The sequence below is a fragment of the Embleya sp. NPDC020630 genome (assembly GCF_044334985.1).
Taxonomy (GTDB): Bacteria; Actinomycetota; Actinomycetes; order Streptomycetales; family Streptomycetaceae; genus Embleya.
In genome coordinates this window covers 56,549-113,196 of record NZ_JBIRUB010000018.1, presented here as the reverse complement: position 1 = coordinate 113,196, position 56,648 = coordinate 56,549, and the positions used below count along the sequence as shown (strand labels likewise).

The window sequence follows — 56,648 nt, the reverse complement described above, 5'->3', positions numbered from 1 at the left end:
CCGCCGATCACGCCGCCGACCACGGCCTCCGCGTCGTACTCCAACCGCGTCCGGCCGCCGTCGATGTCCTCCAGCGTCACCTTCACCTCGGCGCTGACCGTGCCCGGACCGCCCGAGCCGGACGCCTTGAGCATGAACGAGCCCGGCGGTACCTGGTCGGTGAGCTGCACGTTGCCCAGGTAGGTGCCCTTGATCGAGGCGACGCCCATCGTCACCGTCATCCGGTACGCGTCGGGACCGGTCTCCTCCAGCTTCTCGCAGCCGGGGATCGTGCGGGTGAGCACGGCCGGGTCGTTCAGCGCCGCCCAGACCTTGTCGGCAGGGGCGTTCAGGATGGCGTTTCCTTGGACCTTCATGCTGGGTCGTGCTCCTTAACGGTGGGTGCCGGCGGCATGGTCGGCGCCCCGGCGCAGCGCCGGGATCTCGCCGGCGGCGAACCGCTTGCGCAGGTGGAAGAGTTCGGACGGCTGGATCGGCATCCGCGTGATCGGGAAGCCCTCGGCGTCCTCGATCGCGGACGCGAACACCGCCGCCGCGGGGATGACGCCCGCCTCGCCCGCGCCCTTGATGCCGAGCGGGTTGAGCGGGGAGGGCGTCTCCAGGTGGTCGATCTCGATCTTGGGGACCTCGCTGGCGTACGGCATCAGGAAGTCCATGAACGACGCGTTCACCAACTGCCCGTGCTCGTCGTACTCCATACGCTCGTACAGCGCGCCGCCCACGCCCTGGGCGACGCCGCCGTGCACCTGGCCCTCGACGATCATCGGGTTGATCAGGTGCCCGCAGTCGTGCACGACGCAGTAGCGCAGGATGCGGATCTCGGCGGTGTCGGGATCGGTCTCCACGATCACCGCGTGCATCCCGTTGGCGAACGTCGCGGTCGGCGGCGAGTAGTAGTCACGCCCCTCCAGGCCCGGTTCGTCGTCCTCGGCCACCGGCGGCTTGGAGAAGTCGGCCTTGCCGGTCAACTGGGTGGCCGCCTTGGACGCCTCGTCGAACGCGTAGCGCAGCGGGTTGGACAACACCGCCACGGTGCCCAGCGCGACCGACGCGCCGGGGCTGCCCTTGACCCGCACGTGCCCGTCCACGATCTCCAGGTCGCGCGGGTCGGCCTCCAGCGCCTCGCCGGCGATCCGCAGCGCCTTGGCCTTGACGTTGCGCGCGGCCAGCGCGATGGCGTTGCCGCTCATCACCGCCGCGCGCGAGGCGAACGTACCCACCGCGTACGGGAATCGGCGTGTGTCGCCGGTGGTGACGGTGACGTGCTCGATCGGCACGCCCAGCTCGTCGGCGACGATCTGCGCGAACACCGTCTGGTGGCCCTGCCCCTGGCTGGTGAGGCCGGTGGCGACGACGACCTTGCCGGTGGTCTCGACCTGGACGTGGCCGCCCTCGTACGGGCCGACGCCGGTGCCCTCGACGTAGCACGCCACGCCGATGCCCACCCGGCGGCCCTCGGCGCGCGCCTGCGCCCGGTACGCCTCGAACTCGTCCCAGCCGACCAGCTTCTTCAGCGCCTCCAGCGAGCCGGGGAAGTCGCCCGAGTCGTAGATCAGCGGCCGGCCGTCCTGGAACAACAGCCCGTGGTCGTACGGCATTTCGTCGGGCTGGATGAAGTTGACCGCGCGCACCTCGGTGCGGTCCTTGCCCAGGTGGTCGGCGATGGCGTCCATCGCCCGCTCCATAGCGAACACGCCCTGGGGGCGGCCCGCGCCGCGATACGGGGTGACTATCACCGTGTTGGTGTACAGGCTGCGGAAGTCGACCCGGTACGCGCCGGGCTTGTACGGGCCGAGCAGCTGCGTCGAGGTGATGATCGGCACGATGATCCCGTACGGGGTGTACGCGCCGTTGTCGTGCAGGATCTCCACGTCCAGGCCGAGCAGTCGGCCGTCGTCGTCGAACCCGACCCGTACGGTCTGGAGTTGGCCGCGCTCGTGGGCGGCGGAGATGAAGTGTTCGCGGCGGTCCTCGGTCCACTTGACCTCGTGGTCGAGCAGCCGGGCCGCCCACGGGATCAGGATCTCCTCGGGCCACGGGTGCACGATCTTGACGCCGAAGCCGCCGCCCACGTCGGGGGTGACGCACTCGACCCGGTCCAGCGGGAGGTCCAACTTGGCCGCCACGGCGGCGCGGACACCCGTGGAGGTCTGGGTCGAGGTGTACACGCGCAGGCTCTCGTCGGCCGCGTCCCAGCGGGCGTAGACGCCCCGGCCCTCCATCGGCATACACGCGCTGCGCTCGATGTCCAGCTTCAGTTCGAGCCGGTTGGGCGCGGCGGCGATCGCGGCCGGCGCGTCGCCGACCTCCTGGACCAGGTGCGCGGCGCAGTTGCCCGGCACGTCGTCGTGCACGAGGCGGTCCGCGCGGAACGCGTTCTCGATGCCGACCACCGGCGGCAGCGCCTCGTACTCGACGGTGATCCGCTCGCACGCGTCCTCGGCGAGGTAGCGGTCGGTGGCCACCACCATCACCACGGCCTCGCCGACGTGGTTGACGAACTCCTTGGCCAGCGGATACGCGGTGCGCCCGTGGGTGAGCGCGGGGTGCGGAATGAGCAGCGGCAGCGGCTCGGCGACCCGGCCGGCCAGGTCCTCGTAGGTGTAGATCGCGATCAGGCCGTCGACGTCGAGCGCGCCGGTGACGTCGATCCCGGTGATCCGGGCCCGCGCGTGCGGGCTGCGCACGAACGCGGCCTCGTAGGCGCCCTCGCCCAGGTCGTCGAGGTAGCGGCCGTTGCCGACCAACAGGCGCAGGTCCTCGGTGCGTTGCACCGGCGCGCCGAACATCTTGGTGGTCATCGGGCGTCCCCCTCGGCGTGCGCGCAGCCCTTGCGTTCTTCCGTGATTTCGGCTGCGCGCAGCACGGACTTGACGATGTTCTGGTAGCCGGTACAGCGGCACAGGTTGCCGGAGACCGCCTCGCGGGCCTCCTCCTCGGTGGGCGTCGGGTTCTCCTCCAGGAAGGCGGAGACGACGGTGAGGAACCCGGGGGTGCAGAAGCCGCACTGGAGGCCGTGGCACTCGCGGAACGCCTGCTGTACGGGGTGCATGGTGCCGTCGGGCTCGGCGAGGCCCTCGACGGTGGTGATCTCGTGGCCCTGGGCGCTGACCGCGAACATCAGGCAGGCGCGCATCGGCTTGCCGTCGATGCGCACGGTACACGCGCCGCACACGCCGTGTTCGCAGCCGACGTGGGTGCCGGTCAGGCCCAGGTCGTGGCGCAGGCAGTCGGAGAGCAGCCGGCGCGGGGTGACGGTGGTGGTGTGCAGTACGCCGTTCACGCTCAGCCGGATGTCGAGCCGCTGCTCGGTGGGGATCTGCGTCTCGGTCATCGGGCGCTCCGCTCGGTGCTGGTGGTGCCTGTCGTGCCGTTGGGGTCGACCAGGGCCGCGCGCTCGGTGGCGGTGCGCAGTGCCCGGACGGTGAGTACGCCCGCCAGTTGGGCGCGGTATTCGGCGGTGGCGTGGATGTCGCCCTCGGGCTCCAGGCTCCCGGCGGCCAACGTCGCCGCGTCCTGCCACACGGCGGTGTCGGCGGTACGGCCGATCAGAGCGTCGGTGAGGTCGAGCACGAGCGGGACGGGGGAGAGCGAGAGGTAGGCGGCGCGGGCCGAGACGATGCGCAGGTCGTCGTCGACGGTGACCGCCGCCGCGACCCCGCACATCGCGTAGTCGCCGTGCCGGCGGGCGATCTCGACGAACTCGGTGCCGGTGCGGCCCGGCAGGCGGGGGAAGTAGGCGGCGACGGCGAGTTCGCCCTCCTCGATGGACGCCTCCAGCGGGCCGACGAAGAAGTCCTCGGCGGCGACCGTGCGGGTCGAGCCCTTGCGGGCGAGCGTCATCGAGCCGCCGAGCAGGGCGAGAACGGCGGTCATCTCGCCGGAGGGGTCGGCGTGCGCGAGGCTGCCCACGGTGGTGCCGCGGTTGCGGATCACCGGGTGGGCGACCAGGCGCAGGCCCTGGCGCAGCAGCGGGACCGCCGCGTGTGCGGCCTCGTCCGCCTCGACCTCGGCGTGCCGGGCGAGCGCGCCCACCGCGACGCCGCCGGGGTCGGTGCGGACGTAGGCCAACTCGCCGATTCCGTTGATGTCCACCAGGTGGGCCGGGGCGGCGAGTCTCATGTTGAGCATCGGGATCAGGCTTTGGCCGCCGGCGAGGACCTTTCCGTCGTGGCCGACCTCGGCGAGGGCGTCGAGGGCCTCGGCCAGGTCGGTCGGTGCGTGATATCGGAATGCCGGCGGCTTCACGTGTCGTCCCCTCCAGGTGGTGCGTGCGGTGGTGCGGGTGGGTGGGTCAGCTCTGCGGCGGCGGGGGCGCGGCACTGCTGCCGGCCAACGGCTTGCCGCCGGGCGGGTGTTCCTCCACGGTGCCCAGGGACAGCGCGGTACCGCCCTCGAGTTCGACGTCGGCGGGCGCCTTGGGGTCGCGCATGTGCGCGGGGGCCAGGGCGTGCAGGGCGTGGTAGACCACCAGGGTCACGATGGTGCCGAGCGCGATGCCCTCGATGACGAAGTCGTCGTTGAACTTGATCGCGACGCCGCCGATGCCGATGACCACGCCGGCCGCGACCGGGACGAGGTTGATCGGGTTGGCGAAGTCGACCTTGTTCTCGATCCAGATCTTGGCGCCGAGCAGGCCGATCATGCCGTAGAGCACGACGGTGATGCCGCCGAGCACGCCGCCCGGGGTGGCCGCGATCAGCGCGCCGAACTTCGGACACAGGCCGAACAGCACGGCGACGACTGCGGCGACGTAGTAGGCGGCCGTGGAGTAGACCCGAGTGGCGGCCATCACGCCGATGTTCTCGGCGTAGGTGGTGGTCGGTGAGCCGCCTACGGCGCTGGCCATCATGGTGCCGACACCGTCGGCGGTGATCGCCTTGCCCAGGCTGCCGTCCAGGTCGGCGCCGGTCATCTCGGAGACCGCCTTGACGTGGCCGGCGTTCTCCGCGATCAGCGCGATCACCGCGGGCAGCGCGACCAGGATCGCCGAGGTCTTGAAGTCCGGGGCGTGCGTGGAGGGCATGCCGAACCAGTCGGCCGAGGTGACGCCGGAGAAGTCGACCCGGTCGTGGGCGAACTCCTTGCCGTCGTGCTGTCCGGGCTGCACCGAGGTGATCTGGCCGAACCCCTTGTCGAACAGCCACGACAGCACGTAGCCGAAGACGAGCCCGAGGAAGATCGCGATGCGCGACCAGAAGCCGCGCAGCAGCACGGTCATCGCGATCACCGCGGTCATCGTCAGGATCGCGATCCACTGGTCCTGCGGCCAGTAGGTCTTGGCCACCACGGGGGCCAGGTTGAATCCGATCAGCAACACCACGGCGCCGGTGACCACCGGCGGCAGGGCCTTGTTGACCACTTCGGCGCCGAGCAGGTGGATCAGTACGCCCGCGAGCGCGAGTACGGCGCCGGCGACCAGGATCGCGCCGGTGACCGTCGCGCTGGAGCCGCCGGAGGCGCGGATCGTGGTGACCGCGCCGACGAACGCGGCGCTGGTGCCGAGGTAGCTGGGGATCTTCCCCTGCACGACGAGCAGGAAGACCACGGTGGCCAGACCCGACATCATGATCGCCAGGTTCGGGTCCAGGCCCATGATCACCGGGAAAACGAATGTCGCGCCGAACATCGCGACGATGTGCTGTGCTCCCAGACCGATGGTCCGACCCCACGAGAGCCGTTCGTCGGGGCGTACGACCTCACCCGGAGGTGGGGTGCTGCCGTCCCCGTAGAGCTTCCATCCCAAGCCGAGTGCCATGTTCAGCCGCCTTCCAGGCGTAGGGGGGTGCGAGGGCGATTCGTTGTCGCACGACCCGGCACGGTGAGCGCGATCCGGTGGAGTCCGCCGGTCTCGCCACGAGGTTGGGGGAAGGTTATGGACGGGTCCGTCACCGAGGCTTGGGTGATAGGTGACAGAGCTCGCCCGGTGGTGTTGTGGAATTCACCCAAGGTTTGTTGCCGTCGTGTGTCGGCGTATGGATGAACGACCAAGGCTTTCTCCGTACGTGCGCGCCGCGCTACAGCCCGCGCATGCGGCGCACCTGGAGCGCCAGCATGATGTTGAGCCGTAGATGCGAGTCGGTGGTGAACGCGCCGAGCAGTCGTTCCAGCTTCCCGATCCGATAGCGCAGCGTGTTGTAGTGGAAGTGCAGGATCCGGGCCGTCTCGGCCACGTTCAGGTTGGTGTCCAGGAGCACCTCCAGGGTGGTGCGCAGATCGGTGGTCTCCTCGTCCTCGCGGCTCGCGAGTTCGCCGAGGGTCTCCCGCATGAAACTGGTCAGTTCGGCGGAGTCGGGGACCAGGCTGAGCAGCCGGTACACGCCAAGGCTGTCGAAGTCGGCGATGCCGCCCGGGCCGTGCATCTGGCGGCCGACCTTGGCCGCGCGGCGGGCCTGTTCGTACGCCTCGGGGAGCAGCGCCGGGTCGGTGACCACACGGCTGACCCCGGTGGAGAACGACCGGCGTCCGCCACCGCCGTCGCCGGAGACCTGGGTGACCATCTGGCGGACCGTCTCGCCGGGCGCGGTGCGCTGGGAGGCGCCCATCACGACCACCACCTCCTGGCTGTAGCCGACCACCGCCGCGCGCGCGTCGCGCTCGCGCACGACCATGCCCCAGGCGGTGGCGAACCGCTCGTGGGCGGGCCGTAGATCGTCGGAGTCGGGGTCGGGGCTCTCGCCCGGCTCCAGCTGGGCGACCACCACGATCAGCGGGCGGTCGATGGCCCAGCCGAGCGAGGCGCAGTGCCGCACGGTGTGCGCGGGATCGCCCGCCCGCCCGGCCAGCAGGTCGCGCATGAAGTCGCCCTGGTACTTGCTCTCCACGGCGGCGACCGCGAGGTCCTTGGTGATCACGAGGGCGGCGGTGGCCGCGGCCCGTTCGAGCACCTGGATGTCGCTCTCGTCCAGGGTACGACCGGCGGAGATCAGGACCACCCGACCATGGTCGAGGGCGCCGGCCAGGATCGGTACGAGCGCCACGCCGGTACCGGGATCCTCCAGGGCGCCGGCGCCGTGCTTGAAGCGCTCGACGCGGAAGCGTCCCGAGGCGTCGAACAGCGCGCGGCGCGCGGCGGGGGTCTGCTGCGCCGCCTCGCCCTCGTTGTGGGATTCGGAGGACGCCAGGAGCCGGCCGTCGGGGGTGGTGACCATGACGGTGCCGCCGAGCAGGCGGCTGAGCTCGTCCGTGATCGCTTCGAGGGCGCCGCCCGCGAGGACGACGCTGACCAGTGCGCGGTGCGCCTCCTCGGAGCGGGCCAGCACCGCGGCCTGCCGATTGAGGATGTCGGTGAGCACCTGGTTGAGGATGTCGTCGAAGGCGACGTCGTCGGGCAGCCGGATGATGGGCAGGCCGACCCGGTCGGCGGCGGCCAGCATGTCGGCGGGCAGCTCGTCGAGGTAGCGGCCGAGCTTGATGCCGACCGCGGCCAGCCGGCGCGATTCGAGCGCGGTGACCAGGTCGCACAGGGACTGCGGGGTCTCGCGCAGCGGGTACCCGGTGGTCAGGAGGAGTTCGTGCGGCTTGGTCCACGGCAGGATGTCCGGGACCTCCATCACGTTGAGTCGCTGCACGACGCGGTCCAGACCGCGCTCGCCGGCCATCAGTTCGGCGCCCGACAGGCTGGAGAGGCTGAGCACGTCGCGGACCGGGACGCCGCGAACGAGCGTGCCGGTACTCGCGGTTCGCACCCCGCCGGGGCCTCCGCCAGGGCTTGGCAGATTACGCGAATTAAGTGCGCCAAGGTTGGCAACTTGCTCCATTCGAGGACCATAGCCATTGGATTACGTTCACAACAGACATAGAGCCGGTCCGATTCAAATCGGTTCGGGCAAGACGCCCCACCGGTGCACTCGTGCCTCCGGCGTCACGGGCACACCGTGTCCACGGGTGACTTCGTACCGTTTCCGACGTATACGGCAGCCGCTTCGCTTCGCATCGCTCGCACCGGGAGGCACGACCGTGGCAGACCCGGGAGAGGTGAACCGCGCGGTGGCATCGGTGGGCGTGCAAGCCGCGCCGGGCGCCGTGCCGCCGGTGGGCGCGGTGTCCGTGCCCGGGGCGGCGTCGACGGTGTTGCGGGCGGTGTTGGCGGGGCCCGAGCGGGCCGCTCGGGTGCTCGGGGTGTTTCCGGCCGCGCTGTACCTGGCCGATGTCGACTCCGGGGAGGTCGTGACGGTGTGTACGCACGACGCCGTGCGGCTCCCGAATGCCGTCGTGCTCGCCGCGCGGACCGGGCGGTCGCCGTTTCCGGCGTTGACCGGTTGCACCGACGCGCGGATCGGCGGGGGTTTGGTCGGGCTCGGGTCGCTGCGGGTGGACGCGGTGCGGTGGTGGACGCCGCCGCGACCGCCGGCGCCCGGTGACGTGCGTACCCGTGCCCACGGTGTGACGACCCTGTGCGCCGCGCTGGACACCGCCGCCACCGGGCTGCCGGCCGGCGCCCGTGCCGATCTGGCCGAGCTGAGCCGGTACGCGTACACCGACCCCGAACGGGCCGCCGGCGCCGCGCTGCGCCTGATCGGGCTCGGCCCCGGGCTGACCCCCAGCGGCGACGACGCGCTCTGCGGCTTCCTGCTCGCGCTGCGCCACCTCGACCCCGGCGCGGCCGGCGCCCGGCACGCGCACACCCTCGGCGCCCGCGTCGCCGCACACGCCCCGGGCCGCACCACCGACCTGTCCGCCGCGCTGCTCGGCCACGCCGCCCGCGGCGACGGCTGTACACAACTGATCGACCTGATCGGCGCGATGGGCCGCGACACCGACGTACTCCCTTGCCTGCGCCGCCTGCTGACGGTGGGTCACACCTCCGGCGCGGACCTCGCCCTCGGCGTACTCGCCGGCGCCGAGGCGATGCGCACGGGCGCCGCGCCGGCCGAACTCCCGCACCCGACACTCCCACACGCGAAACTGCCGCACCCGAAACTGCCGCACCCGAAACTGCCATACCCGAAACTGCCGTACCCCGAAGGAAGGAGCGCCCGTGAGCAGCGCGCTTGAGCTGCGCCGCGGAACATACCGAGACTCGGTCAGCCTGATGCAGGTGAGCCGATCGGTATCCGCGGTGGACGGGGTGACCAAGGCGCTCGTCGCCATGGCGACCGAACTCAACGTCGGCCTCTTGGCGGGCATGGGCTTCGAAACCCCCGACGGCGCCGGACCCAACGACCTGATCGTGGCGATCCGGGCCGAGGACGAGGACGCGCTGAGCCGTGCCAAGGCGGTCCTGGAGACGTCCCTGGAGCTGTCCACCGGCGGTGGCGGCGGGATCGGCGCGGCCGGCGGCGTGCCGCCGCGCACGATCCGCACCGCCGCCGCCTCCGGCACCGACGCCACCCTGGCGCTGATCTCGGTCCCCGGACCGCACGCCTTCGCCGAGGCCGTCGACGCCCTGGAAGCGGCCCTGGACGTGCTGATCTTCAGCGACAACGTGCCGGTCGAGCAGGAGATCCGGCTCAAGGACATGGGCCGCGAGCGCGGCCTGCTCGTGATGGGCCCGGACTGCGGCACCGCGCTGGTCGGCGGCGTCGGCCTGGGCTTCGCCAACACCGTGCGCGGTGGCCCGATCGGCATCGTGGCCGCCTCCGGCACCGGCTCGCAGGAACTCATGTGCCTGCTGCACGCGGCCGGCAGCGGCGTCAGCCACTGCCTCGGCGTGGGCGGACGCGACCTGAGCGAGGCCGTCGGCGCCCGCTCCACGCTCCAGGCGCTGGCCATGCTGGACGCCGACCCGAACACCGAGCTGATCGTGGTCGTGTCCAAGCCGCCGGCCGACGCGGTGGCCGCCGAGGTCGAGCGTTATGCCGCGACCCTGAGCACGCCGGTGCAGTTGGCCTTCCTCGGGCAGGGCCGGGACGACCTGACGGCCGCCGCCACCAAGGCGCTCGCCGCGATCGGCCACGCCGGCGTCGAGGACCGGGTGTGGCTGCCCGAGTCGCCGCGCACTCCGCGCACCGGCGCGCTGCGCGGGCTGTTCTGCGGCGGCACGTTGTGCGACGAGGCGATGATCATCGCCGCCGACCGGCTCGGACCGGTCGCGTCCAACATCCCGCTGCGGCCCGAGTGGGCGCTGCCCGCCGACATGCACGCGGCCGGCCACCTGATGATCGACTTCGGCGACGACGGCCTGACCGCGGGTCGCCCGCACCCGATGATCGACCCGAGCCTGCGCCTGGAACGCCTCGCCGAGGAACTGGCCGACCCGGCCGCCGCGGTGCTGCTCCTGGACGTCGTACTCGGCCACGGCGCACACGCCGACCCGGCCGCCGACCTGGCCGCGGTGTTGCGCACGGCCGGCCCCGACGCGCCCGTCGTACTGATCTCGCTGTGCGGAACCGACCTGGACCCGCAGGACCTGGAGGCCCAGGCCCGCACGCTGGCCGACGCCGGCGCCGAGGTCCACCTGTCCAATGCCGAGGCCGCCCGGCGCGCCGTGGCGATCGTAGAAGGGCTCGACGCGTGAGCGCTCCCAACCGTCTTCTCACCCAGGACCCGTCGGTGGTCGCGGTCGGCGCCGAACTGCTCGCCGACGCGCTCGCCGCGCAGGCCGTCCCCGTGACCGCCGTCGACTGGCGCCCGCCGCTGCCCGGCACCTCCGACGCGCTGGCCCGCGTACTCGCCGACGAGCGGCGCGACGCGGCCAACAAGGTCGCGATCGAGCGGGTGTTGGCGTCGACGCCGCACCTGGTCGACGTCAAGCCGGCGAGCGAGGCACTGGGCCTGACGGCGGGTCAGTTCCGGCACGCGGGGCCGCCGATCGACTGGGCGCGGGCGTCCGGGCCGATGCGCGGCGCGCTGATCGGCGCGGTGCTCTTCGAGGGCTTGGCCGACACCCCCGAGGCGGCGGAGAAGTTCCTCGCCGACGGGCACGCCGAGCTGGACTCCTGCCACCACCACCACGCGGTGGGGCCGATGGCGGGCGTGGTCAGCCCGTCGATGTGGATGTTCGAGCTGGAGGACACCACGCACGGCACCCGCGCCTGGTGCTCGCTGAACGAGGGCCTGGGCAAGGTGCTGCGCTACGGCGCGTACGGGCCCGAGGTGATCGAGCGGCTGCAGTGGATGTCGGCGGTGCTCGGACCGCTGCTGCGCACCGCGGTGCGCGCGGGTGAGCCGATCGACATCCGCGCGATCATCGCGCAGATGCTCCAGATGGGCGACGAGGGCCACAACCGCAACCGCGCGGGCACGCTCATGCTGCTGCGCGAACTGCTGCCCAGCATGGTCGACAGCGGCGCGCCGACCAAGGACATCGCCGAGGCGGCCCGCTTCGTCGGCGGCAACGACCACTTCTTCCTGAACCTGGACATGCCGGCGTGCAAGCTGGCCATGGACGCGGGCCGGGACGTACCGGGCTCCTCGCTCGTGGTGGCGATGGCCCGCAACGGCACCGACTTCGGCATCCAGGTCTCCGGCACCGGCGACCGCTGGTACACCGGCCCGGCCGAGGTGCCGGACGGCCTGTACCTGGGCGCCTACGGCCCCGACGACGCCAACCCGGACATCGGCGACTCGGCGATCACCGAGACGGCCGGCATCGGCGGCTTCGCGATGGCGGCGGCACCGGCGATCGTGCGCTTCATCGGCGGCGAGGTCGACGACGCACTGGCCGCGACGCGGCGGATGTACGAGATCACGCTGGCGGAGAACCCGGCCTACCAGATCCCGGTCCTCGACTTCCGCGGCACACCCACGGGCATCGACGTCACCAAGGTCGTCCGCACCGGCATCCTGCCCCAGATCAACACCGGCATCGCCGGCAAGGTGGCCGGCACCGGCCAGGTCGGCGCCGGCCTGGTAACCCCCCCGGCGGCCTGCTTCACCGCAGCGATCGAGGCATTGTCGGAAGCGGCCCCACCGCTCGTCTGACCCGACCCGACCCGAACCAGGGCCCGCCCCGCCGACTTTGGCGCGGCGGGCCCTGTTTGTCGGCGCAGTGGCGACCCGAGACGCCTGAGCCGCCGGTGCCACTTCGTCGAACGCCCTCCGCGGCGGGTGGGAGGTGGTGGGGTGGTCGCCCGGGGTCAGCGGTGGATGCGGCCCGTGGTGAGGGACAAGGGGCGGGTGGTGCCGCCGTGGCGGGATCGGATGATCTCGGCCAGTACCGCGATGGCGGTTTCCTGGGGGGTGCGGGCGCCCAGGTCGAGGCCGATGGGGGAGTGCAGGCGCTCCAGCTCCGCCTCGGTCATCCCCGCCTCGCGCAGTCGCAGCAGTCGGTCCTCGTGGGCGCGGCGGCTGCCCATCGCGCCGACGTAGCCGACCGGCATTCGCAACGCCCGGACCAGGACCGGTACATCGAACTTCGGGTCGTGGGTGAGGACGCAGATCGCCGTGCGCGCGTCGACCCGGGTGTCCGCCAGGTAGCGGTCCGGCCAGTCCACGACCAACTCGTCCACGCCGGGGAAGCGGTCCGCGGTGGCGAACACCGGCCGGGCGTCGCACACGGTCACCCGGAACCCGGCGAACGCGCCCGCCCGGGCCACGGCCACCGCGTAGTCGTTGGAGCCGAACACCAGCAGGCGCGGACGCGGCACGTGGGAGCGGACGAAGACCACCTCGTCCTGCCGCACCCCCAGCGCCTGGACCGGGACCAGCGCGTCGCCGTCCGAGCCGGCCAGCGTGGTGCGGTCGGCGTCCAGCATCGCGCGTATGGAGGCCGTCCGCGGCGAGTCCGCGTCGCCCTCGTCCGGGCCGACCAGCACCCGCGTGCCGAGTCGTTCCGGCGTGGGGGTGGAGACCACCGTCGCCACCGCGATCGGGCGGCCCTCGCGCAGCGCGGCGATCAGCTCGGGGAATTCCGGGAAGCGGCTCGGGTCGACCGGCTCGACATACACCTCCAGGGTGCCGCCGCAGGTCAGGCCCACCATGAGCGCGTCGTCGTCGCTGATCCCATAGGCAGCGGTGCGCGGTCGGCCGTCCTCGACGACCTCCAACGCCAGCTCGTACACCGCCCCCTCGACGCACCCGCCCGACACGCTCCCGAGCGCCGTGCCGTCGGCGGAGACGGCCATCACCGCACCGGCGTCGCGCGGCGCGCTGCGCAGTGTGGACACCACCGTGGCCAGGGCGAAGGTGCGTCCGGTCCGGTACCACGCCTCGAGGTGGTCAAGCAGTTCACGCACGGCCGATCACCGGGCCCCTCGCTCGTCGACCAGCAGTGCACACAGTTCCTCCAGGGCGGCCAGGCTGTGCCCGGCGACAAAGTCGTCAACGTACGGGAGGGCCGCGGCCATACCCGCCGCAAGGGGTTGATACCCATCCCGGGCCCGGTGCGGATTGACCCAGATCACCCGATGCGCGAGCCGATGCAGTCGGGCCATGGCCACCGCCAGCGGCTCGGGATCGCCGCGTTCCCAGCCGTCGGAGGCGATCACCACGACGGCGCCCCGGGCCACGCCCCGCCGTCCCCATTGGGTCAGGAACGTGTGCAGCTGGTCGCCGAGCCGGGTGCCGCCGCTGAAATCGGGTACCACGGCCGATGCGTCGGCGAGCGCCCGGTCCGGGTCGGTGTGGCCCAGCTCGCGACTGATCCGGGTCAGCCGTGTGCCGATGGTGAAGACCTCGGTGCCCCGACGACGGCGCACCGCGGCGTGGCCGAGCCGCAGCAGCGCGTCCGCGTACGGCGCCATCGAGCCGCTGACGTCCAGGAGCAGCACCAGGCGGCGCGGTCGCACCGTGCGCTCGGCCCGGTGCAGCCGGTCCAACTCGCCGGTGCGCAGCGCGGCCCGCACGGTGCGGGTGCGGTCGATCCGGCCGTGTCGGGCCGGACGCCGGCGCCGGGTGCGGCGGGTGGGCGCGGCCGGGCGCAGCAGCGCGAGCAGTCGGCGCAGTTCGGCGCGCGCGGCCGGGTCGAGCGAGGCGATGTCGCGCCGGCGCAGGATCTCGGTCCGGTCCGCGGCGGCCACCCGCGCCTCCCCGTCCCGCTCGTCGCCCCGCGGCGGCGCGGACGCGGTGTCCGGCACGCCCACAGCGCGCTCGACGTCCACGCGCGGCCGGCGGCGGCCCGGCACGGGCTGTTCGGCGCCGAAGTACGCGGCGAACGCGGCGTCGTAGCGGGCCAGTTCCTGCGGCGCCGAGCACAGCGCGAGCCGCCCGGCCCAGTAGGTGTCCTCGCGTCGATCGGCGCCCAGTTCGGCGGCGGCGGCCAGGAACACCCGTACCCGCTCGGGGTCGGCCGCGACCCCGGCGGCCCGCACCGTGCGGGCGAACCCGACCAGGACCTCCACCCCGTCCCGGCGGGTCGGCGCGTTCGCCGCGGCGCGCAGCGTGGCGGCGTCCAGGGGGCTGCGCGCGCTCATCTCAGCCGCCCACCGCGAGCAGCCGGTCGAACCCGGCCGCCCGTACGCTCTCCAGGTCCTCGCGGTGCTTGAGTACCGCGCCCAGGGTGCGGGCGGCGGCCTCCGGGTCCAGTTCGCGCACGCCCAGCACGAGCAGCGCGCCCGCCCAGTCCAGAGTCTCCGCGACGCCGGGCGGCTTGACCAGGTCGGCCGCGCGCAGCCGGCCCACCGCGCGCACCACGTCCTCGGCGAGCCGCGTGCTCACCTCGGGCAGCCGGCGGCGCACGATGGCCACCTCGCGGGCGTGGTCGGGGTGGTCCAGCCAGTGGTAGAGGCAGCGCCGCTTGAGCGCGTCGTGCAGTTCGCGGGTGCGGTTGGAGGTGAGCACCACCAGCGGCGGCACCGCCGCGGCGATCCGCCCCAACTCGGGCACCGTCACCGCGAAATCGGACAACACTTCGAGCAGGAACGCGTCGAACTCGTCGTCGGCCCGGTCCACCTCGTCCACGAGCAGCACCGCCGGCGACGCCTCGATCGCCGCGAGCACCGGCCGCGAGATCAGATAGCGCCGGTCGTACAGCCCGGCCTCCAGCGTCGCGGCGTCGCTCTCCCCCGCCGCGCCGGCCGCCCGCAGATGCAACATCTGGCGCGGGAAGTCCCAGTCGTAGAGCGCCTGCGAGGCGTCCAGTCCCTCGTAGCACTGGAGCCGGAACAGCGGTACGGCGAACGCCTGCGCGAGGGCCTGGGCGAGTGCGGTCTTGCCCACGCCGGGCTCGCCCTCGACCAGCAGCGGGCGGCCCATCCGCAGCGCGAGATACGCGGCGGTACCGACACCGTCCCCGGCCAGGTAGTCCACGCCGTCCAAGCGCGCGGCCACCGCGTCCGGCCCGTCGACGTCCTCGCCGCCCCACCACGCCTGCGCCACGCCCACACCTTTCGCCACACCCGTAACGCCCGAGCGGGGGCACTCGGCGTCGCCCCGCCCGAACGATCGGTATTCAGTACACGCTGTACGGGCCGCACTCTCGACGGCAACATGTGCCAAAGAGCGGCCCGATCCCTGTCATCCTTACCTGCCCGAATCGGACCGTGTCGACGCGGATCCCGCCGCTGCCGTCCCCGGGGCCTCCCGGGACCCCGCCCCCGGCCTACAACCAGCGCGGTATGCACACCTGGACCGCCGGTGTGACGACACGCCATCAACCGCGGGCTACGCTGCGCCGATGCGGGCCCGAGCGGTGTGGAAGAGACTGTCCGCCGGCGTGCCTCCGCGAGCCGTGGACATAGCGCCGGCGGTGGCCGACATGGTGGTCAGCCTGCTCCTGGCACGCGAGGACCCGACCGGGAACTGGCGGCATACCGACACGTTCGGTTTCGTCCTGATCGTCCTGATCAATCTCCCCCTCCTGGCCCGCCGGCGTGCCCCCGTCGCCGTGCTGTTCGTGATGCTCGCGCTCCAGGTCTGGTTCATCGCCCTGGGTTACTGGCCGGTGGTGAACTCCCTCGGTTCGCTGCTCGCGCTGTACACGGTCGCCTCCCAGCGGCCCGTGCGGATCGCGGCGGCGGGGATCGCCGCCGTGGGCGCCGTCTGGATCTACGCCGGCCTCGCCGCCGACGGCGGCTCGATGGTCACCGTCGTCGCGCAGATCCTGACCGTTCCGCCGGTCGTCTGCTGGTTCGGCACGGCCGCTCGCCGACTGGGCGAACGCAACGCGCAGTTGGCGCTGCTGACCGCCAAACTGGCCCGCGAACAGGAGGCGCGGGCACGGCGCGCGGTCACCGACGAGCGGGTGCGCATCGCGCGCGAACTGCACGACGTGGTCGCCCACCACGTCTCGGTGATCTCGGTACAGGCCGGGCTGGCCGAGTACGTGATCACCTCCGATCCGCCCACCGCCCAGGCGGCGTTGCACACCATCGGGGAGACCACCCGCGAGGCGCTGGACGAGATGCGCCGGATGTTGCTGCTGCTGCGCGCCGACCCCGAGGACATGGACGCCGTGCGTGTGCCCGGCCCGGACCGGCCCGCCGCCGACGACACCATGGACCCGGCGCCCGGCCTGGCCCGCCTCGACGACGTGGTGCGCCGGATCCGGGCGGCGGGGGTGGCGGTGGCCATCCGACGGGTGGGCATCGCCCGTCCGCTCTCGTCCGGCGTCGAGTTGTGCGCGTACCGGATCGTCCAGGAGGCACTGACCAATGTGCTCAAACACGCCCGCACCGCACGGGTGGAACTGACGGTGGAGTACGAACCCACCCGACTGCGCATAGCGGTGTGCGACGACGGTGGGGAACCCGACTCCGATGCGACCCCACAGACCCGGAATTCGGGCAGAATCGGGGGCGCGTCCGGACACGGCCTGATCGGCATGTCCGAGCGCGCCAGGCTCTACGGCGGGACGTTCTCCGCCGGACCGCGCCCGGAAGGAGGGTTCGAGGTCGGCCTCGTCCTGCCCATCCCGGCCGAGCCCGGCACGTCGGGCGGCAAGGTCGTGGGCGCGGGCGACACCTAGGTCGCCTCGGGCCGACGTGACGGAAGGAACGACGGGGTGACCAAGGTACTTGTAGTGGACGACCAGGTCCTGATCCGGGCGGGACTGGCCGCCCTGTTACGCGCGGCCCCGGGCATCGATGTGGTGGGCGAGGCGTCCGACGGGGCCGAGGCCGTGGACATGGCGGCGAAGCTGCGACCCGACCTGGTCCTGATGGACATCCGGATGCCCGGGGTGAGCGGCGTGGTCGCCACGGAACGCATCCTGGCCGCCGCCGAGGGCAACCCGCCCCGGATCGTCATGCTGACCACCTTCGACCTGGACGAGTACGTCTACGCCGCACTGCGCGCCGGCGCCTCCGGGTTCCTGCTCAAGGAGATCGGCCCGCAACGACTGCTCGCCGCGATCGACGCGGTGATGGCCGGCGACATGCTCTTCGCGCCCAGCGTCACCCGGCGACTGATCGAGACGTACGTGGCCGCCGCGCCCACCTCGCCGGACGCCGACGTGCCACCGGCCCTGGACGCGCTGACCGGACGGGAGTTGGAGGTGCTGCGCCTGGTCGGCAAGGGCCTGGCCAACACCGAGATCGCCGGCACGCTCGTGGTCACGGAGTCCACCGTCAAGACCCACTTCAACCGGGCGCTGGCCAAGCTGAACCTGTCCAGCCGGGCGCAGGCGGTGGTGTTGGCGTACGAGACGGGGTTGGTCACGCCCGGGGGCCGGCGGTCCTGAGGCTTACGCGTCCTCGTCGCGTTCGGTCGTCGCCGCCGGCTCGGCGAGTCGCGCGAGTTTCGCCAAGACCTCCGGGTCGAGCGCGGCGGCGATCGGGCGGCTGCCACGGGCGGACAGTTCGGCGAACCAGCGCTGGAAGTACGCACGCACCGCGTCGGCCTGCGCGGCGGTGTACCCGAGTCGGCGGAAGTCCGCGTCCTCGCGCTCGGTGACGTGCTTGAACCCGGTCAGGAAGTCCTCGGCGCGCAGTTCGGGGTCATAGGCCAGGGCCAGTTCGAGCAGCCGCCCGGTGTCGTAGGCGGCGGAGAGCGCGAGCACGTCGAAGGCGTCCCGGAGTTCGGCCCGCGACCCCAGGGTGACCACCTTCGCGGCGGCGAGGTCGTCGGGATGCAGCACGGGGACGTCGCCCACCACGACCGGCCCGTGCCGACGCGGTCCGACGTACAGGCTCACCGGGATCGCCCGCTTGGCGCCCGGCGCCCGGACGTTCAGCCGGACCCGGGTCTTGCCGGCCGCCTTTCCGTCGATACCCACGCCGAACCCCGCCTCGGTCCACGCGGCCACGATCGCGGCCCGCGTGGCACCGAGCCGCTTGCCGTCACGCGCGGCAAGGGCGAGGTCGACGGTGTCACCGTCCCGCTCCACGAGCCCGTGCCGCGCCAGCCCCCGACTGCCGCCCAGGGCAACCCCGAAGGGCTCGCCGGCGGTCGCGGCGACGCGGATGATCTGCTCTTCGGGGCTGTGCGGCACGGTGTCGAATCCTCGCGTTTCGGGATTCACAGCGTACGCGGAGACGGGTGCGGGGGCTGCCGGCGCCGGGGTCGCGCCGACCGGCGATCGCCACGATCGGGTTGCGGCCCGGCTCCGGAGGGCCAGGGCGCCGCCGAGGAGGGCGCCGGTGAGGCAGGCGGTCACATGGCCGATTTCGGTGACGCTCGCGTGGGTGATGCCCTCCGGCCAGGAGAGCGCGTTCCATGCCAGGAGGGTGATCGCAGGGGCGCGGGTCGGCCATCGTCGGCCGGTCAGGGCCACTGCTGCCAGCGCTGCCATCACCAGGTAGGACGGGCCGACGTCGGGCATGTGGCGCAGGTCGGTCGGGGCACGGTGGAGGGCGATTCGAGTGGCGAGCAGGCCCTGGCCGATTGCCGTGCCCACCACGTGTCCCGTGGCTGCGATCAGGGCGGCTCGGCGGTTGCCGAAGCGGTCGGTCAGTGCGGTCAGGGCGAGGGCGGTGACGGCGAGGCGCGACCAGCGTTCGGGTTCGAGGACGAATGCCGAAGCGGCCAGTGACTCGATCGGTCGGCCGCGGAGGTTGGTGAGGTCGGTCGAGGCCCAGTCGACCAGTGCGGCACGGCTGCCCGGCCCGAGTACCCAGGTCTGGACGGCCGTGACCACACCTGCGGCCAACAGGTAGGCGATCGGTAGCAGTAGGGCGCGCGACCACCGGCCCACGGCGCGACGGAACCCGCCGGCGGTCCGCGTCGGCTCGCGGACGGGCACGGAGGCCGGGGCCTCGGCGCGGTACGGGTGCTCGGTCGAGACGATCGGGATCACTTCCTCTCGCTGGGGAAGTCGGTGGGAGGGCGGTGCGGGTTCGGCCTCTCGAACCTCGCAGTTCGCCGGGCCCGGGCGCGTCCGGCGGGCGACAGAGCATGGCGGGTCTGTCGCGCGGGGGATGGCGGGGCGCGGCTACGACCTGAGGACGATGCGAAGGGTGGCCCGGAGACAGAAGTCACGTCCTGCTCGCGCCCGTAGCGTCGATACGTGAACTCGACGACGCCGCAGGCGTACACCCCGAAGCAGGGTCCGCGGCGCCGGCTGCTCGTGGCCGTGGACGTGGCGATCGCCGGCGCGCTGGGCGTGGTGCTGTCACTGGGTGTCTCCACGCTGACGTGGCACGGATGCCTGCCCGTGCCGGTGGTGTTCGTGACGATCTGGCTCTTCGCGGGGGCGTTCGTGCTGCGCCGGTTCGCGCCGCTCGCCGCGATGGTCGCCACGTCCGTGCTGCTGCCGCCGCTGATGGCGACACCGTGGTTCCTGGCGGTGTGGATGCTCGCGGTCCTGGTCGCCTACGGGGCACAGGCTCGCTCGCGGCGGGTGACGGCACTCGTGCTGGGAGCTTCCTTGCTGGGCGAGTTGTCGTCCTGCCTTGTCATGCAGGAGCTTTCGGGCCGACCGATGATCGGCTTTCAGATCGTCATCGTGCAGTTCGCCGCGTGGGTCTCCGGGTGGGCGGCGGCCAGAGGCCGCGCGCACAACGAGGGCCTGCGCCGCCAGGCGGAGGAGCGGGCGGCGGCTCAGGTGGCTCGGGCGCGCCGCGCGGTAACCGAGGAACGACTGGACATCGCGCGCGAGTTGCACGACGTGGTGGCGCACAGCCTGAGCGTCATCGCGGTGCAGTCCGGCGTCGGGAACCATGTCATTCACACCCGGCCGGCCCAGGCCGCCGCCGCGTTGGCGGCGATCGAGGAGGTCAGCCGGTCGGCGCTGGTCGAACTGCGGTCACTGGTGGGGCTGCTCCGGGACGGCGACGCGGCGGAGTACTCGCCCGGTGCGCTGGCCGACCTGGAGGGGCTGCTCGCGCGCAGCGCCCAGGCCGGGGTACGGGTCGACGCCACGGTGAGCGGTGGCCTCGACGAACTGCCGCACGGGCTGGACCGGGCGGCGTATCGGATCGTGCAGGAGGCGCTGACCAACGTGGCCAAACACGCGGGGACCGACCGGGCCCGGTTGACGGTGTCGGTCGACGACGCCGGGATCGGGATCGAGGTCGTCGACGACGGGGTGGGTCGGATGGAGGCGGGGCAAGCCGAGCCGGCGTCGGTGGCTTCGGCTGCTTCGCATGGATCGGTGACCTCGAAGGGGACGGGGGCCACGCCGGCGACCTCCCCCAACGGCTCGGCACTGCGCGGGGGTTCGGCCGGTGAGTGGGATCATCCGGCCGGCCACGGGCTGATCGGCATGCGCGAGCGGGCCGCCCTATACGGTGGTCGGGTGAGTGTCGGGCCGCGCGCCGAAGGCGGCTTCCGGGTCGCGGCGTGGTTGCCGGTGCCGGGGGAACATCCCGTGTACGCGGGCACGTTCGGCAGGGCCGAGACGGGGGCGGCGTGACGATTCGGGTGTTCGTCGCCGATGACGAGAGCCTGGTGCGCGCGGGATTCGGGATACTGATCGACTCGGACCCGGAGTTGACCGTGGTCGGCGAGGCGGGCAACGGGCGCGAGGCGGTGCGGCTGATTCGGGAGAGCTGTCCCGACGTGGTGTTGATGGATGTCCGGATGCCGCTGCTCGACGGCATCGAGGCGACCCGCGAGGTGATGGCCGGCGGCGGTCCCCACGGGCCCCGGGTGCTGATCCTGACCACGTTCGGGCTGGACGAGTACGCGTTCGGCGCGTTGCGCGCGGGCGCGAGCGGATTCCTGCTCAAGGACACCCGCCCGGCCGAACTGCTGGCCGCGATCCGGGTGATCGCCGCCGGCGAGGCGCTGTTGGCGCCGCCCGTGACGCGGCGGCTGATCGAGGAGTTCGTCAGCCGCCCCGCCGTCCGGCGGCAACCGCTCGCGAGCCTGGAGAGTGTCACCGACCGCGAGCGTGAGGTGCTGTACCTGATCGCCACCGGCCTCTCCAATGCCGAGATCGCCGCGCGGTTGTTCCTCGCCGTCGGCACGGTCAAGACACACGTCAGCCGACTGCTGACCAAGCTCGGCGCGCGGGATCGGGCACAACTGGTCATCGCCGCCTACGAGAACGGGCTGACGGGCGGTTCGGCGACGGCTCGGGCGTGAGCGCACGGCGGTGGGGACGCGTCGGGGCCGGTGCGGCGGAGGCGCGGTGCGCGGTTTCCCGATTGGCGTTGACGCCGACGCCGACGTCAACGTCTAGCGTCGGGACCCCATGCGGGACGACGGCGACGAGGGAGCGGGCGCGATGGCCGAGACGAGTGGTGTGGACCCGCACGGCGGGCGCGAGGTGGTCGGGGCGGATCTGGCCTTCTTCGACGCACTGGTCCGGGCGGACGGGGACGCACTGGACCGCCTGCCGGCCGATGACTTCGTGCTGGTGGACGTCATGGCCGGGTCGGTGATCCCGAAGGCCGATCTGGTTCCGCTGATCGCGTCGCGGCGGCTGGAGTTCGAGGCGATCGGGGTGGACGGGGAGGAGCCGAGCGTGCGGTTCTTCGACGCGAAGGCGATCGTGATCGGGCGTACCCGGATGTCCGGCCGCTTCGAGGGGGAGGCGTTCGAGTCGCGCAGCCGCTACACCCACGTCTTCGTCACCGATCCCGCCGGGCGAGGCGGCGGATGGACGCTGGTCAGCGCGCAGGGCCCCCGGATGGAGTGACCGCGACACCAAGGGCGGGCAGTCGGTCGGTGAATCGGGACGTGTAGTATCCCGATCATGCGGATGGGCGAAGGGGTCGAGTGGGGGTTGCACTGCTGTTTGGTGCTGGCCTGGCTCGAGGACGAGGGGCCGGTGTCGACAGCGACGCTGGCCGCCTGGTTCGAACTGCCGCCCGCCTACCTCAAGAAGCGCCTCCAGGCATTGGTTCGGGCGGACATCCTGACCTCCAGTGCCGGGGCGCACGGCGGGTTCCTGCTCGCGCGGCGGCCGGAGGCGATCACCCTGCTGGACGTGGTCGTGGCGGTCGAGGGGCCCGACGAACTCTTCCGGTGCACCGAGATCCGGCGCCGGGGGGACGGTGTGGACCCGGCGGCGGCCGAGTTCCGGGTCGATTGCGGGGTGAGCACGCTGATGCGGCAGGCCGAACTCGCCTACCGGCGCGAGTTGGCCGGGCGTACGATCGCCGACGCGCTCGCGGCGGCCCCACCGGCGGCGGCCGAGCGGGCGCGGCGCAGATATGCCCGGATGGGCGGCTGAGCGGGCGGGGCCGGGTCCGGTTCCTGCTTGTCTTTCTTCACGGCATGAATCGGGATGTTTGATATCCCGATTCTTCGTTTTCATCGGGAGGCGCCACATGTTCGAGATCTCGACCGTTCTCGTGTTGGCTCTGGGCACCTTCGCGGTCGGTACGGACGCCTTCGTGGTCGCCGGGTTCCTGCCCGCGATGGCGAACTCGCTGGACGTGTCGGAGAACGCGGCGGGGCAGTCGGTGACCGCGTTCGCGGTGGCCTATGCGCTTGCCGCGCCGGTGTCGGCCACGCTGACCGCCCGGCTGCCCCGCCGCGGGTTGTTGATCGGGGCCCTGCTGGTGCTGGCCGCGGCCAATCTCGGTTCGGCGCTGGCGCCGAACCTGCCCGTGCTGATCCTCACCCGCGTGGGCGCGGCCGTGGGCGCGGCGGCCTTCACCCCCAACGCGGGTGCGGTCGGCGCGGCGTTGGTGCGGCCCGAACTGCGCGGGCGGGCTCTGGCGGTGGTGATCGGCGGGCTCACCGCGGCGACCGCGCTCGGGGTACCGCTCGGCACTCTGATCGGCCGACTCGCCACGTGGCGGATCGCGCTCGGCGCGGTCGCGGGGCTGTGCCTGGCGATCGCCGTCGCGGTCCGGGTGGTCATGCCCGCGCTGCCCGGCACCGAGCGGGTGCCGCTGCGGGCACGACTGGCGGTGTTGCGCCGACCCGGCGTGCTGAGCGTGCTGCCGCTGACCGTCCTGGGCATGACCGCCGCCTACACCGCATACGCGTACAGCGCGCCCGCGTTGGCGGCGGTCGGGGTGACCGGTTCGGCGGTGGCCTGGATGCTGGTCCTGTACGGCGCGGGCGCGGTGCTCGGCAACCTGTGGTCGGGGCAGGCCACCGACCGACGGGGCCCGACGTGGGTGCTCGCGGCGACCTATCCCGTGATGGCCGCGGCGCTGGCGCTGCTCGCGGGGTCGGCGGCGGGCGACCCGCCCCGGGCGGTCGTCGGCGCGCTGCTGTTCGGGTGGGGCGCCGCCTCCTGGGCGCAAACCCCCGCGCAACAGCACCGCCTGATCGAGGCCGCGCCCCAGGAGGTCCCGCTGGTGGTCTCGTTGAACTCGTCCGCCATATACCTGGGCATCGCGCTCGGCACCGGCATCGGCGGCCTCGCGCTGGAACAGGGCGGCACGGCGACGATGTACGGGGCGGGTGCCGCAATCGCGGTGGCGGCCTGGCTGTTCCTGCTCGCCACGACCCGCCGACGCGATCCGGTGCGGATCTCGGGAGCGGGGAAACGGTCTGCGGCCGGTGGGGGCGCCCGTCACAATGTGATTCATGAGTGAGTGGGGAATCGCGCTGCTCGCGGCCGGGTCGGCGCTCGCCGGCGGCCTGATCACCGGCTGGACCTACCTGCGCTTCCTCGAAGTTGCCGAGTCGGTGATCCTGACCCGCCGCACCAACAGCGGCGGTCACGACGACCTGCCCGCGTTGCAACGGGCGTTCGGCGCAATCCAGTTGGAGGGTCCGGCCGAAGTGAGCGACGCGGCCCGTGCGTTCGTCACCGAGCTGCGCCGCAACGGCCCCCTCGACGATCTGGAGCAGCTGCGCGTGGCCCTGCTGTCCGCCGCGCAGGCCGCCCTGGTCCGGCGCTGAACCCGCCGTCGCCGGAGCGGCCGAGCCGAGCTACGTGTGGTCGGCGGACCATGCCAGGATGTGCGGCGCCGAGCCGATCCCGGACGGAAGGTGCCCGATGTCACCGAGATCGCTCACCCGGACGTCCAGGGCCCGCTCGCCGGGGCCCGCCAGCCCAGGGTCGGCCGTGGATCACACGCGGCAGGTCGACGGACGCCGACGCCTCGGACGCGGCATGGTCGTACGGGTGCCGGCCCGGACCTACCCCGAAGCGGAGGCCACCACCAAACGCGCCGCTCAGGGGCTCGTCGCCGGAGCCAACAAGCGCCGCCCGCCGCGTTGTTGCACCCGTCGGAGGAAGGAGAGGACTCCCGCGCTGCCCGTGCCCCACGCCGGGCTCGACGTGGCGCGGGTGTTGTCCGGGAGCAGGGGGCGGCGCGTGGTGCCGCCGCTGCGGGCCAGGATCAGGCCGATCACGTCCTCGGCGGCCCCCCACAGTTCGTCGTCGCCGGTCGCGACGGCGGCGTCCACGAGCAGTTCGCCGATGCCGGACAGGCCGCAACACTGGGACACCAGGCTCATCCGCGGCGCGAGGGAATGGCACAACCGGGCGCAGCGCAGGCCGAGTTCGAGCAGCTTCGGGTCCCGATCCGCGGCTCCGGCGGCGATCAGTGTCGTACCGATGCCGGCCATGCCCCGGCACCAGGACCCGAAGTTGCGGGCGGCGCCGGGGAGTGCGGCCGAGGCGAGCAGGTCGGGCGTGCGCGCGGCGAGGTCGGCCAGACCCTCCCGGGCGGCGGCGTGGACTGCTGGCGCCGCGTCGGGGTCGGTGCGTCGGTAGGCGTCGAGGAAGTACACGATGCCGGCCCGGCCGTGCGCGAACCCGTGGGCGTAGGCCGCGCGGGAGGAGGCCGGGGGCAGCCCGAGTTCGTCGGGTTCGGGCTCGCCGTGCCGGGCCGAGAGCATGCCGGCGCACGCCGCGGCGGCGGCCAGGTGTACGCCCGCCCGCTCCGGGTCGCCCGCCGCCCGCGCCGCCGCGGCCAGCAGCAGGTGCCCGGTACCGCCGCCGGCCGCGCCGCCGATCTGGTCGCCGGTGTCGTCGTAGGGCCTCGCCGCAGGCGGGGTGTTCGGGGCCGGCGCACCGCCCGGCAGGTCGGCGGCGGCCCGGAGGAAGAGGTCGACGCCGGTGCGGCCGGTGTACAACGTGTCGGAGAGTTCGCCCAGTTCGGGGTGGGCCGCGGTGCGGTGGGCGAGGCGCGCGACGGCGCCGGCGACGCCCGGGCGGTCGGTGTGGTGCAGCAGTTCGAGGCCGACGCCGGCGGCGCCCACGTACAGCGTCAGCGTCGAGCCGGGACGCGGGCCCGAGGCGGCGGGCCAGTCGGCGACACCCCGGACACAGGCGGCGACGGTGTGGCCGATCACGTCGTCCAGGAGCGCGGAGGTGATCCGGGGCGGCGCAGGCAGTCGGCGGCCGGGCATCGGTTCGGGCTGCCCGGCTCGCAACCGCCGTGCGCAGGCGGAGCGTTCGGCCGGATCCGGGTTGAGCAGCGCGGCCACCATGGCCCGGACCGGCCGATGGGTGACTCCGGGCAGCGCGGCGGCCAGGCAGGCGAGCGTACGGTGCCGGTTCACCGCCGGATCGGGATCGACGATCACCGGGTCCAGGCCGGTCAGCGCGTAGTGCAGCGTGGCGCCCAGCGCGTACAGGTCGTCGACCGGGACGGGCGAGCCGCCGTCCGGGTCGGGTGCCGGGGTGTAGCCGGGGGTGCCGCCGGCCGGCCGGCGGGTGTCCAGCGCGCTGATCCCGAAGTCGACGATCCGGGCGTTCCCGTCGGCGTCCAACACCACGTTGCCCGGCTTGAGGTCGCACACCACCACGCCGCGTTCGTGGATGCCGTCGAGCACCGCGAGCAGTCGGCGGGCCAGTTCGGAGATCCGCCGGCCGGAGCGGGCGTCGCCCGGGTAGGGGCCGTGGGCGAGCACGTCGCGGCGCAGGTCGCCGGGGCCGCAGTCGGTGGTGACCAGGAACTCGTCCTCGCCGTGCCGCAGGTGGTCGATCACCCGGGGGACGCCGTCGAGCCCGGACAGCGCGCCCAGTACCGCGCGTTCGTGCCGCAGGCGGTCCCTGGCGTCCAGTCCGCCGCCGTCCTCCCCGGCGTACGCCCGGGCCTGCTTGACCACGACGCGGTCGCCGGTCGCGGTGTCCAGGGCGCGGTAGACGTCGCCGTGCGGGGAGCGGGCGATGCCGCCGGTGAGCCGGTAGCGGCCGCCGATCAGCCGGGCGGTGCGTCCCGGCGCGGGCGCGGTGGCGCCGAACGGGTCGGCGGCCCACGGGGGTTGCCGGTAGCGCACGGTGGCCCGACCCGGGAAGCGCTGCCCGTCGGGGCCGGTCATCACCAGCGCCGCGTCGTCGCCGCCGCTCGCCCGGAAGGGCCCGTACCGGTAGTAGACGGGGGCGTCGGGGCGGACCCGGCGGTCGCCGAGCACCCGCGGCCCGCCGCGACCGGCCAGCACCTCGGCGAGTTCCCGGCCGAGCGCGGCCACGTCCCGCTCACGCGGGTAGACGGTGATCGCCTTGCCGACGAGGGCGGGATCGCGGACGCCCGCGTTGATCTCCTCCAGTACGGCGGTGCCGGCCGCGAACTTGGCCAGGCAGGTGTACCGCAGCAGCACCGGGACCAGCAGGTCCAGCGTCTCGGCGAGGTCCTCGGGGCGGGTCGAGACGTGCAGCTTCCACCCGTGGTCCAGCGGAGGCATCCGCGGATCGAACAGGTGGAGCCAGACCGAGTCCGCCCGGTGGCGTCGATCGTGGCCGGCGATCAGCGTGTCCAGACGCCGACTCAGGTCCTGCACGGATCCGTCGGGGACCGCCCGCGCCTTGCCCACGTCCGCTCCTTGCCGTTCCGGGTCGGGTGGTTGCGAACACACCGTCCGCCGGGCGATCGCCGGCGTCGTCCGCGGCCGGCATGCGCGGTACGGGACCGCGCGCCCCGCGCGGATGCGTGCTCCGTGCGGGGCGGCCGGATCGATGGGCTCCGGGCCGGATCCGGTGTGCGGCGGGCGACGGGCCGGTCAGGCCCAGTCGCACCCCACGCGGGTGGTGGCGGTCACCCACGGGTCGGCCAGACACGACTCGATCCGGCGTTCCGGGTTGGTCTCGTCCTCGAACTCGACCAGTTCCTCCTCGACCTCGACGTCGAGCGGTCCGGCATCGCGGATCTCTACCATCACGGGGCTCATTTCGATCCTTCCTGCAGCAGAGGCGGGCAGATCAGTACACGAACCTTCACGGTCGTCGGCCGTCCCCGGTCGCCGCCCGCACCTGTGTCCTCCGGTGCTGGTGGGGCGGGTGGGCCGCCGTTCCGCGCCAATAGTCTCCACGCTGCGCAACAAAAGGAGAACGTCACGAATCGGCCGACTTATGGCGCGATTTCGTGCGCGTGAACGGGATTCGACGAGCCCGATCCGGGACAGGGGCGCGGGCCGCCGGGAGACGCGATGCCGACCCCGACGCGACCACCGCGCCGGCGGGCCCGTATCCGCGCCGCCGGCTCCCGGGGTGGGGGCGCCGGCCACCGGGTGGTTGTCGTGTGCGCACAATGGCGGCATGACGACGCCGAACATCCCACCGTCGCCCGACGAGTTGCTCCGGCACCTGGTCGCGACCCGCATCGCGGGCCCGATCGCCACCCCACGAGAGGTCAACCTCCGGCACTACGCCGAACTGGTCCGCGGAAACCTGCGTTTTTGGCTCGGCCTGGACCTGGGCGACCGCTGGAAGACCGAGGAGGACGTGCTCGCCGTGATGGCCGAGCGCGCGGGCGTGGACCCGAACCCCGCCCACCGCACCGGCCAGGACACCATCGACCCCGAGCTGACCCTGGCCGCCCTCGACCGGATGGCCGCCGTACTGCGCGACGCCGCGGCCCGCCGACTGCACGTCCTCGTCGCCACCGGCCACCCCGGCGGCCTGCTCGACGTACACCGCGCCATCGCCGAGTCGCTGACCGCGGCCGGCGCCACCGTCATCGACATCCCGCGCGACCTGCGCACCACCGAGGGGGACGACGAAACCTGGGGCGACGTCCGCCAGTTCGGCGGCGTCGCGGTCCTGGAGCGCGGGGCCACCCTGTGGCACACGCACGCCCCGCAACCGATGAGCGCGATCCTGGACGCGCTCGCGGAGAGCGGCCGACCCCGCCCCGACCTCGTGGTCGCCGACCACGGCTGGGCCGGCCGCGCCGGGCAACAGGGCATCCCGACCGTCGCGTTCGCCGACAGCAACGACCCGGCGCTGTTCCTCGGCGAGGCCGAGGGGACCGTCACGGTGACCGTCCCGCTGGACGACCACGTCGTCGACGCCCGCGACTACGCCCCGATGACCGCCTACCTCCTGGCCGCCGCCGGTCTGTCCGGCGAGGCCCGCTGACCACACCGATCCGCCGACCGACCGGCCCGGGACACCATCGTGTCCCGGGCCGCCGTCGTTCCCCGCGCCGTCGTCACGAGTCCGGTCCGACCGGGTGCGCCGCACGGTGATCGACGTTCGATCGACGTTCCATCGACGGGTTGGCGACCGGCGGCCGGTGGTTCGTTCGCACGAACTTCACGTTCGGGATTCTCCCGGGCGAACCCGATGATTCCCTAGCGTCTGGGATGCACCATCGAGCACGCGGTATTCCACTCACTCCGATGTCACAGGAGACAACCGTGTCCGACTGGTCCGTACCCCGACGCAGAGACCGCGTCCGCAACCGCGCCCTGCCGGCCCTCGCCGCAGCCCTGGTCGCCGCCTGGGCCTTCGTCGCCGGCGCGCCCACCGCGCGGGCGGCGGGCAGCGTACCCACTCCCGACCACACCATCGTCGTGGTCTTCGAGAACCACGGCTACAGCCAGGTCATCGGCAGTTCGAGCGCGCCGTACATCAACTCGCTGAAGACCGGCGGCGCCAACCTCAGCCAGTTCTACGCCGAGACCCACCCCAGCCAGCCCAACTACCTGGCGATGTTCTCCGGTTCCACCCAGGGCATCACGGACGACAGTTGTTACACCCCCGGCTTCAGCTCCGCTCCCAACCTCGGCTCGGAACTGATCGCGGTCGGCGCGACCTGGGCGAGCTACAACGAGTCGTTGCCCAGCCAGGGTTCGACCGTGTGCTCCAGCGGACAGTACGCGCGCAAGCACAACCCCTGGTTCGCCTTCTCCAACGTGCCGACCTCCACCGCGATGACCTTCGCGCAGTTCCCGACGAACTTCACCACCCTGCCCAAGGTTTCCTTCGTGGTCCCGAACCTGTGCAACGACATGCACGATTGTTCGGTGAGCACGGGTGACACCTGGTTGCAGAACAAGCTCGGCGCCTACGCCACCTGGGCCAAGACGCACAACAGCCTCCTGGTGGTCACCTTCGACGAGGACAACCGGCTGAGCGGCAACCGCATCGCCACCGTCCTGTACGGACAGCAGGTGGTCGCGGGCAGTTCGAGCGCCACCACCTACAACCACTACAACCTGCTCCGCACGATCGAGGACATGTACGGCACCTCGCACGCCGGACAGGCTGGATCCGCCACCGACATCACCGGGATCTGGGTCCCCTGACGTGTATGTAGCGGACAGTCGCGGTACTGCCCCGCCGGACGCCGCCCGGAGCCCCCGCTCCGGGCGGCGTTCCGGCCTCGCCCCCTCTGCGCGCTGCCGGGCGACTACGGGGCGGATCTGTAAACGCGCTGCCGGCGGACGGGTCGGGGGCGCCCCGGCGGTTGACGACGGCGGCGGTGGCGCCGGCATATCCGGGCTGACCGGGCCGCCGAGGATGGAGCGGGTCGCCCGGGGCGGGCCGGGCGACCGTCGGGGGCTGGGCCGGGCCGGACTCGGCCGAGCCGGGTCAGGAGCGGGGGCGGCGGGCCGAGGCGGGGCGCGCGGCGGGTCGCTCCTGCTCCTTGGCCTCCCTGGCCTGGTTCTTCTCCTTGATCCGGACCGCTTCCTTGCGGACGTCGGCCTGGACGGCGCGCTCGTGGAGCAGCCACTCCGGGCCCTCCTCCTTCAGCGCGTCGATCTGCTCGGTGGTCAGCGCCTCGGTGATCCCGCCGCGCGCGAGCCCGGCGATGGACACGCCCAGCTTCGCCGCGACCACGGGCCGGGGGTGCGGACCGGCGGCGCGCAGCTCGCGCAGCCACTCCGGCGGGTCGGCCTGAAGTGCGTTCAGTTCGTCGCGGGAGACGACACCTTCCCGGAACTCGGCGGGGGTGGCCTCGAGGTATACGCCCAGCTTCTTCGCCGCGGTCGCGGGCTTCATCGTCTGGGTGGTCTTGTGCGACGTCATGGGGTCAAGAGTAGCGACCGTGTGCGGTGCCGCCGATCATGGCCGGTAACCTGACGTGGTGACAGGCGCGGAAACACCCTCTTCGTTCCGGCTCGCCTACGTTCCGGGGGTGACCCCCGCCAAATGGGTGCGGATCTGGAACGAGCGGCTGCCCGACGTGTCCCTGGCGTTGCTCGCGGTGACCGCCGCCGAGGCGGCCGAGGCGCTGCGGAGCGGTGGTGCCGATGCGGGTCTGGTGCGGTTGCCGATGGATCGGACCGGGCTGAACACGATCCCCATGTACACCGAGACCACCGTGGTCGTGGTCCCCAAGGACCACGACGTGACGGCGGTCGACGAGGTCTCCGTCGAGGACCTGGCCGACTTCGTGCTGCTGCACCCGCTGGACGACCCGCTCGACTGGACCGCCGGCCCGCCCGGCGTGCCGGCCAAGGAGCGGCCGGCGACCACGGCGGACGCGATCGAGCTGGTGGCGGCCGGGGTGGGGCTGCTGATCGTCCCGCAGTCGTTGGCCCGACTGCACCACCGCAAGGACCTGACATATCGACCGCTGGCCGGAGCCGGCGAGACCGTCGACGAGGCCGCCGAAACCGCCGAGGTGCCGCAGTCGCGGGTCGCGCTGGCCTGGCCGGAGGGTGAGCCCTCCGAGCTGATGGAGGAGTTCATCGGGATCGTCCGGGGACGGACGGTGAACAGCTCGCGCGGACGTACGCCCACCCCGCCACAGCCCAAGTCGGCGAAGGCGGCCGCCAAACGCCCCGACGCACGCCGCAAGCCGGGAGGCGTCGGCGGCGGCGCGACCGGCCGGGGCGCACGTGGCGGCCCGGGCTCCGGCAAGACCGGCAAACGCGGCAAGCCCCGCGGCCGCTGACCGCGCCGTCGCCCGTCCGCCTCACCAGCGCACGTGCCTCGGGCGCAGGAGCCGGTGGGTCAGGCGGACAGCGGGTGGGAACACGTGGCGGATTGCGAGTTCGCGATCGGCGGGTACGCCTTTTACCAGCCAGGACAGGAACTCCGCGCCCTCGACCAGGTAGAGCGGTTGTCGCTGGGCCACGTCGAAGTGGGCCCATTCATGGGGCGTGATCAGCATCGAGATCAACGGGAGCAGGGTCGAGTCCTCGAAGTCGAGGTGTGCGGTGAGGGCGGTGTCCAACTGCGTCACATATTCGAACGTGCGGCTCGCCGGCCCGCGTCCGGTCAGGCAGTCGTCGATGGTGGCCACCAGTTCGTCCAGTCGGTGGTGCTCTTCCGCCATCACCGCCGTCAGCCGGTGCAACGGAGACCCTCGGCCGGACGCCTCGCGCAGCACCGGCCACAGCGTGGCGTCCTCGGCCCGGTGGTGCAGGGTGAGGTAGTGCCGGAACCGGTTCCACCCGGGGCCGGCCACCGGTATGCAGGTCCGCGCCCATTCGACCAGGTCGGCCAGGTCCCGGCGCAGCGCGTGGTGGACCGCGTGGATCAGCAGCGGATCGGGGCGCGGACCGTCGGCGGTACGGCCGCGATGTGAACGGGACGGGACGGTCCAGGGCATGCCGGATCTCCTCGGGGCGGCGGTGTGGGCGGCGAGGTGCGCGGGGGCGGCCTGCGGGAGGGGCCGCCCCCGCCGGTCAGGAGTGTTCGTGGTGGTGTCCGGGCCCCTCGGCCAGTTCCCGGAACTCCTCGGGCGTGGCCTTGGCGATCGGCTCGGCGAAGTACCAGTGCGACATCCGCACCCGCAACTTCTGCGAGCGGGTGACCTGGCGGGCCACGCCGTTCTCGTCCACGGCCGGGACCAGGGCGTACGGCCTGGGCTGCTCGTGCGCCGTGAGGCCGTGCCGCAGTGCGGGGTCGAGCGGTTCGTGGACCTCGATGTACTCGCCGTGCGGGAGCTTCTTGATCACACCCGTCTCGCGGCCGTGCAGGACCTTGTCCCGGTCGCGGCGCTCGAGGCCCTTGCAGATGCGTACGGTGGCCAGGTAGGCGAGGACCGGGGCGATCAGGAACGCGAAGCGGCCGATCCAGGTGATGGTGTTGATCGACAGGTGGAAGTGGGTGGCGATCACGTCATTGCCGCCGCAGATCCACAACACGCCGTAGGCGACGATCCAGCCGACGCCCAAGCCGGTGCGGACCGGCATGTTGCGCGGCCGGTCCAGGATGTGGTGTTCGCGCTTGTCGCCGGTGATCCAGCTCTCCACCCACGGGTACGCGGCGATGAAGGTGAACAGCACACCCGGGATGATCAGGGACGGGATCAGCACGTTGAAGCTGAGCGTGTGGCCCCAGACGCTCCACTCCCAGTTGGGCATGATGCGCAGGGCGCCCTCGATGAAGCCGATGTACCAGTCGGGTTGCGAACCAGCGGTGATCTGGCCGGGGTTGTAGGGGCCGTAGGACCAGATCGGGTTGATCTGCGCCAGGCCGCCCAGGAGCGCGGTGACGCCGAAGACCAGGAAGAAGAAGCCGCCCGCCTTGGCCGCGTAGACCGGCATGAACGGCGCGCCGACCACGTTCTTCTCGGTCCGGCCCGGGCCGACGAACTGGGTGTGTTTTTGGTACCAGACCAGGGTCAGGTGCACCGTGACCAGGCCGACCATGATCGCCGGGATCAGCAGGACATGGATCGTGAACAGGCGCGGCACGATGTCGTCGCCCGGGAACTCCCCGCCGAACAGGAAGAATTGCAGGTAGGTACCGACGAGCGGGATGGCCAGACAGACGCCCTCGGCGATCCGCAGACCCGTGCCGGAGAGCAGGTCGTCGGGGAGTGAGTAGCCGGTGAAGCCGTTGACCATGGCCAGCACCAGCAGGAGGAAGCCGAACAGCCAGTTGAGGTCCCGGGGTTTGCGGAACGCGCCGGTGAAGAAGATCCGGAACATGTGCACGAACAGCGCGGCGATGAAGATCAGCGCGGCCCAGTGGTGGACCTGACGGATCATCAGGCCGCCGCGCGTGTCGAAGCTGATGTCGAGGGTCGAGGCGTATGCCTGGGACATGTGGATGCCCTGGAGCGGCACATAGGAGCCGTCGTAGACGACCTCGGTCATGCTCGGCTTGAAGAACAGCGTGAGGAAGACGCCGGTCAGCAGCAGGACGATGAAGCTGTACAGGGCGATCTCGCCGAGCATGAACGTCCAGTGGTCCGGAAAGACCTTGCGCAGGTGTCTCTTGGTCGCGCCGTAGATGCCCAGCCGGCTGTCGATGGCGTCGGCGAACCGGACGCCCGGGCCGTCCGGGACGGGGAGTCGGGTGTTCTCCCCGCCCTTGGCCGAACCGGCGTGCGGCCCGGCGTCGTTGCCCCCTGCGCTTATGCCCCCTGCGCTCATGCGCGACGTCCCTCTCGTCCTCGATTCGCGGTGCGGGGCGCGGCGGCCGGTGCGAGCCGGGTGGATGTCCCGGAGCGGTCCGGGCCGCGCGTCCTCGGCTATATGACGGGGGTCGCGGCGAAAGTGTGACTCGTCGGGCGGGATTCGACGGTTGCGCAAGTGAGAAACGGGGGTTTTGGGGTTGGGAGCCCAGGGTCCGGGGCTCGGGGCTCAGGGTTCAGGGCTCAGGGCTTGGGGCTTGGGGCTCAGCCGAAGGAGAGGTTGGAGCACGGGTCGTCGTCGGCGGAGCGGACCTTGTCGACGACCGATGCCGGTGGGGGCGCGGGTGTCGAGGTGCTGGTGGGCGTGGTGGGCGTGGTGGGATTGGTGGTCGGGGGTGGCTCGCCGGCGAAGGTGCGGCCGAGTGTGATGGTGGGGTCCGGGGACTTGCCGCCCGCGTCCTCGCCGTCGACGGTGCGGTCGGCGCGCAGCGCGCTCCACAGGATGTCGGCCCGGGGGCGGACGATCGCGACCCGTTCGCCCTGGTAACGCCACGGCACCGTGACGAACTTGGTGTTGTGCAGGTCGATGTCGCGCAGGGACATCGCGAACGAGGTCAGCTTCTGTACCGACCCGAGGCCCGGGTCGACGGTAAGCGCCTTGGTGGCCGCGTCGGCGAGCGGGAACAGGGTCGTGGGATCGAGGCCCTTGCCCTTGACCCGGGTGATCAGCGCGGCGACGAACGCCTGTTGGCGGCGGATGCGGCCGATGTCGGAGCCGTCGCCGAGGCCGTGCCGGATGCGTACGTAGTCGAGCGCCTTTCTGCCGGAGACCGTCTGGCGGCCTTTGGCGAACAGCAGTTCGCCGCGAGCGTGGAGGTTGGGGTTCAGGTCGCCCGTGTACACGTCGGTGGGTACGCAGACATCCACGCCGCCGACCGCCGAGGTCATCTTGGCGAAGCCGGCGAAGTCGATCACGACGGTGTGGTCGACGCGCAGGCCGGTCAGCTTCTCGACGGTGTTCTGCGTACAGGCGGGGTTGCCCCGGGTGGTGTCGCCCACGGAGAAGGCCGCGTTGAACATGGTGTTGGTCTTGGGCCCGGTCCAGGAGCCGTCGGGCAGTCGGCACGGGGGTATCTCCACGAGCGCGTCGCGCGGGATCGAGACAGCCACCGCGTGTCTGCGGTCGGCGTACACGTGGAGGAGGAACGCGGTGTCCGAGCGGCCGATGTCGCCCTGTCCGCCGCCGTACGCGTCGTTGCCGTCGGCGCGCGAGTCGGAGCCGATCACCAGCACGTTCCGGCCGCCGGTCTCCTCGGGGCGGTCGGGGGAGACGCCGTCGGCGGAGAAGGTTCGGATGTTGCCGTTGAGCCGGAGATAGATCCAGCCGGCGCCGGCCACCAGGAGGATGACGAGGGAGAGGGCGATGCCGCCGAGTCGGCGGCGCCTGCGGGGGCGGCGGGTGCGGGGTGTCTCGGTGGATATCCCGGGCGGCGGCCCCGACTCGGGCCTTGCGCCCGACCTGTGACTTCCCGACATCGCGCGACCTCGTCCCGATGGTTCGTTCGAGGCGAAGTGATCGGCCCCGACTGTTGTTTCTATAGTTGCGCAATATAGCAACTGTTGTACGCCGGGTGGGTGGGGGCGGGTCGGCCGAGCTTTCAGCCTCGGTCGAGGGCGGCGTCCAGGAGGCCGAGTGGCGGTGCGCCCAGGTTCGGCATCGCGGCGCGTGGAAGCGGGGCAGGGTGAACGCCGATCCCCAGCGGGCGCGCGCCCGTTCGCGCAGGTCCAGGACGGCGAACCTGCCCCACGTGTACCGGCCGTAGGTGGGGTCGAACAGGCCGCGCCGAGCCTCGTGCAGGGCGGCGGGGCCGGCGAGTGCCACGTCCTCGGTGAACCGGCGGGCCGCGTCCTCGACGGTCATCGCGCCGGTGTGCAGGCCGATCGCGCAGGCGAAGCGGATGACCCGGCGCAGCGCGTCCTGCGCGACGGCGATCGCGAACGCCGGATCGGTGCGGAAGCCCTCCTCCAGGGCCCTCTCCTCGCAGTAGTGCGCCCATCCCTCGATGAACGCCTCGGAGAGCACGGTGCGCCGGACCGCGCTGCCGGCGCGGCGCATGGCTCGGCCGTGGCTGAGGTGTCCCGGAGGCCACCTCGGGCACCACCATGTCGGCCATCAGGTTGCGGCTGAAGCCGGTACGCAGCCACTGGTCGCGCTCGGTCGCGGACCAGTCGGCGAGCGGGAGGCTGACGTGGAAGCGGCCGGGCGCGTCCGCCTCGTTCGCGGCGTCCCAGGTCGCGCCGCCGCCGGATCGCCGAACCGGCCGCCGAGCACCGGGTCACCGTACTGGAGGACAGCGCGCACGCGGCCGCCGCCGCTCCCGGCGAGGTGCCGGCGCCGATCGCGGCCCATGCCGGGGGCGGGTCGGTCCTCACCGTGGGGTGGTTGTCCAAAGCGGTCTGGAGCGGGTTGCGGATCGGCTGGGTACGCGCGCCGCGCACGGTGATCGAACCGCTGGCCCGGCTCAAGGCCGGGTCCGACCTGAGCACGCCGCTGCTCGACCAGGCACTGGCGGCCCGGCTGCTTCCCGAACCGCCCGCCCTGAGCGCCTCGCGCGCGGCGCTGCGCCGGGCCCGACTCGACACCGCGCGGCGACTGTTCGCCGAGGCGCTGCCGACGTGGCGCGTACACCCGCCGACCGGCGGCTCCGTATTGTGGATCGAACTCCCGCCGCCCGGCACCGACGCCCGAATCTTCGCCCAGATCGCCCTGCGCCACGGCATCGAGGTCGTCCCTGGCGCCGCCATGGATGCCACCGGCACCCACGACACCTTCCTACGTGTCCTCTTCGCCTTCGACCCAGAGGCCCTACACGAGGTCACCACCCGCCTGACCAAAGCCTGGACCGCGTCGAACCCCCTGTGACCCCAACAACCAATCCCCACCCGGCAACAGCTCCGGCCCCCGCTCCGCGCCGCCCCTGGTCCGTGGTCGGCTTCAACTGCGCCTCCGGGGCGTGGGGTTGCTTTCGCTGTTCGGGCAACTTTCCCGCAGAGAGGGATGATTGTGTTGCGTCGGATCTACCGTTCCCGCAACTCGCGTTCTACCCTGCCGGAATGAGGCATGTGGCGCCTGGGGCGCGTGAGACCAGAACGGCGGAGCGGATATCGACCCCGACCGCCGACGAACCCATCCGGATGATCGTGGCGCGCAACGTGCGCATGCTCGCCCGGCGCGACGGCTACACCGACGGGGCCATCGGCGAGGCACTGGGCCACGGCCGCTCCTGGGCGTGGCGTCGGTTCACCGGCGAACTGCCCTTCGACCTCAACGACGTGGAGCGCCTGGCCGAACTGTTCCAGGTCGACCCGGCACACCTCCTCGCCCCCGCGCACACGTGGGCGCCCGACCCGTCCCGGAGGGCGGTCTCATGAGCACCGAACGCCGCCCGAGCAGCCGCCGCAACCGCGTCGACAGCAAGCACCGCATCGAGCGGGCCGCCGCCCGCCGCGCCACGCGCCACAACAACGGGGCGTCCGTGCCCGCGATGTCCTCGGAGGTGATCGAGGCCGCGCTGTACCGGGCCGCCGAAGGCGACTTCGCGGCGCAGGCGACCACGTACATCCTCACCGAGGAGGGCTCCTTCGTCCGCCGCCCCGACCTGTACGCGGTGTGTCTGGACTGGTCCGACGACGGCCGCTACGCGTCGGTGCGGTGGGAGACGCTGCGCGAGGTGGTCACCGCGCCCGATGGGCCGTATCCCGACGGGGCGTTGCGCACCATCCTGCTCCTGTGTTGCTCGCTGCACGACGACGGCCCGGCCCCGCTGTCCCGCCTGGCCTCGCTCGACACCACCAACGCCCGCATCGTCTCCCGAGGCGTACACATCGCCACCGGCGCCCTCCCGTTGCGCCAGGCCCTGGGCAACACCCCCTGACCGGTCGCGGCGACCGCCCGAGCGCAGGCCGCCGCCACCCGTAGCGGTTCGACCCCCGCCCTTTCGGCGGGGGCGACCGAACAACAGTGGTTGCATATTAAAACCAGCTCTCCTATGGTCATGGTGGTTGCAAGTTGCCACCATTCGGAATGCGGACGGACGGACCGACCGACCGTACGACGGTACGACCGAGGAGACCCCCGAGATGATCGCCGCCGACGAGACCTTCCTGGGCAGCTATCCCTTCGCGCCGCACCACAGTTCGGCGCCCGGATTCCGGATGCACTACGTGGACGAAGGGGCCGGCCCGGTCGTGCTGTGCCTGCACGGCGAACCCACGTGGGGCTACCTGTTCCGCGACCTGATCCGCCGCCTCTCGACCGACCATCGCGTCGTCGTACCGGACCACATGGGCTTCGGCAAGAGCGAGACCCCGTCCACCCGTTCGTACCGGCTCCAGGACCACGTCGACAACCTGGAGGCGCTGGTCCTCGATCTCGACCTGACCGACATCACCCTGGTCATGCACGACTTCGGCGGCCCGGTCGGCATGGGTCTGGCGGCCCGGCACCCGGACCGGATCGCGCGGGTCGTCGCCGTGAACGCGCCGACGCCGTTCGGGCAGGAGGACCTGGGCGCGGTACTGGCCGCCAACGCCGCCGAGTCGCCCTGGTTTCGCTGGATCGCCCGCGCGCACGCCGACGGCACGCTCGAACAGGTGCTGGGCGCCCTGGACTTCACCATCCTCAGCACGCTCGCGCTGAACGGGTTCGAGGACCCCCGGATCATCTCCCCGACCTGGATCGAGGCGTACGGCTCGGCCTTCCGCACCCCCGACGAATGCGTCGGCGCGATCGGCTGGGCCCGGGGCTTCGCCACCGGCGCGCATACGTTCGAGACGCCGACCGCCCAGGCCCGGGCCCGGCTGGCCGACACTCCCGCGCTCGCCATCTGGGGCACCGCAGACCGGACCCTGGCAGCCGCCCACTTCCTCCCGCTGTTCCGCGCCGCTTTCCCCCGGGGCCTGATCACCGAGCTGCCGGGGGTGGGCCACTACAGCCACGAGGACGCCCCCGAGACGATCGCCGCGCTGATCCGGCAATTCCTCGCCGGCACCGCCGCCGACGTGCTCCGGGGATGGTCGGGAGCCGCCTGACGCGACGCGGCGACCACGCGGCGGCCCGCCTTCCGACATCCGCCGCCCGTGCAAGATGCCCTCGGCGCAGGGGAGCGGGACCATGGTGGGGAGGGCGACATGAGCGGGAGGTGTGTGCCATGGCCGCCAAGTTCGAGTTGTACACCGACAAGGCAGGCAAGTTCAGATTCCGCCTGAAGGCCGGCAACGGGCAGATCATCGCCGTCGGCGAGGCATACGAGACGCGTGCGGCGTGCATGAACGGGATCGAGTCGATCAAGCGCAACGCCGCCGACGCCAAGGTCGTCGAACTCGCCCACGCCTGAGCCGACGTCCAGGCCCGGCCGGCGACCGACGCGGGCCGGGACCGATGTCCGTCGTGGCATCGGTTCCCGGCCTGCGGTCGAGCGTTGTTCGGCGCCGTATCCACCGGGCGGGCGATCGTCGAAACCTTCAAACGTGAAGGCCCGATGCCGCAACCGCGCCGCCGACGCTGAGCCGGGCGCGCGTCGCGGCCCGCTCCGCCCCGGCCTCGCCCTCGCCGTCGAATCGGTGTGATTCAGCGGGCCGACCCCGTCGACGCGGACGTGGAGGTGGTGGGGGAGCCGGAGGTGTCGGAGGTGTTGGGGATGTAGGGGGTGCCGCCGCCGGTGGGGTTTCGGGTGGAGGTGGCGGCGCCGTCCAGGTTGCCGGCCGTGCCGGTCGTCGAGGTCGGCGATCCCGACGCCGAGGCGGGTGGGGATGTGGTCGGGGCCGCCGCGGTGGACGCGCCATCGGAGGGGATCAGGGTCGGCTGGATGGAGGCGGTGTCGAGCAGTCGGATCGCCGCCAGCAACGCGCGCAGGCGGTTCGCCTCGATCGCGGGTTCGGACTCGGCGAACGCGCCGTCGGCTCGGGAGATGCGGTCGGGACGCACGTCGTGCGCGCCCGGCGTGGCGCCGATGCCCACCACGAACGAGGCCGGGTCGCCGCCCTCCGCGTTCGGCGGATCGGTCGTGCCGAAGCGCAGCGCGTACAGCGAGGACTTCTCCGGCGCCATCGGCGCGATCACCGCCACCACGTGCTCCCCGCTCGCCAGCGCCCCCGCGTCCAGGGTCAGCGGGACGCGCACCGGTACCCGGGCGTCGGGAAGCACACTCTCCGCGATGTGCCGGACCCGTTCGGCCTCGGCGGCCGGGCCGGTGAGCGAGACCACGGCCCACGCGTCCCGGGTCCACTGCCAGGCCAGTTCGAGCCGGCCGTCGACCGGGGTCGGCCCGATCAGCCACACGGCCGGACGCTCCCGGACCGACGGCGCGGTGGAACCCGCCGCGCTCGCCATCGCCGGGAACCGCCCCGCCGCGTACATCGTCACCGTCGCCCGCGTGGCCGCCAACTCCGGCGCGGCCCCCGGCTTCTCCGGCCCCAGCGTCACCCGCTGGCGAAAGCGGCCCGTCTCGTAGGACACCGGCGTGTATCCGCCCGCCGAGCCGACCCGGAAGACCCGCTCGCGCACGTCGAAGCCGCCCCCGGCGGCCGGCCCGAAGCGCCCGTCGCGCGACGGCGTCGCGAGCACCACCGTCACCAGCGCGATCATCGCTACCGCGACCGCGCCGCCGACCACGGCCAGTACCCGGCGGGCCCGCACCGTTCGGCGACCGTCGCGGATCGCGCGCGCCACGAACACGCCCGGTTCGTCGGACCCGACCGGCGGCGTCTCGCGCAACGCGGCCAGCAGTCGGGCGCCCTCGTACTCCTCGGTGTCCATCGCCCGCCTACACCCCTTCCCATCGGGCCACGACGGGCCCGTCCAGCAGTGTGCGCAGGCGCGCGAGGCCCAACGCGGTCTGGCTCTTCACCGTGCCCTGCGAGCAGTTCAGGATCTCGGCCACCTCGGCGACCGGCAGATCGCACAGGAACCGCAACACCAGCACGACCCGCTGCCTGGGCGGCACCCGGGACAGCGCGATCCGCACCGCGTCGCGCGTCTCCACGTCGGGTCCCGGCGGCGCGGCGGGCAGCGGGATGTCCTGCGGCGCGCCGACCAGGCGTACCCGGGCCCAGGCCAGCCGGCGCTCGTTGAGGAACGCGCGTACCAGCATGCGGTGCACGTAGCGGTCGAGGTCGTCCGCGGCACTGGCGCGCCGCCAGTGCACGTACAGGCGCGTGATGGTGTTCTGCACGATGTCGTCCGCCCGGTCCGGGTCCCCGCACAACAGGCGGGCGACCCGGCGCAGCGCGGGCAGCCGGGCGGACACGTACTCCGTGTACGCGTGCTCGTCGCTCGCCCGCACCCGATTGCCCTCCCTCGCCCAACCGCCGATGCCGGCGCCTCCCGGGGACCGTATCGACTCCGGGTCGGCCGCGATTCCCCCGGTCCGACGCGCCGCCACCCGCTCAGCCGGCACCGGCCGCACCCCCGTTCCGGGCGTCCACAGCCCGGCCGTTCCCACCGCGGACGTCCCACACCCACACGCCGCCGGTCTGCCGGCTCGGCCCGAGCAGCAGTTCGAGCGTCGACCACAGCGCGTTCTCCTGGTAGTGCGGGCCGAGCACCACCACGTCCGCGTGCCAGAAGGCGAGGTCGGCGCGGGCCTGGGCGCGGTCCTGCTCGGTCACCTCCGGAACCTTGCCACTGTCGCGCACCTCGCGCAGCAGGTTCGAGGTCGGCCGGGTGACCGCGCCGTACCCGCCGAGCCGGTCCGGCCCGAACGGGCCGACGAAGTAGCCCTCGGCGAGCGGGAAGCCGAGGTCGGCGTCGACCTGCCAGCTCAGCGCGCGGGCGTCGGACGGATCGGGCAGCGGCACCGTCACGATGGCCCGGCCCGACCCCACGTATCGGCGCCAGGTGCCGTCGGTGAAGAACGCGGGCGTCGCCTCGCGGGGCTGGGTGGTCAGCGGTTGCGGCAGCAGCGGCACCAGTGCCTGGAGCGCGGCCACGCACCACAGCAGCCGGATCCGGCGATCGCGGGTACGGGTGGCGGCCTGCGCGCCGAGCGCGAGCAGCATGCCGAACGCGGGCACGCAGACCATGGTGAATCGGCTCTCCAACACCGATTCGTACAGCGGGAGTTGCCCGAGCCACCGCCACGGCCCGTCGATTCCGGTGGGTTCGCCGTTCAGGACGATCTCCGGGCCCAGGGAGAACAGCGCGGCGCCGACGAGCACGACCGCGAGCGCCTTGGCGAGCGCGGTGCGCCACAGCGCGACGACGAGGGCGAGGGCGAGCAGGAGCAGCGGCCAGCCGAAGAACGCGTTCTCCTCGGTGCGGTTCATCGACAGGCGCGAGGAGACGTCGATGTCGCCGGCGAGGGAGCGGTCGGCGTACGCGCTCAGCGCGGCGAGGTCGTTGCCCGCCGGGCCGTGCAGCAGATTGGTGTAGCTCTGCGGGCCGTTGAACTGCCACCACAGCGGATAGGCGACCAGCACCAGGCACAGCGCCGCGCCGATCGGGACACCACGGGCGAGCGGACGCAGCGCCGCGCGCGCCGCGGCGGGTTCGGCGCAGGCGTAGCCGATGGCGAACAGCGCGATCCCGGTGGAGGCGAGCAGCAGCGCCTCCTCGCCGAGGAAGATCTGATAGGTCGTCAGCAGGCCGAGCAGGATGCCGTCGCGGATCGGCCGCAGGCCGCCGGCCACCCGCAGCAACCGGTCGATGATCAGCGGGATCACGAACAACACGGCCAGGTTGGGGTGCGCGTTGGCGTGCGAGATCATCGGCGGGGCGAACGCGCAGAACGCGCCGCCCAGGGCCGCGGCCGGGCGCGAGACGTCCAGGTGACGCGAGATCAGGTAGTACCAGGCGGCGGCGGTCGCGGCGAGCCCGAAGGTCAGCACGATCGCCCAGGTCGCCGACGGCCCGAACAGCCAGGTGATCGGCGCGAGCGGGATGGACAGCCCCGGCATCGAGGTGTTCGCCATCAGATTGACGCCGTCGGGATGGTTCTGCAGCGTCGTGGTCAGCGGGTTCTCCCCGTGTGCGACGGCGCGCGCGGTGACCGCGAAGAACCACTCCCACTGGCGCTGGTCCTGACCGCTGTCCACCAGATAGCGCCCGCCGGGCCCGCCCCACCACAGGCCGCGGTACAGCAGCAGCGAGGCGGCCAGGAAGGCGCCGCACACCAGGGCGTCCAGGGTGCGTCCGGAGCGGGGGAGTGCGATCGCGCGGATCGGCGCGACGGACTCGCGCACCGCGGTCACGCGGCCCGTCCCGGGGGGAGCGGCATCCGCAATGGTTCCACGCCGGGGGTGCGGCCGGCGGCCGGCGCCGGGCCGTGCCGCAGCCGTACCCGGGCCAGGTCGGTGAGCACTTCCAGGCAGTGTCCGGGGCGCAGTTTGGAGCCGTCCTGGTGGGTCCAGGCCACCGGGACCTCGACGAAGCTCCAGCCGAACGCGAGGAAGAGCCGGAGCACTTCGATGTCGAAGGCCCACCCGTCCACGCTCGCGCGCGCGAACGCGGCCCGGGCCCGATCGCCCCGGAACAGCTTGAACCCGCACTGGGTGTCCACCGTTCCGGGCAGCACGACGGCTCGGATCAACCGACTCCCGACATCCGACAACACCCGGCGCACCGGCGGCCGGGCCACCGCGAACGCCGGCCCGCGCGAGCCGATCGCCGCGTCGAATCCGGCGTCCAGCGCGGCCTGGAGCAGGGCCAACTCGTCGATCGGGGTGGCCAGATCCGCGTCGCACAGCAGCACCCGGTCACCGCGCGTGGCCGCGACCCCGACCCGTACGGCATGCCCTTTGCCCCGATTGACCGGATGTCGCACCAGCCGCACCCGCGGCTCGTCGCGGGCCACCGCCGCGGCGACGGCGTACGTGTCGTCGGTGGATCCGTCGTCGGAGACGACCAGTTCCCACTCGCCTCCGACCTCCCGGAGATGATCGACCACCGCCGCCAGAGTCCCCGGCAACCGCCGTGACTCGTTGAACACGGGTATCACGACCGAGAGCCCGATCCCACAACCAGTTCGCTTCACACCACGATGACCACCCGGCTCCGGCATCACGTTGTGTGATGTGGACCACATCTTCCATCGCATGTCGACCGGACGCCCGCGCCGCGCCGTCAGCCGGTGGTCGAGCGCCGTCGATACCGCACACAGCCGCACGACTTGCCGTTGGGCACGAGCTCACCGACATCGAACTCGTCCCCGCCGCACGTGTTTCCGTGGTCCGCGGGCAGATGCCCGCAGTTTGCGCAGGTGTTCGGATCGGGCTTGACCAGCGCGATGAAGACGCCGAACAACACGAGCGGCGTGACGCCGATGACCAGGATGATCCAACCGTTGTGCATCGTGGCCCCTTTCGACGGTGGGCATCGCACGTGCGGCGGAGCCGGTGCGGCCTCGGTACACGTCCACCGGGCCGCACCGGCCCGAGGCCCGCTACCAGGTACCGGTCGCGCCGCCACCGCCGCTGGATCCGCCGCCGAACCCGCCGAACCCGCCGTCGGCATCGGCCGCGGCCGGGCCGGCGGCGAGCGCCAACATCGCGGTGATCCCGGCCACCGTCAGGGCCGTGACCTTGCACGCTCGGCCGAGACGCTTGCGAAGGGTCTTTGCAGTCACGAGAGAACTCCGCTCACTAGGGTCGGATCACGGTCCGAGGCCGGATCCGAGGGAGGGTTCCTTTCCGTCGTGCAGCCGTGCAGCCGTGCAGCCGTGCAGCCGTGCAGCCGTGCGGTCGTGCGGTCGTGCGGTCGTGCTCGTGCGGTCGTGCAGGAAGAGCATCGCAGCGCGCGTGGGTGAAAAGCAGCAGAGAATCCCCGCCTATACGCACCCGTGACCCATGCCCCGGGCGCCGCGCGGACCCCCGGAGGAGGCGTGCGCCGCGGTCACCGCAAAACCGGCCTCGGAAACCACCCTCGGCGCCGGCGGCCGATACGGCGGCCCGGTCGGGTCCCGAGGCGGTCCCGACGAGGACACCGACGGCGGCTTCGCCCACGGTGGTTGGCCGCATCCGTTCTTCGATCCGGAGGTGGTCGGCGGGGCCTTCGCGGACGCGGCCGGCAAGGCCGAGGCGCTGCTGTTCGGCCAGCGGACCTGGGTCACCATGGCGGGCGCCTGGCCGGAGCGGGCCGGTGACCCGTTCGCCGACCGGTTGAACGCGACGCCGATGTACCTGGTCTCCGACACGCTCGGCCCGGAACGACGTGACCTGGAACACACCGGCCGGTCGCCAAGCGTTGGCCGGGTCGGCCCCCGCGCCGGGCCGACTCCGTGTCGGGCCGGGCCCGGTGGGCCGGGCCGGGGATCGGTGCGCTCGGGGCTATCGCGTCGTGTAGTAGACGTATCCGCCGAGTCCGCCGATGAGGATCAGGTTGTACATGAAGATCTTGATCCGCGCGGCAGCCGAGATCGGCCCGCGCGGGGGAGTGTAGGCGGGGCCTCCGCCACCTCCGCCTCCGCCGCCGTGTCCCCCGGTGCCGTTGCAGTTCGGGCACGGCTGCATCTGCATGTTGCGACCGCTGCCGCCACAACCCCCACAGCCCATCCCGTCCTGCACCAGCGTGTTTTGGCCGGATCCGCCGCACCCGGAGCACATCGTCTCCATCGGCATCCAGCCGTTGCCGCCGCAACTCCCGCAGTACCCCACCCTGCCTCCTCGCGAAGATCCCCCGCGCCGAGCTTGCATGAGGAGTGCTCGGGGGTCAACGCAATCCGGATGAACTTCTGCACCGGGCCCGGAGCCGGCTGGAGGAGAGACGACCCCTACATGTGCGACCTCCGGAGTAGGGGAGCGCTCGCCGCACCGGATGACGCCGGTGCGGGCGCGGCGACCGTAACGTCCGGGTGTGCAAAAAATCTACGCCTGGCTGCGCGTGCATCCGCTCGTGGTGGATGTGCTGTACATGCTTCCGCTGCCGCTGCTGAGCGCCAGTCAGCAGAACGCCGACGACGCGCCGACCGGTCACGCCTGGACCTGGACGTGGGTCGTCGTCGCGGTGTTCTGCCTGGGCGCGGTGCTGCGCCGGGTCCACCCCCGGACCGCCTTCCTGGTGGTCGCGCTGGGCGGTGTGGGGCAGCTGTTCTTCACCGGGGCGATCTCCGCCGCGAGCTTCGCGGTACCGATGGTGTTGTACACGACGGCGAAGTGGGGCAGCCGGCGGCGGGCGCGGATCGCGCTCGTCGCCGTGTTCGTCGGGCCGGGACTCTACTTCGCGCGATGGGGTACCAACCTCGAACTCAGCGTGCGTGACGGCCTGTTCGGCTACTGCTTCATGGTGACCAGCCTCGGTATCGCGTGGGTCCTGGGCGACTCGATGCGTACCCGGCGGGCCTACTACGCCGAACTCGAGGAACGCGCGGCGCGCCTGGAGTTCGAACGGGACCAGCAGGCACAGATCGCGGCGGCGGCCGAACGCTCCAGGATCGCCCGCGAGTTGCACGACGTGGTGGCACACAACGTGTCGGTGATCGTGGTTCAGGCCGACGGTGCCGGACGGGCCATCGGCACCGCCCCGGACAAGGCCCGCGAGGCACTGGACACCATCGCCAGGACCGGCCGCGAGGCACTGGTGGAGATGCGCCGGCTGCTCGGCGTCCTGCGCGCGGAGAACGAGACCGAGGGCATGACCCCACAGCCGAACCTGGGCCACCTCGACGATCTTGTCGCCCAGGTCGGCCGCGCGGGGATGTCGGTGGACCTGACCGTCGAGGGGGTACCGGTCGACCCGTCCCGGACCGTCGCCCTGACCGCCTACCGCATCATCCAGGAGGCGCTGACCAACACCCGCAAACACGCCGGTCCGCAGGCCACCGCGAAGGTGCTGGTCAGATATCTGGAGCAGGCACTGGAGTTGCGTATCGGCGACGACGGGCGCGGCGCACAGGCACCGGGCGACGGAATGGGCCACGGGCTGATCGGCATGCGCGAACGGGTCGCGATGCTCGACGGGCGGTTGGACATCGGCCCGGATCCGAACGGTGGGTGGATGGTGTACGCCCTGCTGCCCTATGGCACGGCCGGGGACGGGGAGCGGACCGTGCCGACGCCGTCGACACCCGCCCGGCGGGCCGGGGCTCGGACGGGGGCGCACTGAGGGGGGCGGGCGCGGGGGGTGCCGGGCTCGTGCGGTTCGGCGCGGTGCCCGGGGTTGGCTGGGATACCGTCGCGGCAGGGTGTTTCACGGGCAGGCCGAACACGCAGATCGCGCTCAGTGCGGCGATCGCCGGGGTGGGCAAACAGCGGCGGCGCCAGGCGAGGGAATACCGCGTGAGCCGGCGGCGAGGAACAACGTGGGCCCCGTGTCGGTGACTTCGGCGGCGACCGAGGCGGCGAGCACGACGGCGAAGGCCGGGACCGGCCGGCGGCACGGCGACGCCGAGCACGAGCGACATCACGGCCCACCCAGACGGTTGGCCACGGTGGACGACGCCGAACGCTCCGGGTCGAAGCGACCGCCGCACCGGCCGTGCTGGGAGCCACGACCGCCTGCGAGGCGGACGGCCGCCTCGTCGTACACGGGATCGAATCGCCCGACATCGGCAACAGTCGCGGCGCGGTCGGGTGCCGGCCGCAAAGACCTTCGTGGTGCTCGGAGTTGCCCTGGTCGAGCAGCCGGTGGTCGGCTACATCGCCACCGGACTGCGCAAACACGGATTCGCCGTCGACGCTGCCGGGGACAGGCAAAGTGCCCACGATAAGGGGGAATTCACCCCATGTGACGTGGTGGTGTTGGATCGGGATCCGCCGATCGCGCCCGGTGGCGCCGTCTGTCGGCGGCTTGCCGCGTTGGGCACCTCGCGGATCCTGATGCTCATTGCGTCCGGTGCCGTTCGGGACCGGGTCGACGGGCTCACCCTCGGCGCGGACGACTACCCGGATCGGCGACCATGTATTCCTCCGCGTGACCAAGACCGGCTCGCCGACCGTTCGTTCGGGGCGGCGACACCCGCCGATCCGCCGACGGCGCCGGTCTGGGCCCATCGATCGTCCGCGCGATCGGCATGGTCCACGACGGCGACCCCACCCTCGCCGCCTGGGACGGCGGGTTGGACATCACCACCCGCTTCCCGGCCGCACGGGAGGCCCACCCCGACGAACCGCCGCCGTCGGCCGTCTCGTCGGCGGGACAGAGGCGGACGCGCGTAGCGTCGCCGTAGACCGGCCCGCAGCACGCCCACGACGGCACCCCGGCGGTGGCCAAGGTGTGGTGTGCGCAAGGGCTTCGGGCGAATCGGGTGTGCCCGGAGGATGAATTGTCATCCGAAGTCCGCCGAAGGCTGGACGGCAACCGCAGTCCTCCGGTGGGATGGCGTCCGTTCCCGCGTTCTCGGATCGCGTCTCGCGTCGCCGACCGGTCGAGGGGAGTTCGGAGTTCGGAGCTCGGCCGTACCACCTGCATCCCCTGCCCACGGCACTCCATACCGGGAGCGTCGGCATCCTGGAGGTATTCGATGCGTCGACTGTCCATGGCACTTGCCGCCACCGCGATGACGATCGGCGTCGGAGTCGGCGTCGCCACGCCGGTCCAGGCCGCTCCGGCGGACAAGCCGCAGGTGCTCTCCAATTGGACCCAGACCAGCGCCGCCAGTTACAACGCCTGGTGGTCCGCCCGGCAGAACCAGGGCGCCTGGGCCGCCTACAACTTCGACTGGTCCACCGACTACTGCAGCAAGTCGCCTGACAACCCGCTCGGCTTCCCGTTCCAGAACTCCTGTGCCCGGCACGACTTCGGATACCGCAACTACAAGGCGGCGGGCACCTTCGCCGCCAACAAGCCCCGGCTGGACAGCGCGCTGTACGAGGACCTCAAGCGGGTCTGCGCCCCCTACGGCGCGGTGGCCCGGGCGACCTGCAACAGCACGGCCTGGACCTACTACCAGGCGGTCAAGCTCCTCGGCTGAGGCCGTGGTCGAGCCGAGCCCCCGGGCCGGCGGCGGCAGCGTCGCCGGCCCGGGGGTGCGGTCAGCGCTCGCCGATGCCCCCCAATACCGGCTTGACGTCCACGATCGGGGTGCCGTCGAGCGCTTCGAGGTCGCGGACGCCCATCCGCAGTCCGTCGATCGTGGTGATGTGTACGCGGTGCAGACCGATCGGGTTGGGCCGATCCGGCGAGCGGGTGTCGAACACGCCCCGCACACGCGTGCGGGCGTCGCCGCGCGGGTGCACGGACAGCACGTCCCGGTCCGCCCGGTCGAGCCAGGTCAGCACCAGGACGTCCGTGCCGACCGCCAGGTCCCGGAGCCCGTCGGCCACGTCCGGCTCGAACACGAGCCATGCCTCCGGCGAACCTTCGTCCCCCTGCTTGGGCGCGGACGCCCGATCCAGCAGCGGGGACTCGACCCGGCCGATCGGCCGCAGCACATACTCGTCCCGACCGCTCTCCGGCCCCTGACGCGCGTCGTCGCTCATCGTTGCGCACCCTTCGTCGTCGATCCCACCCGGCGTTGCCACCTTGACCGATGCGGGACGGCGGATGTGACGAAGACCGTCGCCGAGACGCCGAGACGCCGAGACGCCGAGACGCCGAGATGCGGGGTCGGGTCAGCCGGCGACGTCGAAGAACACCGAGCGCACCTTCAGGTCGTCACGGGCGGGCTTGCCGTGCGGCTTCAGGCGCCACTCGGCGCCCGTGCAGTCGGCCCCCCGGTAGACGGTGACCCAGGAGTCGGTGTCGTTGTGCGGGCCGTAGCCGGGCGGGACGTCGTCCGAACCGACGCCGTACAGGTCGATGCACACGCCGCTGCGCGGGTCGTGCAGGGTGACCTGATGTTCCCGGCCGGCCTCGTCGACGTACTTGTAGTGGAACCCGCCCTCGGCGGCCAAGGAGGTTCCGGGCAGTGACAGGACCAGTGCCAGGGCGGCCACGGCGGCGCCGGCGGCATTACGGAGCTTCAAGGCGAATCCCTTCCAAAAGGTTACTTGGCAGACCTTAGAGGGAGTTCACGGAAAAGAAGCGGACATTTCGAAAGATCGCTTCGTGGTGTCCGGCGGGTCCGTGGCATGCGTGCCTTCCGTGGTGTGTGGGGGTGCGCCGACCGGGGGATCAGCCGGCGTCCGGGCGGGTCTGGGGGCGGTATCGGGCCAGGAACATGTCCACGCCGCCGGTGATCAGACGGGCCGTCAGGTCCGCGTCGGGCGCGGCGCCCGTGGAGCCGTACGCGATGTGCGGCATCAGCACCAGGCCGGACAGCTGGATCGCGGCCAAGGGCACGTCGTCGATGGCCAGTTCGCCGCGTTCGACCAGCCGGGTGAGCGCGGTGCGGACCACCACGTGGAAGCGGTCCGGGCCCAACTCCTGCCAGGTACGGCCCAGTTCGGGCAGGCGGGGCATCGAGCCCAGCACCACGTTGTGCAGCGCGAGCACCTCCGGGGTGGCGTGGCCGGCCACCCATGCCTCACAGATGGCGATCAGGTCGGCCCGTACGTCGGTGGAGGAGCCGAGGCGCTCCTCGATCAGGTGCATGGAGTCGACCAGCGCCCGATCGAGCATGTCGCCGACGATCGCGATGAACAGGGCCTCCTTGCTGCCGAAGTGGTTGTAGACGGTCACCTTGGCGACGCCGGCCTCGGCGGCGATGGTGTCCATGCCCACGCCGTAGCCGTCGCGCAGGAAGGCGTCGGTCGCCGCCTTCAGGATCGCCGCGCGCTTGCGTGCCGCGCGGTCACCCGAGGGGATGCGCTTGGGGGTCTGCTCGGCGGCCCACACGGTCGGCTCCTCTGCTCGTCGTCGCGTTCATGCGGTGCCGCGTTCCTTCGGCACGGTGCGTGAACGCCGGATCGTTACTCAGTCTAATCAATTCTGAACCGTACAGATCGGTTCAACTGAACTGCACTGTTGAGTTCATGTGAACTGCACTGTATGGTTTGGTTCATCGAACGGCGGACACCTGAAAGGGGTCGGCAGATGAACCACGACACGGCCACGAGGCCGAAGGCGGCATCGGCGACAGGGGTCGCGCCCGCCGGTACCGCCGGCACCCCCGGCATCGCCGCGCTCCCGACGGCAACCGGCACACCGGCGACCACAGCGGCCACCCGGACCGGCGCCGCCTTCGCGCTGCTGGCCGCCGTACAGGCCGTCCTCAACACCTCGGTCACCATCACCTCGGCCGCCGGCCCCGACATCGCCGCCGACCTCGGCCTCGGCGCCTCCGGCCTGGTCTGGACCGGCGCCGCCTACACCCTCGCCTTCAGCGGCCTGCTCCTGCTCGGCGGCCGGATGGCCGACCGATACGGCCGCCGCAACGCCTTCCGGGCCGGCATCGCCCTGTTCGCCGCCGCCTCGCTGGCCGGCGCGCTCGTCCCCGGCGGGGGGTGGCTGATCACCGTCCGGCTGCTCCAGGGCACCGGTGCCGCCGTGGCCGCGCCCGCCGCGATGGCCCTGGTCGGGGACGTGTTCCCGGTCGAGGCCACCCGACGGCGCGCGATGGCCGCGTGGGGCGGACTCTCCGGCGTCGGCGCGGCGTTGGGCATGCAACTCGCCGGTGCCGCCGCCACCTGGGCCTCGTGGCGCTGGTCCTTCGTCGCCCTCGCTCTGGTCGGCCTGGTGGTCGCGGCCTTGGCCGGGCGATACCTGCCGGCGGGCCCGACCCCGACGCGCGGCCGGGTGGACGTACTCGGCGCGGCCCTCGTCACCGGCGGCGTCGCGTTGCTCAGCCTGGGCCTGGTGGCCGTCGGCACCCACGGTTGGCTCACCGCCGCCGTACTCCTGCCGATCGGCGCCGGACTCGTGCTCCTGCTCGGCTTCGCCGTGGCCGAGAACCGGGTCGCCGCGCCGCTGATGCCGCTGCGTTTCCTCGCCTCGGGGCGTCGGGTCGGCGCGCTGGCCACCGGCATGCTCGCGCCGATCGCCGGATCGTCGGCGGCGTTCCTGATGTCGCTGTACTTCCAGCGCGTGCTCGGCTGGTCCGCGTTGCGCTCGGCGCTGGGCTTCGTCCCGTACACCCTCGCGCTGATCGTGGTCAGCGCCACCAGCGTATTGATCGTGGCCCGGCTCGGTGCCCGGCGGACCGCGTCCCTCGGCCTGATCACGATGGCGATCGCGTTCCTGCTGTTCGGTCGGATCGACGCGGAATCCGCCTACGTCGGCGCGCCGTTGCTCGGGATGCTCGTCCTTCCCGTCGGGATCGGCCTGACCGCGGCCTCGGCGGTGGTCGGCGCGACGCGGGGCGTGTCGGCCGGGGACGCCGCACTGGCCGGCGGCGCCTTCAACACCTCGATGCTGATGGGCCCGACCATCGGCATGGCCCTGTTCGCCTCGCTCGCCGACGCACACACCGGCACCGGCCCGTCGCCGGAGCAGGCCGCCACCGACGGCTACGTCTTCGCCTTCCACGCCGCGGCGGCACTGTTCGCGGTCGCCGCGGTGGCCGTGACGGTCCTGCGGGGGAGCCGGCCTGCGCGGGCCTGATCGGGCCCGCCCACCGCACGACCACCCATCCACCCCAACCGGGTTCAGCCATAGAGGAGTTCATCGATCATGATCAGCATCGACACGACCGCCACCGCCCCCACCCCAACCGCCACCACCCCCACCACCATCTCCGCCCCCGCCACCACCTGGGTGGCAGGCTTCCGCTCCGCCGTGCTCGGCGCGTACGAGGACATCCAGATCCAGCCGTCACGCGTCTTTCGCGACCAGACACTCCGGCAGATCCTGCACATGGACGGCGGCGGCACCACGTTGCGGGTGTTGCTGAGCAACGAATACGGCCGGGAGCCCCTGGTGATCGGCGCTGCGCGGGTCGGTGCGGCCGGCGCGGGCGGCGTCGTGGATCCGGCCGGGGAGGCCGTACTGCGGTTCGCCGGGGCGGCCGAGGTGACCATCCCGGTCGGCGCCCGGATCCAGAGCGACCCGGTCGAGTTCGCCACCGAGGCCGGCACCGACCTGGCGCTGACCCTGTACTTCCCGGAGGACACCGGCCTGGCGACCTACGCGCACACCCCTTCCCAGAACGCCTACCTGGTCGCCGGCAACGCCGTGGGCCGGGCCGCGTTCGACGACGCGGAGGAGGTCGACGGGCGGTACTACGTGGCCGGGGTCGACGTCCTGGCCCCCGAGGGCACCGCGATCGCCGTGGCGTTCGGGGACTCCTGGTTCGGCGGCGGTGGCACCACCGTCGGGGCCAACCTGCGCTTCCCGAACCAGCTGAACCGGCGACTGGCCCGGGGCTGGGTGGTCAACCAGGGGCTCGGCGGCAACCGGCTGCTCACCGACGAGGTCGGGCTGCACGGGCTCGCGCGGTTCGAGCGGGACGTGCTGTCTGTCCCGGGCGTGACCCACGTGCTCTTCCACTTCGGCCTCAACGACCTGGGCCTGCCGGGCATGTCCGGCAAGCCGCCGGCCGGCGCGGCGGACCTGATCGACGGCTTCATCGCGCTGGCGGCACAGGCCCGCGCGGCCGGGCTGACCTCGATCGCCGCCACGATGGGCCCGTACGGCGGCACCATCTACCCCGGCGTGGATAGCGTCCAGGGCCGGGCGGAACGCCGTCGGGTGAACGACTGGATCCGCGCCTCGGACGTCTTCGACGCGGTCGTCGACGTGGCCGCCGCGGTCCAGGACCCCGACGCCCCGGACTTCATCCGGGCCGACCTCGACAGCGGCGACCACCTGCACCTCAACGACGCGGGTGTCCGTGCGATGGCCGACGCCTACGACCTGGCATACGTACGGCTGTGACGGTCGCGCGCCCGAGCGCGTCCGCCGTCGAACGCCCATCCGTCGAACCCCCGTCACCCGTCACCCGCCGCCCGGTCCCAGGACCGCGACCGGCGGGTGATGTCGTTCCGGGCGGTGTCGGAGTGATCGGATAGCGTGCTGCGATGACGGATTTCGTACTGGTCGCAGGTGCGTGGTTGGGGTCCCCCGCCTGGGACGAGGTGGTGCCGGAGCTGCGGGCCGCAGGACACGGGGCGTATCCGCTGTCGCTCTCCGGCCTCGCCGAGAAGCGGGGCGTGCCGGCGGGGCAGCGTACGCACGTCCGGGACATCGTGGACGAGGTCGAGGATCGGGACCTGCGCGATGTGGTCCTGGTCGGACACAGCTACTCGGGCATCCCGGTGGGCCAGGCCGCCGAGCGGATCGGCGACCGGCTGCGGAGGATGGTCCTGGTCGACTCGAACGTGGCCGTGCACGACGAATCGTTCGCGTCCGGATTCTGGTCCGGCGAGGCGGCGATCACCGCCGCAATCGCGGCCAACGGCGGCTCCTGGGCACCGCCGCCGGCGGCGGAGTTCGCGGGACAGGGCCTCACCGATGAGCAGCTCGCCCGGCTCGTGGCCGACGCGACGCCGCATCCCGGTGCCACTCTGACCGAACGCGCCGAGTTGGCCGGGTCGTTGGGTGACCTCCCGACGACCTACCTCAAGTGCCTCCTCGACGGCCCGGAACCGAGCGACGCGGTGGCGAAGCTGCTGACGAGTGAACGGTGGCGGCTGGTCGAGATGAACACGGGCCACTGGCCGATGTACTCCCAACCGCACGAACTGGCCCGGATCCTCTTGGAGGAGGCCGCCCGGTAGCCGGAAGGAGCCCACGTGTCCGATCGATACACGCATCATCCAAATACGCGTCATCCGAACACGCGTCATCCGATACCGGCGATCACCCAGTACGCGAGCCCGGACCTGATCGGCGCGATCGTCTACGCCGGCCATCCGCCGGGCGGCGACGACGCCTGGGCGGTGAGCGGGGCGCCGGATCGGGCCGCGTACGGCTACTGGGCCGGGCGGTGGTGCGGGATGGCCTGTCTGCGGATGGCGCTGTGCGCGCGGGACGGCCACGCGCCTCCCTTGTACGAGCTGATGGTCGGCTGCGCGGCGCACGGCGGGTATGTGCGTCGGGAGGATGGCGGGATCGACGGCCTCTACTACCGGCCGTTCGTCGAGTACGTGCGGGAGGCGCACGGATTGCGGGCGGAGGTGGTCACCGAGCTGGGGCCGGACCGGCTTGCCGACGAACTCGACCGGGGCCGCCTGGTGATGGCCTCTGTGCACCGGGAGATTCGCCGCCCCGAGCGACCGGCACCGGGGCGTGGCGGACACCTCGTCCTGGTCACCGGTCGGCGCGACGACGCGGTCACCTTCCACAACCCGTCCGGACACACCCCCGAGGCGGTATCCGCGGCGCTCGCGCCGTACCGCTTCGACGAGTTCGCCGCCCGGCGCGGCATCGTGCTGCACATATGAGGCGCGCGGCCGAGGGCCGTGGCCCGGCACTACGCTGGGCACAAACGTTCGTTCGGTGAGGAGCATCGGCCGTGATTCTGAGTTCGCTGACGTTCACGCTCGTGCCGAAGCCGTGGGACAGGATGTCGTGGGTGGAGGTCCCCGACGGCCTCGAGTTCGTGCGCTACGAGATCACCACGATCCCCGCGCCGAAGCGCCCGGAGGTGGAGGGTACTCCGGAGGAGGCGGCCCGGTGGGAGCGGGCCGCGCAGGACTTCGTGCGGGAACTGATGGACGCCCAGTCCGAGGTGCGCTGGGAGCATGGCATCCGGACGAAGCCCCGCTTGATGGCGGACACCGCCACGGTGCACCTGTGGCGATACTCCTGGTTCCCCAACCGCCGGGCCCGTTCCCGCCGCGCCTGGGACCGCTGCGTGGCCCGCATGCGGGCGGCCGAGGAACGCTACCGTCCGACCCGCGAGGAAATCGAGGCCCGGGTGGCGGCGACGAAGGCGCGCGAGAACTGAGCGCACCGGCGGACTCCGGACCGGAACCCGGAGTCGGCGTGATCGTTGAGCCCGGCATGTCACACACCAAACGAATCGTGTTCGGACTGGCAGGCGTGGTCGCGGTGCTCGGCGCCGCGCCGGTCTCCCCGGCCCGGGCGGCCGACGGATACGACCGGTGCCCCAACGGCTACTACTGCATGTTCTCCGGTCTCGACGGAACCGGGGACATGATCACGCTGAGGACGAGCACGCCGGATCTCGCCGCGCTCGGCATGAACGACCGGGCCGAGTCGGACTGGAACCGGACCGCCTCGACCATCTACCTGTGGTCCGACGCGCAATACAGCGGCTGTACGGCCGTCACCTCGTCCGGCCCGACCGGCAAGGGCAACTTCTTTCCGCCCTACCGCGACTTCTTCAGCTCGGTGCAATTCGACGGCCCGGGCGGCCCGAGCTGCGGCACCCCGCCGGGCGGCGACGAAGGGGGCGTCGCCTGACGCTTCGGCGCCACGACGGGGGCGGCCGACCTGCCACCACGGGCGCCCCCGCCCACAGGGCCTACGCGGTGTCGGCGTCGTCCATGTCCAATGTGCGGTCGGCCGGCGGTGCGGCGGGAGTGCAGCTCTTGCCGGCCCGGGCGAGGACGAGGTTCACCGGGTCGGGCCCGTCCACTTGGAGCTTCACCGGATACGGCTTGCCCTCGGCGAGCACGTGCACGGTTCGGGTGGTCTCGTCCTCCTGCCGGGCGGTCAACGCGATGACCCGCTTCCCGCCGACCTGCGAGACCTCGCCCGTGACGTAGGCGAGCTCCGCGTCGCCGAAGACGAAAAGAGGCCCGCCTCCGGGCACCCGACGGCACGTTCGTCCCGGACCGACGCGGGCCCTGGTTCGCGCCGCCCATCCGGGCCGTCGACCCGCCGGCCGAGTCCGCGCCGACGGCCGAGTCCGCCCCGCCCGGCGGCGAGCGCAAGCGTGGTGCCCCCGTGCTGCCCGCGGATCGATACCGGGCCCGGGAGGCGCTCAACCACTCCAACCGGGGCGGCATGCGCGGTGTGTTCAGCCCGGGCCGGCGGCAGCGCGGGTCGAGGTGTCGGTGGAGTCGGCGTCGCCGCCGGCCGGCGGCGTGGTCGGCCGGTCCCGCACCGAGAGCAACACCAGCACGATCGACAACGCCGAGCCCACGGTCAATACCGGCCACACCCCGTGTCCGAACCGGATGAACAACCACCCGCCCACGACCGGCCCGACCGCCGCGCCCAGACTCCAGGCGAAGTGGAAGCCCGCGATGTAGTGGCTCTTGAGCCGCGCGGGCCCGGCCACCACCGGATAGGCCGTGGTCGCCGGCCCGCCCAGGATCTCGCCGACGGAC

General features: G+C 72.4%; 55 protein-coding genes and 1 pseudogene (2 of these 56 running past the window's edge). 27 read left to right on the top strand and 29 right to left on the bottom strand.

Annotated features, from left to right (window positions below; translation table 11 throughout):
- The 6 genes from ACH4XV_RS38365 to ACH4XV_RS38340 all read right to left on the bottom strand — a co-directional run.
- Positions 1-356, bottom strand: partial view of a carbon monoxide dehydrogenase subunit G gene (locus ACH4XV_RS38365; protein WP_395797491.1) — the 5' portion only. 307 nt of this gene lie to the left of the window's left edge; only the first 356 of its 663 coding nucleotides appear in the window; the start codon lies at positions 354-356; its stop codon lies beyond the left edge, outside the window.
- Positions 357-371: 15 nt separating this feature from the next.
- Positions 372-2,801: an aerobic carbon-monoxide dehydrogenase large subunit gene (cutA, locus tag ACH4XV_RS38360; protein WP_395797489.1), complete on the bottom strand. Its 2,430-nt coding sequence runs from the start codon at positions 2,799-2,801 to the stop codon at positions 372-374.
- On the bottom strand, positions 2,798-3,334 hold the full coding sequence (locus tag ACH4XV_RS38355; RefSeq protein WP_380003852.1) for a (2Fe-2S)-binding protein: 537 nt from the start codon (positions 3,332-3,334) through the stop codon (positions 2,798-2,800). The genes cutA and ACH4XV_RS38355 overlap by 4 nt, the downstream gene beginning before the upstream one ends.
- Positions 3,331-4,248: an FAD binding domain-containing protein gene (locus ACH4XV_RS38350; protein WP_395797487.1), complete on the bottom strand. Its 918-nt coding sequence runs from the start codon at positions 4,246-4,248 to the stop codon at positions 3,331-3,333. The genes ACH4XV_RS38355 and ACH4XV_RS38350 overlap by 4 nt, the downstream gene beginning before the upstream one ends.
- A gap of 46 nt (positions 4,249-4,294) precedes the next feature.
- Complete coding sequence (locus tag ACH4XV_RS38345) at positions 4,295-5,758, bottom strand: uracil-xanthine permease family protein (protein WP_126641861.1); 1,464 nt, start codon at positions 5,756-5,758, stop codon at positions 4,295-4,297.
- A 259-nt stretch (positions 5,759-6,017) separates the two neighbouring features.
- Complete coding sequence (locus ACH4XV_RS38340) at positions 6,018-7,688, bottom strand: PucR family transcriptional regulator (protein WP_395797485.1); 1,671 nt, start codon at positions 7,686-7,688, stop codon at positions 6,018-6,020.
- A 271-nt stretch (positions 7,689-7,959) separates the two neighbouring features.
- Here ACH4XV_RS38340 and ACH4XV_RS38335 point away from each other — a divergent pair, with 271 nt between their 5' ends.
- Genes ACH4XV_RS38335 through ACH4XV_RS38325 form a run of 3 tightly spaced genes read left to right on the top strand, consistent with a single transcriptional unit; the run spans position 7,960 to position 11,865 of the window.
- Positions 7,960-8,997, top strand: coding sequence for a DUF2877 domain-containing protein (locus ACH4XV_RS38335; protein ID WP_395797483.1), 1,038 nt, complete (start codon positions 7,960-7,962; stop codon positions 8,995-8,997).
- Positions 8,981-10,459 (top strand): FdrA family protein, encoded by a 1,479-nt coding sequence (locus ACH4XV_RS38330; RefSeq protein WP_395797481.1) that lies wholly within the window; start codon positions 8,981-8,983, stop codon positions 10,457-10,459. Before ACH4XV_RS38335 ends, ACH4XV_RS38330 begins: the two co-directional genes overlap by 17 nt.
- A complete protein-coding gene (locus ACH4XV_RS38325; protein ID WP_395797479.1) occupies positions 10,456-11,865 on the top strand; it encodes a DUF1116 domain-containing protein in 1,410 nt (469 codons plus the stop codon). Before ACH4XV_RS38330 ends, ACH4XV_RS38325 begins: the two co-directional genes overlap by 4 nt.
- A 155-nt stretch (positions 11,866-12,020) precedes the next feature.
- Here the strand turns inward: ACH4XV_RS38325 and ACH4XV_RS38320 are convergent, their stop codons facing one another.
- The 3 genes from ACH4XV_RS38320 to ACH4XV_RS38310 are packed head-to-tail and all read right to left on the bottom strand — an operon-like array spanning position 12,021 to position 15,198.
- Entirely contained in the window at positions 12,021-13,118 is a 1,098-nt protein-coding gene (locus tag ACH4XV_RS38320; RefSeq protein ID WP_395797477.1) for an XdhC family protein, read from the bottom strand.
- A 6-nt stretch (positions 13,119-13,124) separates the two neighbouring features.
- The gene (locus ACH4XV_RS38315) at positions 13,125-14,294 is read right to left on the bottom strand and encodes a VWA domain-containing protein (protein ID WP_395797475.1); all 1,170 of its coding nucleotides are present in this window, start codon (positions 14,292-14,294) and stop codon (positions 13,125-13,127) included.
- Position 14,295: 1 nt separating this feature from the next.
- The gene (locus tag ACH4XV_RS38310) at positions 14,296-15,198 is read right to left on the bottom strand and encodes an AAA family ATPase (protein WP_395797473.1); all 903 of its coding nucleotides are present in this window, start codon (positions 15,196-15,198) and stop codon (positions 14,296-14,298) included.
- Positions 15,199-15,535: 337 nt separating this feature from the next.
- Here ACH4XV_RS38310 and ACH4XV_RS38305 point away from each other — a divergent pair, with 337 nt between their 5' ends.
- Both ACH4XV_RS38305 and ACH4XV_RS38300 read left to right on the top strand, forming a co-directional pair.
- Positions 15,536-16,786, top strand: a complete 1,251-nt coding sequence (locus ACH4XV_RS38305; protein ID WP_395797471.1) for a sensor histidine kinase — start codon at positions 15,536-15,538, stop codon at positions 16,784-16,786.
- A gap of 36 nt (positions 16,787-16,822) precedes the next feature.
- Positions 16,823-17,500, top strand: coding sequence for a response regulator (locus ACH4XV_RS38300; protein ID WP_395797469.1), 678 nt, complete (start codon positions 16,823-16,825; stop codon positions 17,498-17,500).
- Between the two features lie 3 nt (positions 17,501-17,503).
- On the opposite strand, the gene ACH4XV_RS38295 is transcribed toward ACH4XV_RS38300, so the two are convergent.
- Positions 17,504-19,054, bottom strand: coding sequence for a rhomboid-like protein (locus ACH4XV_RS38295; protein WP_395797467.1), 1,551 nt, complete (start codon positions 19,052-19,054; stop codon positions 17,504-17,506).
- A 210-nt stretch (positions 19,055-19,264) separates the two neighbouring features.
- Between ACH4XV_RS38295 and ACH4XV_RS38290 the strand changes: the two genes are divergently transcribed.
- The 6 genes from ACH4XV_RS38290 (at position 19,265) to ACH4XV_RS38265 (ending at position 24,009) form a co-directional block, all read left to right on the top strand.
- Positions 19,265-20,611 (top strand): sensor histidine kinase, encoded by a 1,347-nt coding sequence (locus tag ACH4XV_RS38290; protein ID WP_395797465.1) that lies wholly within the window; start codon positions 19,265-19,267, stop codon positions 20,609-20,611.
- Positions 20,608-21,285, top strand: a complete 678-nt coding sequence (locus ACH4XV_RS38285; protein WP_395797463.1) for a response regulator — start codon at positions 20,608-20,610, stop codon at positions 21,283-21,285. Before ACH4XV_RS38290 ends, ACH4XV_RS38285 begins: the two co-directional genes overlap by 4 nt.
- Positions 21,286-21,394: 109 nt before the next feature.
- On the top strand, positions 21,395-21,841 hold the full coding sequence (locus tag ACH4XV_RS38280) for a nuclear transport factor 2 family protein (protein ID WP_395797461.1): 447 nt from the start codon (positions 21,395-21,397) through the stop codon (positions 21,839-21,841).
- 57 nt (positions 21,842-21,898) lie between these two features.
- On the top strand, positions 21,899-22,378 hold the full coding sequence (locus tag ACH4XV_RS38275; protein WP_395797459.1) for an RrF2 family transcriptional regulator: 480 nt from the start codon (positions 21,899-21,901) through the stop codon (positions 22,376-22,378).
- A gap of 97 nt (positions 22,379-22,475) precedes the next feature.
- On the top strand, positions 22,476-23,699 hold the full coding sequence (locus tag ACH4XV_RS38270) for an MFS transporter (RefSeq protein WP_395797457.1): 1,224 nt from the start codon (positions 22,476-22,478) through the stop codon (positions 23,697-23,699).
- Complete coding sequence (locus ACH4XV_RS38265) at positions 23,692-24,009, top strand: hypothetical protein (protein WP_395797455.1); 318 nt, start codon at positions 23,692-23,694, stop codon at positions 24,007-24,009. Before ACH4XV_RS38270 ends, ACH4XV_RS38265 begins: the two co-directional genes overlap by 8 nt.
- Positions 24,010-24,285: 276 nt before the next feature.
- Here ACH4XV_RS38265 and lanL read toward each other — a convergent pair whose 3' ends face one another.
- Positions 24,286-26,874 (bottom strand): class IV lanthionine synthetase LanL, encoded by a 2,589-nt coding sequence (gene lanL / locus ACH4XV_RS38260; protein ID WP_395797453.1) that lies wholly within the window; start codon positions 26,872-26,874, stop codon positions 24,286-24,288.
- A gap of 186 nt (positions 26,875-27,060) precedes the next feature.
- The gene (locus tag ACH4XV_RS38255; protein ID WP_380003872.1) at positions 27,061-27,228 is read right to left on the bottom strand and encodes an SflA family class IV lanthipeptide; all 168 of its coding nucleotides are present in this window, start codon (positions 27,226-27,228) and stop codon (positions 27,061-27,063) included.
- Positions 27,229-27,595: 367 nt separating this feature from the next.
- Here ACH4XV_RS38255 and ACH4XV_RS38250 point away from each other — a divergent pair, with 367 nt between their 5' ends.
- Positions 27,596-28,417 (top strand): phosphatase, encoded by an 822-nt coding sequence (locus ACH4XV_RS38250; protein ID WP_395797451.1) that lies wholly within the window; start codon positions 27,596-27,598, stop codon positions 28,415-28,417.
- Between the two features lie 263 nt (positions 28,418-28,680).
- Complete coding sequence (locus tag ACH4XV_RS38245) at positions 28,681-29,589, top strand: alkaline phosphatase family protein (protein ID WP_395797449.1); 909 nt, start codon at positions 28,681-28,683, stop codon at positions 29,587-29,589.
- A gap of 286 nt (positions 29,590-29,875) precedes the next feature.
- Here the strand turns inward: ACH4XV_RS38245 and ACH4XV_RS38240 are convergent, their stop codons facing one another.
- Positions 29,876-30,313, bottom strand: coding sequence for a DUF5997 family protein (locus ACH4XV_RS38240; RefSeq protein ID WP_395797447.1), 438 nt, complete (start codon positions 30,311-30,313; stop codon positions 29,876-29,878).
- A gap of 58 nt (positions 30,314-30,371) precedes the next feature.
- Between ACH4XV_RS38240 and ACH4XV_RS38235 the strand changes: the two genes are divergently transcribed.
- Complete coding sequence (locus ACH4XV_RS38235; protein WP_395797445.1) at positions 30,372-31,184, top strand: LysR family substrate-binding domain-containing protein; 813 nt, start codon at positions 30,372-30,374, stop codon at positions 31,182-31,184.
- A 21-nt stretch (positions 31,185-31,205) separates the two neighbouring features.
- On the opposite strand, the gene ACH4XV_RS38230 is transcribed toward ACH4XV_RS38235, so the two are convergent.
- From ACH4XV_RS38230 to ACH4XV_RS38215, 4 genes and pseudogenes are all read right to left on the bottom strand, one after another.
- Entirely contained in the window at positions 31,206-31,844 is a 639-nt protein-coding gene (locus ACH4XV_RS38230; protein WP_395797443.1) for a hemerythrin domain-containing protein, read from the bottom strand.
- A gap of 76 nt (positions 31,845-31,920) precedes the next feature.
- Positions 31,921-33,603, bottom strand: coding sequence for a cytochrome bc complex cytochrome b subunit (locus ACH4XV_RS38225; RefSeq protein WP_395797567.1), 1,683 nt, complete (start codon positions 33,601-33,603; stop codon positions 31,921-31,923).
- Between the two features lie 260 nt (positions 33,604-33,863).
- A complete protein-coding gene (locus ACH4XV_RS38220) occupies positions 33,864-35,135 on the bottom strand; it encodes an LCP family protein (protein WP_395797441.1) in 1,272 nt (423 codons plus the stop codon).
- A gap of 199 nt (positions 35,136-35,334) precedes the next feature.
- Positions 35,335-35,730, bottom strand: a pseudogene (locus tag ACH4XV_RS38215) (DUF885 family protein); the annotation flags it as partial.
- A gap of 177 nt (positions 35,731-35,907) precedes the next feature.
- Between ACH4XV_RS38215 and ACH4XV_RS38210 the strand changes: the two are divergent.
- The 5 genes from ACH4XV_RS38210 (at position 35,908) to ACH4XV_RS38190 (ending at position 38,995) form a co-directional block, all read left to right on the top strand.
- Positions 35,908-36,522 carry an aminotransferase class I/II-fold pyridoxal phosphate-dependent enzyme gene (locus tag ACH4XV_RS38210; protein ID WP_395797565.1) on the top strand — a complete coding sequence of 205 codons (615 nt, stop codon included), beginning with the start codon at positions 35,908-35,910 and terminating at the stop codon, positions 36,520-36,522.
- A gap of 191 nt (positions 36,523-36,713) precedes the next feature.
- Complete coding sequence (locus ACH4XV_RS38205; RefSeq protein WP_107504196.1) at positions 36,714-37,031, top strand: helix-turn-helix domain-containing protein; 318 nt, start codon at positions 36,714-36,716, stop codon at positions 37,029-37,031.
- The gene (locus tag ACH4XV_RS38200; protein ID WP_395797439.1) at positions 37,028-37,534 is read left to right on the top strand and encodes a hypothetical protein; all 507 of its coding nucleotides are present in this window, start codon (positions 37,028-37,030) and stop codon (positions 37,532-37,534) included. The genes ACH4XV_RS38205 and ACH4XV_RS38200 overlap by 4 nt, the downstream gene beginning before the upstream one ends.
- A 205-nt stretch (positions 37,535-37,739) precedes the next feature.
- On the top strand, positions 37,740-38,690 hold the full coding sequence (locus tag ACH4XV_RS38195) for an alpha/beta fold hydrolase (protein ID WP_395797437.1): 951 nt from the start codon (positions 37,740-37,742) through the stop codon (positions 38,688-38,690).
- Between the two features lie 119 nt (positions 38,691-38,809).
- Complete coding sequence (locus tag ACH4XV_RS38190; RefSeq protein WP_395797435.1) at positions 38,810-38,995, top strand: YegP family protein; 186 nt, start codon at positions 38,810-38,812, stop codon at positions 38,993-38,995.
- Positions 38,996-39,228: 233 nt separating this feature from the next.
- Here ACH4XV_RS38190 and ACH4XV_RS38185 read toward each other — a convergent pair whose 3' ends face one another.
- From ACH4XV_RS38185 to ACH4XV_RS38155, 7 genes are all read right to left on the bottom strand, one after another.
- A complete protein-coding gene (locus ACH4XV_RS38185; protein ID WP_395797434.1) occupies positions 39,229-40,416 on the bottom strand; it encodes a hypothetical protein in 1,188 nt (395 codons plus the stop codon).
- A 7-nt stretch (positions 40,417-40,423) separates the two neighbouring features.
- Positions 40,424-40,942: a SigE family RNA polymerase sigma factor gene (locus ACH4XV_RS38180; protein ID WP_395797432.1), complete on the bottom strand. Its 519-nt coding sequence runs from the start codon at positions 40,940-40,942 to the stop codon at positions 40,424-40,426.
- A 103-nt stretch (positions 40,943-41,045) separates the two neighbouring features.
- Positions 41,046-42,848 (bottom strand): glycosyl transferase, encoded by a 1,803-nt coding sequence (locus tag ACH4XV_RS38175; protein WP_395797430.1) that lies wholly within the window; start codon positions 42,846-42,848, stop codon positions 41,046-41,048.
- Positions 42,845-43,543, bottom strand: a complete 699-nt coding sequence (locus tag ACH4XV_RS38170; RefSeq protein WP_395797428.1) for a glycosyltransferase — start codon at positions 43,541-43,543, stop codon at positions 42,845-42,847. The genes ACH4XV_RS38175 and ACH4XV_RS38170 overlap by 4 nt, the downstream gene beginning before the upstream one ends.
- A 176-nt stretch (positions 43,544-43,719) precedes the next feature.
- Positions 43,720-43,947, bottom strand: coding sequence for a hypothetical protein (locus ACH4XV_RS38165; RefSeq protein ID WP_395797426.1), 228 nt, complete (start codon positions 43,945-43,947; stop codon positions 43,720-43,722).
- A 91-nt stretch (positions 43,948-44,038) separates the two neighbouring features.
- On the bottom strand, positions 44,039-44,221 hold the full coding sequence (locus ACH4XV_RS38160; RefSeq protein WP_395797424.1) for a hypothetical protein: 183 nt from the start codon (positions 44,219-44,221) through the stop codon (positions 44,039-44,041).
- A gap of 700 nt (positions 44,222-44,921) precedes the next feature.
- Positions 44,922-45,248, bottom strand: coding sequence for a hypothetical protein (locus ACH4XV_RS38155; RefSeq protein WP_395797422.1), 327 nt, complete (start codon positions 45,246-45,248; stop codon positions 44,922-44,924).
- A 199-nt stretch (positions 45,249-45,447) separates the two neighbouring features.
- On the opposite strand from ACH4XV_RS38155, the gene ACH4XV_RS38150 reads away from it, so the two are divergent.
- The gene (locus tag ACH4XV_RS38150) at positions 45,448-46,695 is read left to right on the top strand and encodes a sensor histidine kinase (RefSeq protein ID WP_395797420.1); all 1,248 of its coding nucleotides are present in this window, start codon (positions 45,448-45,450) and stop codon (positions 46,693-46,695) included.
- 1,357 nt (positions 46,696-48,052) lie between these two features.
- Complete coding sequence (locus ACH4XV_RS38145) at positions 48,053-48,502, top strand: phospholipase (protein WP_395797418.1); 450 nt, start codon at positions 48,053-48,055, stop codon at positions 48,500-48,502.
- A 61-nt stretch (positions 48,503-48,563) separates the two neighbouring features.
- Here the strand turns inward: ACH4XV_RS38145 and tsaA are convergent, their stop codons facing one another.
- The 3 genes from tsaA to ACH4XV_RS38130 form a co-directional block, all read right to left on the bottom strand.
- The gene (gene tsaA, locus ACH4XV_RS38140; RefSeq protein ID WP_395797416.1) at positions 48,564-49,010 is read right to left on the bottom strand and encodes a tRNA (N6-threonylcarbamoyladenosine(37)-N6)-methyltransferase TrmO; all 447 of its coding nucleotides are present in this window, start codon (positions 49,008-49,010) and stop codon (positions 48,564-48,566) included.
- A gap of 132 nt (positions 49,011-49,142) precedes the next feature.
- A complete protein-coding gene (locus ACH4XV_RS38135; RefSeq protein ID WP_395797413.1) occupies positions 49,143-49,496 on the bottom strand; it encodes a hypothetical protein in 354 nt (117 codons plus the stop codon).
- Between the two features lie 148 nt (positions 49,497-49,644).
- Positions 49,645-50,307 carry a TetR/AcrR family transcriptional regulator gene (locus ACH4XV_RS38130; protein WP_395797411.1) on the bottom strand — a complete coding sequence of 221 codons (663 nt, stop codon included), beginning with the start codon at positions 50,305-50,307 and terminating at the stop codon, positions 49,645-49,647.
- A 198-nt stretch (positions 50,308-50,505) separates the two neighbouring features.
- On the opposite strand from ACH4XV_RS38130, the gene ACH4XV_RS38125 reads away from it, so the two are divergent.
- The 6 genes from ACH4XV_RS38125 (at position 50,506) to ACH4XV_RS38100 (ending at position 55,776) form a co-directional block, all read left to right on the top strand.
- Positions 50,506-52,011 carry an MFS transporter gene (locus ACH4XV_RS38125; RefSeq protein ID WP_395797409.1) on the top strand — a complete coding sequence of 502 codons (1,506 nt, stop codon included), beginning with the start codon at positions 50,506-50,508 and terminating at the stop codon, positions 52,009-52,011.
- 69 nt (positions 52,012-52,080) lie between these two features.
- Positions 52,081-53,283, top strand: a complete 1,203-nt coding sequence (locus ACH4XV_RS38120; protein WP_395797407.1) for a GDSL-type esterase/lipase family protein — start codon at positions 52,081-52,083, stop codon at positions 53,281-53,283.
- A 143-nt stretch (positions 53,284-53,426) separates the two neighbouring features.
- The gene (locus tag ACH4XV_RS38115) at positions 53,427-54,125 is read left to right on the top strand and encodes an alpha/beta fold hydrolase (protein WP_395797405.1); all 699 of its coding nucleotides are present in this window, start codon (positions 53,427-53,429) and stop codon (positions 54,123-54,125) included.
- Positions 54,126-54,140: 15 nt separating this feature from the next.
- Positions 54,141-54,791: a C39 family peptidase gene (locus ACH4XV_RS38110; protein ID WP_395797403.1), complete on the top strand. Its 651-nt coding sequence runs from the start codon at positions 54,141-54,143 to the stop codon at positions 54,789-54,791.
- 71 nt (positions 54,792-54,862) lie between these two features.
- The gene (locus tag ACH4XV_RS38105) at positions 54,863-55,297 is read left to right on the top strand and encodes a hypothetical protein (RefSeq protein ID WP_395797402.1); all 435 of its coding nucleotides are present in this window, start codon (positions 54,863-54,865) and stop codon (positions 55,295-55,297) included.
- A gap of 77 nt (positions 55,298-55,374) precedes the next feature.
- On the top strand, positions 55,375-55,776 hold the full coding sequence (locus ACH4XV_RS38100) for a peptidase inhibitor family I36 protein (RefSeq protein ID WP_395797400.1): 402 nt from the start codon (positions 55,375-55,377) through the stop codon (positions 55,774-55,776).
- A gap of 61 nt (positions 55,777-55,837) precedes the next feature.
- Here the strand turns inward: ACH4XV_RS38100 and ACH4XV_RS38095 are convergent, their stop codons facing one another.
- On the bottom strand, positions 55,838-56,128 hold the full coding sequence (locus tag ACH4XV_RS38095) for a hypothetical protein (protein WP_395797398.1): 291 nt from the start codon (positions 56,126-56,128) through the stop codon (positions 55,838-55,840).
- Between the two features lie 207 nt (positions 56,129-56,335).
- Positions 56,336-56,648, bottom strand: the final stretch of a protein-coding gene (locus ACH4XV_RS38090) for an MFS transporter (protein ID WP_395797396.1). Its footprint extends 1,019 nt past the window's final position; 313 of the gene's 1,332 nt are visible here — the last part of the coding sequence; the start codon falls outside the window, past its right edge — the gene reads right to left on this strand; its stop codon occupies positions 56,336-56,338.

Excerpts from the sequence above, each read along its gene's own strand:
- cutA (WP_395797489.1), bottom strand. The coding sequence starts at position 2,801 with ATGACCACCAAGATGTTCGGCGCGCCGGTGCAACGCACCGAGGACCTG.
- ACH4XV_RS38355 (WP_380003852.1), bottom strand. The coding sequence starts at position 3,334 with ATGACCGAGACGCAGATCCCCACCGAGCAGCGGCTCGACATCCGGCTG.
- ACH4XV_RS38345 (WP_126641861.1), bottom strand. The coding sequence starts at position 5,758 with ATGGCACTCGGCTTGGGATGGAAGCTCTACGGGGACGGCAGCACCCCA.
- ACH4XV_RS38315 (WP_395797475.1), bottom strand. The coding sequence starts at position 14,294 with ATGAGCGCGCGCAGCCCCCTGGACGCCGCCACGCTGCGCGCCGCGGCG.
- ACH4XV_RS38280 (WP_395797461.1), top strand. The coding sequence starts at position 21,395 with ATGCGGGACGACGGCGACGAGGGAGCGGGCGCGATGGCCGAGACGAGT.
- ACH4XV_RS38275 (WP_395797459.1), top strand. The coding sequence starts at position 21,899 with ATGCGGATGGGCGAAGGGGTCGAGTGGGGGTTGCACTGCTGTTTGGTG.
- ACH4XV_RS38270 (WP_395797457.1), top strand. The coding sequence starts at position 22,476 with ATGTTCGAGATCTCGACCGTTCTCGTGTTGGCTCTGGGCACCTTCGCG.
- ACH4XV_RS38265 (WP_395797455.1), top strand. The coding sequence starts at position 23,692 with ATGAGTGAGTGGGGAATCGCGCTGCTCGCGGCCGGGTCGGCGCTCGCC.
- ACH4XV_RS38255 (WP_380003872.1), bottom strand. The coding sequence starts at position 27,228 with ATGAGCCCCGTGATGGTAGAGATCCGCGATGCCGGACCGCTCGACGTC.
- ACH4XV_RS38250 (WP_395797451.1), top strand. The coding sequence starts at position 27,596 with ATGACGACGCCGAACATCCCACCGTCGCCCGACGAGTTGCTCCGGCAC.
- ACH4XV_RS38245 (WP_395797449.1), top strand. The coding sequence starts at position 28,681 with ATGTCACAGGAGACAACCGTGTCCGACTGGTCCGTACCCCGACGCAGA.
- ACH4XV_RS38240 (WP_395797447.1), bottom strand. The coding sequence starts at position 30,313 with ATGACGTCGCACAAGACCACCCAGACGATGAAGCCCGCGACCGCGGCG.
- ACH4XV_RS38230 (WP_395797443.1), bottom strand. The coding sequence starts at position 31,844 with ATGCCCTGGACCGTCCCGTCCCGTTCACATCGCGGCCGTACCGCCGAC.
- ACH4XV_RS38220 (WP_395797441.1), bottom strand. The coding sequence starts at position 35,135 with ATGTCGGGAAGTCACAGGTCGGGCGCAAGGCCCGAGTCGGGGCCGCCG.
- ACH4XV_RS38205 (WP_107504196.1), top strand. The coding sequence starts at position 36,714 with ATGAGGCATGTGGCGCCTGGGGCGCGTGAGACCAGAACGGCGGAGCGG.
- ACH4XV_RS38200 (WP_395797439.1), top strand. The coding sequence starts at position 37,028 with ATGAGCACCGAACGCCGCCCGAGCAGCCGCCGCAACCGCGTCGACAGC.
- ACH4XV_RS38195 (WP_395797437.1), top strand. The coding sequence starts at position 37,740 with ATGATCGCCGCCGACGAGACCTTCCTGGGCAGCTATCCCTTCGCGCCG.
- ACH4XV_RS38190 (WP_395797435.1), top strand. The coding sequence starts at position 38,810 with ATGGCCGCCAAGTTCGAGTTGTACACCGACAAGGCAGGCAAGTTCAGA.
- ACH4XV_RS38185 (WP_395797434.1), bottom strand. The coding sequence starts at position 40,416 with ATGGACACCGAGGAGTACGAGGGCGCCCGACTGCTGGCCGCGTTGCGC.
- ACH4XV_RS38165 (WP_395797426.1), bottom strand. The coding sequence starts at position 43,947 with ATGCACAACGGTTGGATCATCCTGGTCATCGGCGTCACGCCGCTCGTG.
- ACH4XV_RS38145 (WP_395797418.1), top strand. The coding sequence starts at position 48,053 with ATGCGTCGACTGTCCATGGCACTTGCCGCCACCGCGATGACGATCGGC.
- tsaA (WP_395797416.1), bottom strand. The coding sequence starts at position 49,010 with ATGAGCGACGACGCGCGTCAGGGGCCGGAGAGCGGTCGGGACGAGTAT.
- ACH4XV_RS38125 (WP_395797409.1), top strand. The coding sequence starts at position 50,506 with ATGAACCACGACACGGCCACGAGGCCGAAGGCGGCATCGGCGACAGGG.
- ACH4XV_RS38120 (WP_395797407.1), top strand. The coding sequence starts at position 52,081 with ATGATCAGCATCGACACGACCGCCACCGCCCCCACCCCAACCGCCACC.
- ACH4XV_RS38115 (WP_395797405.1), top strand. The coding sequence starts at position 53,427 with ATGACGGATTTCGTACTGGTCGCAGGTGCGTGGTTGGGGTCCCCCGCC.